Annotated in this window: 49 protein-coding genes (2 of these 49 only partly in view); 23 read left to right on the top strand and 26 right to left on the bottom strand. The window is 70.9% G+C overall.

Going from position 1 to position 56,086, the window contains the following annotated elements:
* Positions 1-718: the 3' portion of a PIG-L family deacetylase gene (locus tag ACFYM2_RS11795; RefSeq protein WP_358997492.1), read on the top strand. 116 nt of this gene lie to the left of the window's left edge; 718 of the gene's 834 nt are visible here — the last part of the coding sequence; its start codon lies beyond the left edge, outside the window; the stop codon is at positions 716-718.
* A 230-nt stretch (positions 719-948) separates the two neighbouring features.
* Here the strand turns inward: ACFYM2_RS11795 and ACFYM2_RS11790 are convergent, their stop codons facing one another.
* The 3 genes from ACFYM2_RS11790 to ACFYM2_RS11780 form a co-directional block, all read right to left on the bottom strand.
* Complete coding sequence (locus ACFYM2_RS11790; RefSeq protein ID WP_350234242.1) at positions 949-1,575, bottom strand: TetR/AcrR family transcriptional regulator; 627 nt, start codon at positions 1,573-1,575, stop codon at positions 949-951.
* Positions 1,576-1,932: 357 nt separating this feature from the next.
* Positions 1,933-3,603: a PQQ-binding-like beta-propeller repeat protein gene (locus ACFYM2_RS11785; RefSeq protein WP_388835485.1), complete on the bottom strand. Its 1,671-nt coding sequence runs from the start codon at positions 3,601-3,603 to the stop codon at positions 1,933-1,935.
* 171 nt (positions 3,604-3,774) lie between these two features.
* Positions 3,775-4,497, bottom strand: coding sequence for an SDR family NAD(P)-dependent oxidoreductase (locus tag ACFYM2_RS11780; RefSeq protein ID WP_358997483.1), 723 nt, complete (start codon positions 4,495-4,497; stop codon positions 3,775-3,777).
* 438 nt (positions 4,498-4,935) lie between these two features.
* On the opposite strand from ACFYM2_RS11780, the gene ACFYM2_RS11775 reads away from it, so the two are divergent.
* Complete coding sequence (locus ACFYM2_RS11775; RefSeq protein WP_388459632.1) at positions 4,936-6,282, top strand: cation:proton antiporter; 1,347 nt, start codon at positions 4,936-4,938, stop codon at positions 6,280-6,282.
* Positions 6,283-6,481: 199 nt separating this feature from the next.
* Positions 6,482-7,474: an NADPH:quinone oxidoreductase family protein gene (locus ACFYM2_RS11770; RefSeq protein ID WP_388835482.1), complete on the top strand. Its 993-nt coding sequence runs from the start codon at positions 6,482-6,484 to the stop codon at positions 7,472-7,474.
* A 36-nt stretch (positions 7,475-7,510) separates the two neighbouring features.
* Here ACFYM2_RS11770 and ACFYM2_RS11765 read toward each other — a convergent pair whose 3' ends face one another.
* The 6 genes from ACFYM2_RS11765 to ACFYM2_RS11740 all read right to left on the bottom strand — a co-directional run bounded on the left by ACFYM2_RS11765 (position 7,511) and on the right by ACFYM2_RS11740 (position 19,345).
* Positions 7,511-8,089: a flavin reductase family protein gene (locus ACFYM2_RS11765; RefSeq protein WP_358997475.1), complete on the bottom strand. Its 579-nt coding sequence runs from the start codon at positions 8,087-8,089 to the stop codon at positions 7,511-7,513.
* 3 nt (positions 8,090-8,092) lie between these two features.
* Positions 8,093-8,575: an acyl-CoA thioesterase gene (locus tag ACFYM2_RS11760; RefSeq protein WP_388459634.1), complete on the bottom strand. Its 483-nt coding sequence runs from the start codon at positions 8,573-8,575 to the stop codon at positions 8,093-8,095.
* Positions 8,572-14,391 (bottom strand): SDR family NAD(P)-dependent oxidoreductase, encoded by a 5,820-nt coding sequence (locus ACFYM2_RS11755; protein WP_388835478.1) that lies wholly within the window; start codon positions 14,389-14,391, stop codon positions 8,572-8,574. The genes ACFYM2_RS11760 and ACFYM2_RS11755 overlap by 4 nt, the downstream gene beginning before the upstream one ends.
* Positions 14,388-15,410, bottom strand: coding sequence for an enediyne biosynthesis protein (locus tag ACFYM2_RS11750; protein ID WP_358997468.1), 1,023 nt, complete (start codon positions 15,408-15,410; stop codon positions 14,388-14,390). Before ACFYM2_RS11750 ends, ACFYM2_RS11755 begins: the two co-directional genes overlap by 4 nt.
* Positions 15,407-17,389, bottom strand: coding sequence for an ASPIC/UnbV domain-containing protein (locus tag ACFYM2_RS11745; protein WP_388459636.1), 1,983 nt, complete (start codon positions 17,387-17,389; stop codon positions 15,407-15,409). Before ACFYM2_RS11745 ends, ACFYM2_RS11750 begins: the two co-directional genes overlap by 4 nt.
* Positions 17,390-17,539: 150 nt before the next feature.
* Positions 17,540-19,345, bottom strand: a complete 1,806-nt coding sequence (locus tag ACFYM2_RS11740; protein WP_358997465.1) for a tryptophan 7-halogenase — start codon at positions 19,343-19,345, stop codon at positions 17,540-17,542.
* A gap of 334 nt (positions 19,346-19,679) precedes the next feature.
* On the opposite strand from ACFYM2_RS11740, the gene ACFYM2_RS11735 reads away from it, so the two are divergent.
* Positions 19,680-20,642 (top strand): hypothetical protein, encoded by a 963-nt coding sequence (locus ACFYM2_RS11735; RefSeq protein ID WP_388835475.1) that lies wholly within the window; start codon positions 19,680-19,682, stop codon positions 20,640-20,642.
* Between the two features lie 246 nt (positions 20,643-20,888).
* On the opposite strand, the gene ACFYM2_RS11730 is transcribed toward ACFYM2_RS11735, so the two are convergent.
* Positions 20,889-22,514, bottom strand: a complete 1,626-nt coding sequence (locus ACFYM2_RS11730; RefSeq protein ID WP_358997100.1) for an MFS transporter — start codon at positions 22,512-22,514, stop codon at positions 20,889-20,891.
* Positions 22,515-22,617: 103 nt separating this feature from the next.
* Positions 22,618-23,958, bottom strand: coding sequence for a carotenoid oxygenase family protein (locus tag ACFYM2_RS11725; protein ID WP_358997103.1), 1,341 nt, complete (start codon positions 23,956-23,958; stop codon positions 22,618-22,620).
* A gap of 69 nt (positions 23,959-24,027) precedes the next feature.
* On the opposite strand from ACFYM2_RS11725, the gene ACFYM2_RS11720 reads away from it, so the two are divergent.
* The 4 genes from ACFYM2_RS11720 (at position 24,028) to ACFYM2_RS11705 (ending at position 28,577) form a co-directional block, all read left to right on the top strand.
* Complete coding sequence (locus ACFYM2_RS11720; protein ID WP_358997106.1) at positions 24,028-24,690, top strand: TetR/AcrR family transcriptional regulator; 663 nt, start codon at positions 24,028-24,030, stop codon at positions 24,688-24,690.
* A 664-nt stretch (positions 24,691-25,354) separates the two neighbouring features.
* Positions 25,355-26,125: a helix-turn-helix transcriptional regulator gene (locus tag ACFYM2_RS11715; protein ID WP_358997450.1), complete on the top strand. Its 771-nt coding sequence runs from the start codon at positions 25,355-25,357 to the stop codon at positions 26,123-26,125.
* A gap of 104 nt (positions 26,126-26,229) precedes the next feature.
* Positions 26,230-27,213 (top strand): DUF1702 family protein, encoded by a 984-nt coding sequence (locus ACFYM2_RS11710; protein WP_388835472.1) that lies wholly within the window; start codon positions 26,230-26,232, stop codon positions 27,211-27,213.
* Positions 27,214-27,251: 38 nt separating this feature from the next.
* A complete protein-coding gene (locus tag ACFYM2_RS11705) occupies positions 27,252-28,577 on the top strand; it encodes a cytochrome P450 (protein WP_388835468.1) in 1,326 nt (441 codons plus the stop codon).
* A 67-nt stretch (positions 28,578-28,644) separates the two neighbouring features.
* Here ACFYM2_RS11705 and ACFYM2_RS11700 read toward each other — a convergent pair whose 3' ends face one another.
* On the bottom strand, positions 28,645-30,189 hold the full coding sequence (locus ACFYM2_RS11700; RefSeq protein ID WP_388835465.1) for a GMC family oxidoreductase: 1,545 nt from the start codon (positions 30,187-30,189) through the stop codon (positions 28,645-28,647).
* A 245-nt stretch (positions 30,190-30,434) separates the two neighbouring features.
* On the opposite strand from ACFYM2_RS11700, the gene ACFYM2_RS11695 reads away from it, so the two are divergent.
* The 3 genes from ACFYM2_RS11695 to asnB are packed head-to-tail and all read left to right on the top strand — an operon-like array spanning position 30,435 to position 34,714.
* A complete protein-coding gene (locus tag ACFYM2_RS11695) occupies positions 30,435-31,271 on the top strand; it encodes an SAM-dependent methyltransferase (protein WP_358997117.1) in 837 nt (278 codons plus the stop codon).
* 11 nt (positions 31,272-31,282) lie between these two features.
* On the top strand, positions 31,283-32,833 hold the full coding sequence (locus ACFYM2_RS11690; RefSeq protein WP_388835462.1) for a GMC family oxidoreductase: 1,551 nt from the start codon (positions 31,283-31,285) through the stop codon (positions 32,831-32,833).
* 45 nt (positions 32,834-32,878) lie between these two features.
* Positions 32,879-34,714, top strand: a complete 1,836-nt coding sequence (gene asnB, locus ACFYM2_RS11685) for an asparagine synthase (glutamine-hydrolyzing) (RefSeq protein WP_388835458.1) — start codon at positions 32,879-32,881, stop codon at positions 34,712-34,714.
* Between the two features lie 84 nt (positions 34,715-34,798).
* Here asnB and ACFYM2_RS11680 read toward each other — a convergent pair whose 3' ends face one another.
* The 8 genes from ACFYM2_RS11680 to ACFYM2_RS11645 form a co-directional block, all read right to left on the bottom strand.
* Complete coding sequence (locus ACFYM2_RS11680; protein WP_388835454.1) at positions 34,799-35,716, bottom strand: TIGR03564 family F420-dependent LLM class oxidoreductase; 918 nt, start codon at positions 35,714-35,716, stop codon at positions 34,799-34,801.
* A 188-nt stretch (positions 35,717-35,904) separates the two neighbouring features.
* Complete coding sequence (locus ACFYM2_RS11675) at positions 35,905-36,321, bottom strand: SgcJ/EcaC family oxidoreductase (RefSeq protein WP_350234218.1); 417 nt, start codon at positions 36,319-36,321, stop codon at positions 35,905-35,907.
* Positions 36,322-36,463: 142 nt separating this feature from the next.
* Positions 36,464-37,915 (bottom strand): MFS transporter, encoded by a 1,452-nt coding sequence (locus ACFYM2_RS11670; protein ID WP_388835451.1) that lies wholly within the window; start codon positions 37,913-37,915, stop codon positions 36,464-36,466.
* A 186-nt stretch (positions 37,916-38,101) separates the two neighbouring features.
* Entirely contained in the window at positions 38,102-38,740 is a 639-nt protein-coding gene (locus tag ACFYM2_RS11665) for a winged helix-turn-helix transcriptional regulator (protein ID WP_358997132.1), read from the bottom strand.
* A 106-nt stretch (positions 38,741-38,846) separates the two neighbouring features.
* The gene (locus ACFYM2_RS11660) at positions 38,847-40,103 is read right to left on the bottom strand and encodes a styrene monooxygenase/indole monooxygenase family protein (protein ID WP_388835448.1); all 1,257 of its coding nucleotides are present in this window, start codon (positions 40,101-40,103) and stop codon (positions 38,847-38,849) included.
* A gap of 162 nt (positions 40,104-40,265) precedes the next feature.
* A complete protein-coding gene (locus tag ACFYM2_RS11655) occupies positions 40,266-41,144 on the bottom strand; it encodes an SDR family NAD(P)-dependent oxidoreductase (protein WP_388835446.1) in 879 nt (292 codons plus the stop codon).
* A 13-nt stretch (positions 41,145-41,157) separates the two neighbouring features.
* Entirely contained in the window at positions 41,158-41,784 is a 627-nt protein-coding gene (locus ACFYM2_RS11650) for a peroxidase-related enzyme (protein WP_358997141.1), read from the bottom strand.
* A gap of 31 nt (positions 41,785-41,815) precedes the next feature.
* Positions 41,816-43,117 carry an ABC1 kinase family protein gene (locus ACFYM2_RS11645; protein ID WP_388835443.1) on the bottom strand — a complete coding sequence of 434 codons (1,302 nt, stop codon included), beginning with the start codon at positions 43,115-43,117 and terminating at the stop codon, positions 41,816-41,818.
* Positions 43,118-43,389: 272 nt separating this feature from the next.
* Here ACFYM2_RS11645 and ACFYM2_RS11640 point away from each other — a divergent pair, with 272 nt between their 5' ends.
* The 8 genes from ACFYM2_RS11640 (at position 43,390) to ACFYM2_RS11605 (ending at position 50,505) form a co-directional block, all read left to right on the top strand.
* Positions 43,390-44,277 (top strand): hypothetical protein, encoded by an 888-nt coding sequence (locus tag ACFYM2_RS11640; protein ID WP_388835441.1) that lies wholly within the window; start codon positions 43,390-43,392, stop codon positions 44,275-44,277.
* 193 nt (positions 44,278-44,470) lie between these two features.
* Entirely contained in the window at positions 44,471-45,511 is a 1,041-nt protein-coding gene (locus ACFYM2_RS11635) for an NAD-dependent epimerase/dehydratase family protein (RefSeq protein ID WP_388459649.1), read from the top strand.
* Positions 45,508-46,257 carry a maleylpyruvate isomerase family mycothiol-dependent enzyme gene (locus ACFYM2_RS11630; protein WP_358997153.1) on the top strand — a complete coding sequence of 250 codons (750 nt, stop codon included), beginning with the start codon at positions 45,508-45,510 and terminating at the stop codon, positions 46,255-46,257. Before ACFYM2_RS11635 ends, ACFYM2_RS11630 begins: the two co-directional genes overlap by 4 nt.
* A 212-nt stretch (positions 46,258-46,469) precedes the next feature.
* Positions 46,470-47,402: a helix-turn-helix transcriptional regulator gene (locus ACFYM2_RS11625; RefSeq protein ID WP_388459651.1), complete on the top strand. Its 933-nt coding sequence runs from the start codon at positions 46,470-46,472 to the stop codon at positions 47,400-47,402.
* A gap of 142 nt (positions 47,403-47,544) precedes the next feature.
* The gene (locus ACFYM2_RS11620; RefSeq protein ID WP_388835437.1) at positions 47,545-48,291 is read left to right on the top strand and encodes a hypothetical protein; all 747 of its coding nucleotides are present in this window, start codon (positions 47,545-47,547) and stop codon (positions 48,289-48,291) included.
* Between the two features lie 11 nt (positions 48,292-48,302).
* The gene (locus tag ACFYM2_RS11615) at positions 48,303-48,899 is read left to right on the top strand and encodes a hypothetical protein (RefSeq protein ID WP_388835434.1); all 597 of its coding nucleotides are present in this window, start codon (positions 48,303-48,305) and stop codon (positions 48,897-48,899) included.
* Positions 48,893-49,684 carry a hypothetical protein gene (locus ACFYM2_RS11610; protein ID WP_388835431.1) on the top strand — a complete coding sequence of 264 codons (792 nt, stop codon included), beginning with the start codon at positions 48,893-48,895 and terminating at the stop codon, positions 49,682-49,684. Before ACFYM2_RS11615 ends, ACFYM2_RS11610 begins: the two co-directional genes overlap by 7 nt.
* A gap of 50 nt (positions 49,685-49,734) precedes the next feature.
* On the top strand, positions 49,735-50,505 hold the full coding sequence (locus tag ACFYM2_RS11605) for an endonuclease/exonuclease/phosphatase family protein (protein ID WP_388835428.1): 771 nt from the start codon (positions 49,735-49,737) through the stop codon (positions 50,503-50,505).
* Between the two features lie 28 nt (positions 50,506-50,533).
* Here ACFYM2_RS11605 and ACFYM2_RS11600 read toward each other — a convergent pair whose 3' ends face one another.
* The 4 genes from ACFYM2_RS11600 to ACFYM2_RS11585 form a co-directional block, all read right to left on the bottom strand.
* Positions 50,534-50,971, bottom strand: coding sequence for a DoxX family protein (locus ACFYM2_RS11600; protein WP_388835425.1), 438 nt, complete (start codon positions 50,969-50,971; stop codon positions 50,534-50,536).
* A gap of 367 nt (positions 50,972-51,338) precedes the next feature.
* Entirely contained in the window at positions 51,339-51,716 is a 378-nt protein-coding gene (locus tag ACFYM2_RS11595) for a hypothetical protein (protein ID WP_388835422.1), read from the bottom strand.
* Positions 51,717-51,796: 80 nt separating this feature from the next.
* The gene (locus ACFYM2_RS11590; protein ID WP_358997175.1) at positions 51,797-52,114 is read right to left on the bottom strand and encodes a DUF2231 domain-containing protein; all 318 of its coding nucleotides are present in this window, start codon (positions 52,112-52,114) and stop codon (positions 51,797-51,799) included.
* Positions 52,039-52,221 carry a hypothetical protein gene (locus ACFYM2_RS11585; protein WP_358997456.1) on the bottom strand — a complete coding sequence of 61 codons (183 nt, stop codon included), beginning with the start codon at positions 52,219-52,221 and terminating at the stop codon, positions 52,039-52,041. The genes ACFYM2_RS11590 and ACFYM2_RS11585 overlap by 76 nt, the downstream gene beginning before the upstream one ends.
* Positions 52,222-52,727: 506 nt before the next feature.
* Here ACFYM2_RS11585 and ACFYM2_RS11580 point away from each other — a divergent pair.
* The gene (locus ACFYM2_RS11580; protein ID WP_388835418.1) at positions 52,728-53,333 is read left to right on the top strand and encodes a hypothetical protein; all 606 of its coding nucleotides are present in this window, start codon (positions 52,728-52,730) and stop codon (positions 53,331-53,333) included.
* A gap of 37 nt (positions 53,334-53,370) precedes the next feature.
* Here ACFYM2_RS11580 and ACFYM2_RS11575 read toward each other — a convergent pair whose 3' ends face one another.
* A complete protein-coding gene (locus ACFYM2_RS11575; RefSeq protein WP_388835414.1) occupies positions 53,371-53,625 on the bottom strand; it encodes a hypothetical protein in 255 nt (84 codons plus the stop codon).
* Here ACFYM2_RS11575 and ACFYM2_RS11570 point away from each other — a divergent pair.
* The 3 genes from ACFYM2_RS11570 to ACFYM2_RS11560 all read left to right on the top strand — a co-directional run bounded on the left by ACFYM2_RS11570 (position 53,624) and on the right by ACFYM2_RS11560 (position 55,443).
* Positions 53,624-53,914: a hypothetical protein gene (locus ACFYM2_RS11570; protein ID WP_388835411.1), complete on the top strand. Its 291-nt coding sequence runs from the start codon at positions 53,624-53,626 to the stop codon at positions 53,912-53,914. The genes ACFYM2_RS11575 and ACFYM2_RS11570 overlap by 2 nt on opposite strands.
* A gap of 513 nt (positions 53,915-54,427) precedes the next feature.
* Positions 54,428-54,943, top strand: a complete 516-nt coding sequence (locus tag ACFYM2_RS11565) for an SRPBCC family protein (RefSeq protein ID WP_358997179.1) — start codon at positions 54,428-54,430, stop codon at positions 54,941-54,943.
* Positions 54,944-55,197: 254 nt separating this feature from the next.
* A complete protein-coding gene (locus ACFYM2_RS11560; protein ID WP_388835408.1) occupies positions 55,198-55,443 on the top strand; it encodes a hypothetical protein in 246 nt (81 codons plus the stop codon).
* A 204-nt stretch (positions 55,444-55,647) separates the two neighbouring features.
* Here the strand turns inward: ACFYM2_RS11560 and ACFYM2_RS11555 are convergent, their stop codons facing one another.
* On the bottom strand, positions 55,648-56,086 hold the end of the coding sequence (locus ACFYM2_RS11555; protein ID WP_388835405.1) for an NAD(P)-dependent oxidoreductase. It continues 443 nt past the right edge of the window; the window shows 439 of its 882 coding nt (coding positions 444-882); its start codon lies beyond the right edge, outside the window; it ends in the stop codon at positions 55,648-55,650.

Raw genomic sequence — 56,086 nt, 5'->3', positions numbered from 1 at the left:
GACGTGTACCGACGGCGGGTGCGGGGACGGCCCCGGAGGGGTCAAGCCAGGTGATCCCGGGCACGACCCGGCGGCCGTCGCCGCGATGCGGCGTGATGAACTCAAGGCCAGCTGCGCGGTCTTGAACATCAGTCACCTGGAAATGCTGGACTACGCCGACTCGGGCATGATGGGCTGGTCCACCAATGACGCCCCCGGCTCGTTCTGGCGGACGCCCGTGGCGGAGGGCGCCGCGCGGCTCGCGGAACTCATGCGGCGCTACGAACCGGACGTGGTCGTCACCTACGACGAGAACGGCTTCTACGGGCACCCGGACCACATCCAGGCGAACCGCGTCACGATGGCGGCACTGGCGATGATCGAGCAGACGCCGAAGGTGTACTGGACGACGGCGCCCCGCTCGCAGATGCGGCGATTCGGTGAGCTCATGCGCGAATTCAACCCGGACGCCCCGGAGCCGGACCCCGCGGAGGCCGCCGCGATGGCGGAGATCGGGCTCCCGGACGAGGAGATCACCACATGGGTGGACACCTCGGCCTACGGCACCCAGAAGTTCGACGCCCTGGCCGCACACGCGAGCCAGGGGGAGAACATCTTCTTCCTGCGGATGGGCGTGGAGAGGTTCACGGAAATGATGGGCGTCGAGACCTTCGTCCGGGTCCAGGACAGCACCGGGGCCGACGTGCCGGAGAACGACATGTTCGCCGGACTGCGCTGAGGAGACTGACAGGTCATGATCCGACGGGGGTGGCGCGGGCACGCCGCGCCGCCCCGACTCGGAGCGCCGATAGGTCAGTTGACGATACGTCACCTATCGGCGCGTCCGGTCGCGGTCCGGCGAGTCCCGTACGGCGCAGGGACCGCAGCATGGCGGGCAGGTCCCAGTGGCCGCAGGAGGATCCGGCAGGCTCACTACTGGTCGCGGGAGGCGCGTGTCAGGGACCCGCGTCATCCACTGGTGGGCAGCGGGCGGGACACGAGGTGGTCCCACGTGGCCGTCGCGCAGGCGATGACCTCTTCCAGCTCGGCGCGGGTGGCGCCGTCACGGGCCTGGACGGACAGGCCCTCGACCACCGTGGTGTAGTACCGCGCGATCGCGTCGAGGCCGGCCGGGGGCGCGGTGAGGTCGCCGTCGGCGACTCCTCGGACCAGTCGGTCCCTGATGGTGGCGTGCATGTCGCGCCGCAGGTCGGCAAGGAATTCCCGTACCCCCTGGTTCTCCACCGGTCCGGTGAGCGCGGTCAGGATGAGCATGCAGCCGGTCGGTGTGTCCGGGCGCGTGATCTCGTGCGCGGTGGCGCGCAGCATGGCCTCGATCGCGGCGCGCGCGGTCGGCTGCTCGCGCAGGGCGCGCCGGGGCGACTCCCCCGACGTGGCGCCGTAGAGCCCCATGACCTGGCGGAACAGGTTCTCCTTGCTGCCGAAGCAGGCGTAGATGCTGGCCGAGGCGATACCCATGGCCGCGGCAAGGTCGCTGAGCGACGTGCCCTCGTAGCCCCGTTCCCAGAACAGGGTCAGGGCCTGGCGCAGGGCGATGTCGGGATCGAATTTGCGCGGCCTGCCTCGAGTGGCCATCAGTATGCCCTGTCCTCCTGTTTACCGTTCGATCAAGGTTACCTTGACCTGCTCCGTAGGTGGTGAGCGGTTAGTTTGTCGTTCGATACGTAAACACGCGCGAGCGTCAGCGGCATTCCCGCGGGGCCGAGTTCCATGGGCGGGTGGCCTCCGGTGCGGCTGGTGTCGCGACCGCGAAGGGCGGCTCCAGGTGCCGGCGCGTGCGCACCGGCGGATCTGGAGCCGCCCTCGTCACAGATGTCGGGATCCGCTCGTGCGGCGGGCACCGGGGTCAGCCGAGTGCCACATGACCGGCCCGAGGGCGACGATCGCCTTGATGTCCTCCCGTGGTGGTGGGGTGTGGCCGGGCCCGCTCCGTCAGGACCGCGGGCCGCACGTCTGGAACGCGTAGAACTTGTTGTTGCCGGTCAGACCGGGGAGCTTGCTGTAACCGGAACCCCAGTAGACGGTGCCGTCGACGATCGCGGCCCCCGCGAGCACGGATCCGCCGGAGGCGAAGCCCCAGAGGACCGAGCCGGTCTCGGCGTTGAGCGCGAACATGTTGTTTCCGGTACCGGCGGCGGACGGGGCGAACACGACGCCGTTGGTCACGGCGAGCGGTCCCTGGTCGGAGGCGCCGCCCGGGTCAGCGGTCTGCCAGAGGATCTTGCCGGTCGCCGGGTCGAGCGCACCCCACGAGCCGTGGCTGGTCGGCCGGCCCGAGGGTTGCAGGACGTACGGCGCGCCCTGGTAGTCGGAGATGGCCACGTAGATCCGCTTGCCGTCCGTCGCTGATCCCCATTGGACGCCGCCGAGCGGTCCGCCGGGTCCCACCTGGGTGGCCCACAGCATGGCACCCCCGCGATCGGGGTCGAAGGCGGCGTAGACGCCGCTCTTCTGGCCGGCGCCCAGGACGGTCTTGGGTCCGGTGGCCGTCTGGATGGTGAAGAGGTTGACGCCGCTGCCGAAGTCGTAGTCGGAGCCCGTCGGTTGGGGGCAGTTGGGTCCGGGTGTGCCGGACAGGCACGCCAGGTTCCAGTCGTCACCGCTGGACAGACGTTGTGCCCACGCGACCGACCCGTTCGTCATGCGCAGCGCGACGACGGAGTCGAAGTGGTCGTCCGGGGACGTGCACGATTCCTGCGTGCCGCCGTTGCTGATGCACGACGTGTACGCCGGCGCGGTGGGCGTGCTGTAGTTGTTGCCGGTCGTGGTGTACACGACGCCCCTGGCCGGGTCCGGGACGATGGTGCTGCTCCAGATGGCGGCGCCGCTGTATCCCTCCGGCACGACGGGGGTCTTCCACTTCAGCGCTCCCGTGGCCGCGTTCAGCGCGACCACGCTGCCCCGGAAGCTGCAACAGGGGTAGCCGGGACTGGTGGCCGCGCCTTCCTCGTTCGAGGAGACGCCCACATAGAGCACGCCCTGGTGGACGATCGGCGCGGCGGTGTCGACCGCGTAGGGGTGGGTGTCGAGTTGGGCCTTCCAACGCAGGGCGCCCGTCTTGGTGTTGACGGCGAGCATCCAGGCGCCCTGCTGGGTGCCGATGTAGAGCGTGTCCGTGCTCACGTCGACGTAGGGCGTGGTGCGGGAGACCACCTTGGCGGGCGGGTCGGTGAAGACGCCCGGCAGATAGTCCTTCAGGATGTCCCGGGACCACAGTGCGTGGCCGTTCTTGGCGTTGACCGCGTACAGATGGCCGGACCAGTCGGGAAAGTACACGGCGCCATGGGTGACGGCGGCCCGCGCCGACACGTCGCCGCCGGTCGTGAACACCCACTTCTGCGCGAGCGCAGCCACGTTCGCGGTCGTGACCTGGTGCTTCTGGGTGTCCGGTGTGCTCGACGTGTTGTCGGGGTTCTGGCCGAACATCGGCCAGTCCTGGGCCGCTTTGGGCGGTGCCGGGGCCGCGTTCGCCGAGGCGTCCGGGAGCCCGGACACCGTCACGGCCGTCAGGGCCAGTGCCGCGAGGAGGACGGCGGTGCGACGGCGCCACCACCGTGGTGGCGCCTCGCTCCCCCTTCTTGCCCATCCGAATCTGTCTTTCATGTTCCACCCCCGTTGTGCTGAGTTGACCGGTTGTGCGGTGTGCTGAGTTCACCGATCGCGCTGAGCCGACCGTCGCGGTGTCCCGGGCCCCCATCCCCGCCCGGAATGTGCGGACCGCCCCGGAGGCGGGGCGGTCCTGGTGTTACGTCACGCGAGTGGGTGTCACCCGGCTCACGCCGGGGGCGCGCCCTGGGCCAGTTCGGCGAACTGCCGCTCGAGGATCTTGTCCGGACCGTTGCGCCACAGGTCGGTCATGGGCGCCATCGTGGCGTCGGGGAAGATGTCCTCCTCGCCCTTGTCGACCGCGTCGAAAATGGCCTGCGCGGCGGATTCGGGGGACGACTTGGGGATGGGGAGCTGGCGCGTCATGTCGGTGTCGATGGGGCCGGCCAGGACCGCGTGGACCCGGACGCCCTGCCCCGCGAGGAAGGCACGCGCCGTCCGGGTCAGGGAGAACAGGGCCGCCTTCGAGATGGAGTACGACGCGAAGGGCGGCAGGGGCGAGAGCGCGGCCGCCGAGTTGATGGTGATGATGGCGCCGCCGGAGCGGATCAGGGCGCCCTGGAATGCCTGGGTCACGGCGTGGGTGCCGTGGAAGTTGACCGCCATGTGCCGGTCCAGGACGTCGGGGTCGAACGGGATGTCGGGCAGCATGATGCCCGCGTTGTTGATGAGGACGTCGAGCGAGTCGACCTGCTCGGCGGCCGCCTGGATCTGCGCGGCGTCGGTGATGTCCAGCGTCAGGGGCGTCACCCGGGCGTCGTCGTGGGTCAGGGGCTTGCGGGTACCGGCGTAGACCCGCGCGGCACCCCGCGCAAGGGCCTCGGCGACCAGCGCCTTGCCGATGCCGCGATTGGCCCCTGTCACCAACACGGTCTTGCCTTCGAGGCTCATGGCTCTTGTCTCCTGTCGGGTGCTTCGGAGTGCGGTGGAAGGCAGCCTGGCCCGAGGGCCCCCTGGACCTCGATCCGCTCGTCGGCGTGGCCGCGCGAGCGGAGATTTCATGGCCGGGCCAACTTTTTTTGTCGAGCGACGAATAAATCGTCCCACGGGTCTCCGGCGCGGGTCAAGGCACTTTTTGTCCAATCGACAAAGAAAGCGCGTGCAGTGAAGAACGCGTCGGGCAAGGACTCGTTTCGCGCTGCCCGGGACCGTGCGGAAGGCGGCCCTCGGGCTCGCTCGATCCGGCTGGGCACGTCATGAGAAGCGGGCCGCGCGCCGCCCCGGCACGCTGGGGCGGGGTCGCACGGTACGCCGCCCCGGCGTGGGCGGCACTGTGCCAGACCCCGCCGGCCGGACGGGACTTTGAAGACACGACCCAGGGAGACCGCCGTGGCCCCACCGCCCTCGATCGGCGCACACGCTCTGCTCGTCCTCCTCCTTCAGGTCGGCCTGCTGTTGTGTGCCGCGCTCCTGCTCGGCCGGCTGGCCAACCGCCTCGGCATGCCGGCGGTCGTGGGGGAACTGTGCGCCGGGGTGCTGTTCGGGCCGACCGTGCTCGGCCATCTCGCGCCGCACCTCGCCGCTTGGCTGTTCCCCCGTACCGCCGCGCAGTTCAATCTGCTGGACGCGATCGGGCAGCTCGGCGTGGTGCTGCTCGTCGGCGTCACGGGCATGGAGGTCGATCTCGGGCTCGTACGCCGCAAGGGGACCGTCGCCCTGCGTGTCGGGCTCGCCGGGCTCGTCATCCCGCTGGCCGCCGGCATCGCGGCCGGGGCCGTGGCGCCGCGCTCGCTCCTCAGCGGCTCGACGGACCGGGTCACGTTCGCCCTCTTCGTCGGTGTGGCGATGTGCGTGAGCGCCCTGCCGGTCATCGCGAAGACGCTCTCCGACATGAATCTGCTGCACCGCGACATCGGACAGCTGACGATCGCCGCGGGCGTGGTCGACGACGTCATCGGATGGCTGCTCCTGTCGGTCGTCTCCGCGATGGCCACCGTCGGCGTGCGCGCCGGGACCGTCGCGTCCTCGCTGGGGCTGCTCGCCCTCGCCGTCCTGGTGACCGCGACCGTCGCCCGTCCGCTGGTGCGCCGTGTCCTCGCGCGGTGCCGGCGGTCCTCGGGGAGCGGGCCCACGATCGCGGCCACGGTCTCCGTCATCGTGCTGAGCGCGGCGGCGACCCAGGCCATGGGCTTCGAGGCGGCGTTCGGCGCCTTCCTCGGCGGTCTCGTCGTCGGTTCGGCGAACAGCGTGGAAAGCGTGGACCTGGCCCGGCTCGCACCTCTGCGGACGATGGTGGTGTCGGTGTTCGCGCCGCTGTTCTTCGCCACCGCCGGGCTCCGGGTGGACCTGACCGCGCTGGCCCGGACGGTCCCGTTGCTCACCGCCGTCGCGGCGGTCCTGATCGCGGTTGCGGGCAAGTTCGCCGGGGCGTATCTGGGCGCGCTGTCCAGCAGGTTGACCAAGTGGGAGGCGCTGGCGCTGGCCGGCGGGATGAACGCGCGCGGGGTGATCCAGATAGTCGTGGCGGCGGTCGGGCTCCGGGTGGGCGTGCTCGACACGACCACGTACACCGTCGTGATCCTGGTGGCGATCACCACGTCCCTGATGGCGCCGCCGATTCTGCGGTGCGCCATGCCGCACATCTCACCGACCGAGGAGGAGCGCGAGCGCCAGCGGGCGTGGGCAGTCTTCCGCGGCCCGCGTCCGAGCGCCGGCTCCGGGTCGAAAGCCGCCTGAACACCGGCCTGGAACGGCCGCCGGAGCCAGCCTCGGGGGCTGCGAGAGCCGCCTGCACGAGGCGCCACGACGGTCCGCGCGTGGTGTCCTGCGAGACCACATGAACGAGTGAAGCGGCGAGGCATTTGCGGCGGCTTCCGGGAGATGCGTAGTAATGTCCGCTTCCCCTCAGGTCCCCTGGACAAGGAAGCCGATTGCGATGAACGTTCCCCCCACCATGCGCGCCTTGCGACAGATGTCGCTCGGCGGCCCGCAGGACCTTCGTCTGATCACCGACGCGCCGGTGCCGGCGCCCGGGCCGGGCGAGATCCTGATCCGCGTCGGCGCGGCGGGCGTCAACTTCGCGGACATCTCCCAGTCCCACGGCACCTTCCACAACGGCCCGCAACCGCCCTACGTGGCGGGCTTCGAGGCAGCCGGTGAGGTCGTCGCCGTGGGCGACGGGGTCGAGGGCGCCCGGCCCGGCCACCATGTCGTCGGTGTCGGATACGGGGCCTTCGCGGAGTACATGGTGCTGTCCGCCGCCTCCGTGATGCCGGTGCCGGAGGGCTGGGCGGACGAGCAGGCCCTGGGGATGATGGTGAACTGGCCCACCGCCCTGGCCGCCCTCAAGCCGCTCGGCGGCATCCGGGCCGGGCAGAGTGTGCTGATCCACGCCGCCGCGGGAGCGACCGGCCAGGCCGCCGTGAAGATGGCCAAGCACTACGGCGCGACGGTGATCGCGGCCGCGTCGCCGGGCAAGCACGAGACGGTACGCGCGCTCGGCGCCGATCACGTCCTGGACTCGCGCGGCCCCGATCTCGCGGCGGAGGTACTGGCGTTGACCGGGGCCCAGGGCGTGGACCTGGTGGTGGAGTCGGTGGGCGGCGCCACCTTCCAGGCGAGCCTGGCCTCGGCCAAGCGCGTCGTCGGACGGGTCGTGGTGACCGGCCTGCCCGCCGGTGAGGCGCGGATCAGCAACTGGGACCTGGTCTACCGCCATCAGGTGCACGTGATCGGCTTCAACCTCGGGGTGCTGATCCAGTCCGCGCCGGAGATCTTCGGCGAGGTGACGGGGGAACTGTTCGCGCTCGTCGGGGCGGGCGTGCTCACCGCGGGCCGCCCCACGGTGCACGATCTCGCCGACGGGCCCAAGGCGCTGGCGGAGGTCGAGGCACGCGCCACGGTCGGCAAGGTGGCCCTGCTGCCGTGAGCGGCCCGGCCCCGCGCGCTCGCGGGGCCCCGTCCGTCATATTCTCTCGGCGCGCAGCCCGTGGAAGGCGCCGTCGTAGAAGAGCAGGGCGTCGTGCTCGTCCCTGAGCCCCATGTCCAGGACTTCGCCCAGGAAGATGGAGTGGTCGCCGCCGTCGTAGGTGGCCGTCAGGGAGCATTCGAGCCAGGCCAGGGCGTCCGTGATGAGCGGGGATCCGGTGCGGGCGCCGGGCGCCCAGGTGACGGGGGCGAACTGCTGGAGCCCGCGCGGGCGGCGGCGGTCGGCGAAGTAGCCGGCCAGTTCCCGCTGGCGCTCCGAGAGCACCGACACCGCGAAGGACTTCTGGTCGAGGACGGCTTCGTGCATGGCCGCCTCCCGCAGGACGCAGATGAGCACGAGCGGCGGGCTCAGCGACACCGATGTGAAGGAGTTCGCGGTCATGCCGTGCGGGGTCGCGCCGCCCGTCGTCACGACGGTGACTCCGGTGGTGAACCGGCCGAGCACCCGGCGCATGCCCTTGTGGTCGAAGTCGGTGGTGCGCCCGGCCCTTCCGCCCGGCGCGGGCGGGCCCGGTGCGACGAGTCCCGTGGGGGATGTCCGGTGGGTGTCGGCCATGGCTCAGTCACCGTTCACGATGTGGGCGAGTACGCGCGGCTGCGTGGCCGGCGCGGTCGTGGCGTAGGGCTCAAGTGCCTTGCGCAGTGACGCGGGCACCTTGGCCGGGCGGGTGTCGGCGTTGGGTCCCCGCATGCACGCGACCCGCTGCCGTCCCCGGGCGACCAGGTCCTCCGCATCGCCGCGCACCCGTACATAGTCGAAGGCGAACTCGACCTGAGTCTGTGTCAGGTCCACCAGACGCATACGGATGGACAGTTCGTCGAACGCGGTGATCTCCGCAAGGAACTCGCACTCGCACTTGAGCGTGAAGAGCTTGAGGTCGGCGCGGATCTCGTCGATGACGCCGGGGGCGTGCTCCAGCAGGAACATTTCCCGGCAACGGCCTTGCCAGCGAAGGTAGTTGACGTAGTAGACGTTGCCGACCAGGTTGGTCTCCTCGAAGCCGACCAGGTGCCGGTATTCGTAGTACGGTCGCTTGGTCATGCGCGGCCCTCCTTCGTCTCGGTGAGCATGGTGAAGACCACCGGTGCGGTGCGTCCGCGCAGCGTCGTGGGGAACGTGGCGATGCGCAGGCCGCCCGAGCGCAGGACGACCCAACGGCCCGTCGACGCCCGGGAGATGACCAGTTGGGCGCGCGCGTGGCCGGCCTTGCGCAGGCATTCCTGCGCGCCCCACACTCGGGTGGCGGCGGTGGACAGGTCCTCGCCGCGCTCACCGGCGATGAGCTCGGCCAGCGCGTGTCCCTCCGCGCCGAGCAGGTCCCGCCACTCCCCCGCCGGACGGTCCACGGCTTCCTCGACGTCGCAGCCCACGGCCTGCTCCCCGGCCACCGCGAAGGTCACGCCCGCGCCGTGCGAGGAGGAGACGTGTGGGCCCGTTCCGGTCTCCGGCTTGCCGTCCGGCCGGTAGCTGAGGGCCGGTTCGTGGCCGAGCGCGAGGGCCAGCGTCTGAGCGGTGCGCGCGCGCCGGCCGGCCACGTCCTGGGCGGCCGCTTCCTCGTCGGGCCACACGGCGACGCGCAGGGCGGCGGGCAGCACGGCGGGGCTTCGGCGTTCCAGGTAGGGGCCGAGCAGCGTCGGCGTCCAGGGCCCGGCGCCGTCCTGCTTGCGGACCGCTTGGAGGCGCAGCCCCTCCCAGCGTTCGACGAGCGCCCCCTGCGGATCGCGGACGTCGAGGTCGTACACGTAGGTGTCGTGGTCACGGGAGCGTTCGGCGGCGTGCAGGGTGACCCGGTCGAGGGTGCCCAGGCGGGTGGGGTCGGCGAGGTGGAGGCGTGCTATGGCGGCGGGCAGCAGGGTCGCGTCGGGGACACAGCACTGGATGGCGTGCATGAGCGCGTCGCGTGTGCCCGGGTCAGCCAGCACGAGCCCAGCCGGCAGGAACCCGCCGAACCACGGCTTGTCGGTCGTGGTGGACACGTCGGCCACGCAGTGCCGGGCGGCCAGGTCCCGGTAGCCGAGCAGCCGCTGGAAGCGCTCGCCCTGGAAGAGCACCGGGCCGTACAGGTCCTCCTTCGGGTCGAGCGGCGCGTACGGCGCCGTCGCCGTCATGGGCGTCGGATCGTCGGGGGCGGGCACGTCGTAGCGGAGGGTCGCGCGGAAGTGGTCGGCCTGGAAGGCGGTCTCCTCGCTGCGGATCACCGCCTGGACCGTGCCCTGTTCGGTGGCGAGGACGGCGACCCGGATCGTGGTCGTGCCGTCGACGGGGACGACGATGGGACGGTGGAACTCGACGTCCTCCAGGACCGGCGGCCCGACGTAACCCGTGAGCGCCGCGGCCGCCTGGGCCATGGCCTCCATGCCGAACACCGCCGGGAAGAGCAGATCGCCGTCGAGCAGATGGTCGCCGAGGTAGGGGTCGTCGTCCGCGCCGAGGTCGACGTCGACGACGAGTTCGACGCCGGGGTAGTACACCCGGGGCCGGTCCACGAAGCGCAGCAGGGGGAGTTCGCGCGGTTCGAGGGCGATGGTGGGCAGGTTCTCGGCGCGGCCCATGACCACGACCGACTCGGGCGCCTCCGGGTCGGCGAGCAGGCGCCGCAGGACGGCGACTCCCTCCTGCGGCGGGATGGGATGGATGCCCTCGCGCATCAGCGATTCCAGTACGCCGAGTCGTTCACCCATGCCGGTGCCCGACCAGACCGACCATTCCAGCGCCAGGCAGCGGCAGTTGGGGTACTCCGCCGCGATCCGGCGCGTGAGGTCGGTGAGCCAGTCGTTGGCCGTGGCGTAGTCCGCCTCGCCGCGCAGCCCGGCCCGGCCGATGATGCTGCCGAAGGCGACAAGGAGCCGCAGCGAGGCGGGGTCCGTGGCGGCCAGCACGCTCTCCAGGCCGGTGATCTTCGTGGCCAGCGTCCGCCGGAAGGACGACTCGTCGAGGTCGGCGAGCGCGTGCGGCACATTGCGCCCCGCGCCGTGCAGGAGCGCCGTCACCGGACCCAGCGTCTGGGACACCTCCTGGACCGCGGCCTTGACCTCGTCGGCCGAGGTGATGTCGGCGCGTACGTAGTGGTGGTGGACGCCCGCCTCGGTCATGCGCGCCAGGTTCGCCGCGAGTTCCTGGTCGGTTCTCGGGTCGGAGCGGCCCATGAGCGCGACGGCCGCGCCGGTGGTACGGGCCAGGTCGAGCGCGCACTCGGCGGTGATGCCCTTGCCGCCGCCGGTGACCAGCAGCACGTCCCGCGCGTCCAGGGGCACGGAGCGCCCGGGTGCGTGAGAAACCGGCAGCGGGCGCAGCAGCGGGATGTGGCGTACACCGGCCGCGTCGTACACGGTCTCGCTGAAGCCCGTGGTCGCGGCGACATCGGCGACGATGTCCCGCAGGAGCGCGGCCGGTGCCGGCCCGGTCAGGGGCAGGGTGACGAGGGTGGTGGCGACGGCCGGCGCCTCCAGGTGGAGCGTCTTGGCGAGGCCGGCCGCGCCCCGCCGGTCGCCGACGACCACGAAGCGTCCCGGCGCGCCGGGTGACAGCGCGGCGCGTGCGGCGGCGAGCATCAGCTGGATGTGGTCCTCGGCGCAGTCGTGCGGCAGGCACAGCAGGACCCCCGAGCCGAGCCTGGCCCGTCGCAGCGCGGCGCGCAGGGCGGCGGCGAGCGGGTGCCGGTCGGTGGCGAACAGCTGCCAGTCACCGGGCGCGGGCGGCCCGGCGGCCCGCCCGGCTTCGGCGGGTACGAGTGCGACGGAGAACGCGCGCACCCAGGGGCCCGCGCCGGTGATGTCGGGCGTGGTGTCCTGTTCCCCCTCGCGCGCGGTGTCGCTCAACTCATCGAGCATGTCGGCGAGTTGGGCCAGCGTCGAGGTGGCGAACGCGGAGGTGGCCAGGGGCGCGGCGAGCCCGAGTTCCCGTGCGGCCTGGGTGATGATCTGTCCGACGGTGATGGAGCTGAGGTGGAGTTCGTCGATGGGGTTGCTCTGCGCGCCGACCGCCTCCAGGGGCAGTTCGGCCCGCTCGGCGGCCAGGCGCCGCAGCACCTCCAGGGTGTGGACGGCGTCCCCGAGCGCCGGCGGCTGGGCGGCGGGCTCGGGGGCGGCCTGCTCGGCCCGGGGCGTCGCGAGGTGCGGAAGGTCGCTCTCCGGCGCCGATTCGCAAGGGCTGGCCAGGAAGCGCAGCGTCTTGTCGAAGGGGAAAGGACGCGTGAAGCGGTCGCGGAAGAGCAGGTCGTGGCGGACGGGAGCGCCCAGCGCGTACGCGATGCCGACCGCGTGCAGCAGCCCGGAGAGCGACATGCTGTCGGCGTCCAGGGACACGGCGGGCACCGCGGGGGCGGTCTCCGCCGCGAGGTTGCTCAGGATGCGCCCGGGGCCCACCTCGATGAAGAGGTCGGCCTCCTTGGCCATCGTCTGGACGGCCTCGGTGAAGCGCACCGGTTCGAGCACCTGGCGGGTCAGGAGGTGGGGCACATCGGTCTCGGCCGGCAGGGCGGAGCCGGTGACGGTGGAGACCATGGGGCGGGCCAGGGGTGCGAAGGGCTCGTCGCGCAGGAAGTCGCGCAGCCCGGTGGCCGCCGGGGCGACGGCCTGCGAGTGGAACGCGTGCGAGACCGCGATGGTGGTGGCGGACAGGCCCTGGCCCGTGGCGCGCTCGCACACCCGCCGGACGGCGTCGGCCGGCCCGCTCACGACGGTCTGCCGGGGGCTGTTGTACCCGGCGATCACGACGGGCTCGCCGGCCAGGAGCGGCAGGACCGCGTCCGGCGGGGCGGCGACGCTCGCCATGGTGCCGCCGCCGGCGCTCGCCCGCGCCATGATGCGCCCGCGCGCGGCGGCCGCGCGCAGCAGCGCCGCCTCGTCCATCGCGCCCGCCCAGTGCAGCGCGGTCAGTTCGCCCAGGCTGTGGCCCGCGGCGGTGACGGCCGTGATGCCGAGCAGGGACAGGGTGCGCAGGCCCGCGACGCAGGACGTGACGATCCTCGGCTGGGCGTTCTCGGTCGCGACCAGGTCGGTGCCGGAGGGCAGTGCGAGCGTGCGGTAGAGCTCGTCGACGCCGGCGAAACGGCGCCGCAGCGCGCCGCCGTCACCGCGTCGGCCCGCTCCTTGGCCGGGGAAGAGGAAGCCGATCCGGGGCGGGCGGGCCGAGGTGCCCGCGAAGACGCCGTGCTCGGTGTCGAGGACGGAGCGCGCGCCGTTGTCGAGCATGGTCAGGAGCGAGTCGAAGCGGCGCCCTGCCTCCTCGGGGTCGCCGGCCACGATCGCGGCGCGGAAGGGGCGGTCGGCCAGCTCGCGTTCGAGAGTGGCGGCGAGGTCGCCGAGCTCGGCGAAGGAGAGCCTGCCGCACATCTCGGCCAGCCGCGCGATTTGTCCGCGCAGCGAGGCGAAGTCGTCCGCGTCGACCAGCAGCAGTTCGGCGTCCTGCCGCGAGCGGGACAGTGCCCGCACCTGGGGGCCGGGGCCCGCGTCCGGTGCGCTGTCGGCGTGCTCCACGACGACGTGGGCGTTGATGCCGCCGAAGCCCATGGAGGAGACGCCGGAGCGGATGGGGTGCTCGGTGGGCCACGGCTCGGGTTCGAGCGGGACCCTCAACGCGGGCCGCTCGCCGGTCAGTTCGGGGTGGGGATCGAGGTGGCTGGTGGCGGGCGGGATGACTTCGTGGTGCACGGCGAGGATCGCCTTGATGAGTCCCGCGACGCCTGCGGCCGCCTTGGTGTGACCGATGTTGCCCTTGATGGTGCTGATCGCCGCAGGGGGCGCCGTGGGGTCGGCGGCGCGCCGTGCCTCACTGAAGGCCCGCAGTTCTGTCGCGTCGCCCACGGCCGTGCCGGTGCCGTGGCCTTCGAGGTAGGCGACGGTCTCGATGCCGTACCCGGCCAGCTCGTAGGCGCGCCGCAGCGCGAGGCGGTGTCCCGCTGCCTCGGGGCGGGTGATGCCGCCCTTGCCGTCGGAGGAGTAGCCCCAGCCGGCGAGCACGGCGTAACGGCGAAGACCGCGCGCGATCGCGTCCTCGTCGCGCATCAGCACGAGCATGCCGCAGCCCTCGCCGGGCCAGAACCCGTTGGAGGCACGGTCGTACACCCGCATCTCGCCGGTGGCCAGCGCCCCGGTCTTGGCGAAGCCGATGACCTCGAAGGGGTCGATGCTCAGGTCCACGCCTCCCGCGACGGCCACTTCGAGCTGACCGGCGGCCAGGGCGTTGGCCGCGGTCGCCACCGACAGCAGCGAGGACGAGCAGGCGCCGTCGACGGTGAAGCCGCCGCCGTGGAGGTCGAAGTGGTTGCAGACACGGCCCGCGATGGTGTTGGCGAGGCCGCCGGCCAGGGTGTCCTCGTCGATCGGCGGGAAGGCACTCTTGTAACGCACTTCGAGGCCGGTCAGGAAAGCACCGAGCGCGGTGTCGTCCCAGCCCTGCTCGCGCAGGGCGGCGCCGACGGTGCGCCGTACGTAGGGCCAGCGGAGCCGCATGAGGTTGGCGCGGCTGAACTCTCCGGTGAGCGTGTTGCCGATCACCACGCCGGTGGCCGACCTCGGCAGCCCTTCGCCGCCGGGGAAGCCGGCGTCAGCCAGCGCGCGCGCCGCGGTGTCCAGGGCGAGCCAGTGGGTCATGTCCGTGGAGCGGAAGGTGCTGCCCGCGACGCGGTGGCCCACGCGGTCGAAGTCGAAGCCTTCCAGGACGGCGGCCTTGCGGGAGTAGAAGCGGTCGGGGGCCGTCCGGTCGGGTGAGTAGTAGTCGTCGAGGTTCATGCGCTCGTTGGGCAGCCGGCGAAAGGCGCGCCGTCCGGCGAGCACGTTCTGCCACAGTTGCTCGGGCGAGTCCGCGTCGGGGTAGCGGCACGCGAGCCCGACGACCGCAATCCGGTGACCGCTCATGCCCGTATCGCCCCCGCGTCCGTGGTCTGCGGCGTCCGCGCCGGGATCTGTTGGCTCACCGCCGTGGTGTCGGGTACGCGCCGGGCTCGACGGCGCTGGAAGAGGGACACGGCCCACCAGCCGATGCCCCGGGCGCCGCAGACGACGACGAGGGCGATGAAGAGGGTGTACGTGACGTTGAGCTGCATCAGGGCCCCGTAGACGAACGCGACGGATCCGCCGAACATGAACTGGGCCCGGCCCTTCGTCGGTGTCGTACCGGGGTCGGTGATCATGTAGTTGGTGAAGAGCACGAACGCCACCCCGGTCATCGAACCGAGCGCCGAGAACAGCGCGACGTCCCAGATGCCGTGCCGGACGAAGGCCTGGATGGCGAAGCCGCCCATCCAGCCCACGATCAGCGGGACCTTGCGGGTGAGCATGGTGTTGAGGACGGTGCCCGCCGTGGCGATGATGATCGCGATCATGATGCGGAAGTACGTGTTCGCGTTCTCGGTGAACTCGTACGGCGGCGCGATGCTGACCCAGCCGAAGCAGACGAGGGTCATCGTGATGCCGAAGTTGGACGGGTTCATGAAGTGCCGCATCCGCCCGTTGACGGGCGCCTGGAACGCGTGCTTGCCCGCGACGCCGACGAACACCCCGAACAGGACGGGCAGGATCTGGTTGTTGGCGTAGAGCAGCATGTTGACGGCGAGCGCGGTGATGTGCGACGGCAGCAGGAACTCATACAGTCCGCGTGCTCCGCCGCCGAGGAACCGTGGCTTGCGCTGGTAGGCCCACGCGCTGATCAGCTCGAAGGTGATCTCGGTCGTGTACGCCATCAGGAGGGCGAAGACCGGCCAGAGATAGGGCTGTTCGAAGCCGAGCAGGGTGTAGCCGAACACATTGAAGGCGGTGATCGACATCGCGAAGTTGCGCAGCGCCAGATACCGGGGGTCGGGCTTGGCCTTGGGGGGCTTGACGGCGGCGCTCGGTGGCGCGGTCTCGGCCGGAGTGGGGTGCAGGGCGGCGGTCATCGGCTCGAAACCTCCTGGGCGGTGCCGGTGAGCATCAGGGTGTGGACGCCGGGTCGCAGCCGCAGCGTCTGCTGGTGGAGTCCCCCGTCGGCGTCCCGCCACTGGAGGTGGGCGGAGACGGGACCGCTGTAGGAACCGATCCCGAAGTGGACGTCGAAGCTGCGGAAGCCGACATGGCCGCCGCCGCCGTCGAGCTGGGAGATCTGGGTGCCCTGCGGGGTGGTGATCTGGACGGTGGCGCCGTAGGCGGGCGCGCCGATGGCTTCCAGACCCTGGCCGGCGCCGCCCTGGTCGGTGGCGGGGCGGTACAGCTTCAGCTCCAGCGAATGACCGAGGTCCGGCGCCTTGTTGGCGTAGAACGCGGGCGCTCCCCACTGCCGTGCCACCGCGAAGTCCAGGGTGCCCGTACCCGTGGTGTCGCCGGTGGCGACGGCCCGGGTCGGGGTGGGTTCGGCGAGGCCGAGATCGGAGCTCACATTGACGTAGGTGCCATCGGAGTTCTTGGCGTAGAAGGCCAGCGCCTCATGGCCCGAGACGTCGTCACCGGGCTGGAAGTTGGGCCACATCGCCGGGTTGCTCAGCAGGTCGTCGTTCTCGGTGGCCGCCTCCTGGAGCCAGTTCCACCGGTTGTTGGTGCCCTTGACGAAACCGTCGGTCTGGATCACGTCCTGCTGCCCCTGGTTGAGGAAGTCGCCTGCCTTGACGTCCCAGCACCAGCCGGTCCACGCCAGGCCGTACTGCTGTGCTTCCTGTTCGAAGGGGGCGATGCCCTTGCTGAGCTGCTTCTTCATGTCGGCCGGGTTAGCTGCGTGGTTGACGAAGAGCAGATTGCTCTCCTGGAGGCCCCAGGCGACGTTGATGTTGCTGACGAAGAAGTCGAAGCTGCCGTTGCTGTTCAGGTCGGCGAAGTCGACGCCCATCCCCTTGAAGGAGCCGTTGCCCAGCACGAACGACTTGGGCGTCGTGCCCGTGCGCACGCCCTTGGCCTCGGTGAACTTGATGTGGCCCGGGGTCGACTGGTTGTACAGGAGGTGGCCGTGGCCGAAGTCGTTGGCGATGTAGGCCTCCGGCAGACCGTCACCTGTCAGGTCCGCCCCGGACAGCGCGAGCGTCCAGCCGGTCGAGATCTGGAAGGGGATGGCGTCCTTCTCCTCGACGTAGCGGGCGGCCGGGTGGTCACCGGAGGTGGCGTCGTGCCAGCGCAGCACATGGTCGCCGCCGGCGTTGTTGCCGGAGGAGAGACTGTTGGTCATCACGACGTTCTTCAGGCCGTGCGGATCGAGGACGTCGGAGTCGGGGAAGTAGTTGCCGACGATGACGGAGGGGTGTCCGCTGCCGTCGAGGTCCGCGATGTACACGGCGTCGGTGTTCCAGCGCGGGCCGTGGTAAATCCCGTCGGCCGACTGCGAGGGCACGAGTTCCTGCGGCACGTACGCGCTGGGTGAGGGCGAGGTGGCGGTCGACTTCGGCAGGAACAGGATCGGGGTGCGCCCCCAGTACGTCACGAGGAAGCCCATGCGCCCGTCCCCGGTGAAGTCGCCCGCGGCACAGCCGGTCGGCGCCATCGTGTCGTCGTAGGGCAGCGGCGCCGCCTCCAGGGTGAACGGCGTGAACCGGTCGGCCGCAGGCGCGGTGGGTGTGTAGGTGACGATCACCTTGTTGGTGCGGGTGTCGACCAGGCACATGCCGTCGGCGCGCCCGTGTCCTGTGACGTCGTTGATGGCGACGCCGGCGCCCACCGCCGAGATCCATGAACGGACCTTCTGGTAGGCCGGGTTGACCTGACGGATCGTGTTCATGTGCAGGTTGTCGTAGCCGGGCGGCAGGGTGATGGGCAGTTCGTGGAACGTGTACTTGGCGGCGGTCCGCGCGCCGCCGGACACGCTGACCGCGCTGTCCGCGCCGAAGAACAGCGTGGTGGCGACGGCGATGGCAAGGACGCCCGGCACCAGCCGACGAAGACGCATCCTCAGCCTCATGGCGATCTCCTTTCGAAAGTACGGTCATGAAGGTGCGGGGCGTCTTGGGCGGCGCGTCCGGGCACGATGCCCGAACTACCGTGCGGCCGTGGGGGTTTGAGGCCCACGCCGTTTCGGGGCGTACGAGATCTCACGCCGGGCGCCGCCCGCTCAGCGGGTCTCGGTCGGCGCGGCCTCGGTCAGGGAGGCCTCGATGTCGTCGAGTCCCGGCGGTTCCTGCGGGCCGGGCGTGTGCGCCTGGACCGGGGCCACGAGCTCGGGGTGCGCGGCGAGCGCCGGGGCGACGTGCCGCCAGTCGCCGTTACGGGCGAACAGGACGTCGCGCAGCGCGGAGAAACCGCGCCGATAGGCGTCGCGCGTCTCGTCCAGCACGAAGGCCGCGCCGTCCCGTGCGTACGTCAGGAGCGGGAAGGTGCAGTTGTCCCGGTACAGCGCGTCCCCGTGCATCCGGTACCACATCACGTGGCGGGCGCCGGGGAGCAGTGTGAACGTCGCCGTCGCGGTCTTCTCGGGGTCGCCGAAGCCCATGTAGGCCGGCAGGAAGTCGATCGCGCGGAAGCGGGCGAAGATGCGCTCACTCGCCTCCTGATGGGTGATCTCGCCGGCGAGCGCGGCGTCCATGTGGGCGCGTGAGGCCTGCGCCATCTCGACGACACCCGGCAGATGGCTGCCGAGCACTCCCATGCGGCTCGGCTCGGTCGTCTTCTCCAGGTGGGAGCGGTCCTTCGTCTTGTGGTAGCGCATCAGCAGGGAGAGCGGGCCGAACGTGCCGAGGAGGCTGCCCATCACCCAGTTGCGGTTCCACGCGTTCCAGGTCTCGTAGCTGGCGAAGGAGTCGATGGAGCCGGAGACCACGGTGTCGTAGTGGTCGAAGCCGCGGTTGACCACGTCCTCCATGGGCTTGAACCGCTCGGTCGCGTAGTCGTTCTCCGCGACGGCCTTGAGCAGCGATTCGGCGATCATGTCGACTGCGGCGATGAGCACCGACATGCCGCTGGAGTAGAGCGGGTCGATGAAGGCGGCCGCGTGGGGGAGCTGGATGAGGCGGTGTCCGGTCAGGTGGGGCGAGGAGTACTGGATGCGGCCCGAGCGGACCCAGGGGCGCGCGGCGCGCGCCTCGGCGAAGTGCCGGGCGATCGTCGGATAGGCGGAGATGATCTTGCGGAACTCCCCTTCCGGCGTGCCGTGCGGCTCGGGGTGTTTGCGCCGGTCGAGCATCAGGCCCACGCTGGTCAGCGGGTTGGTCGCGGCGCGGTGGTTGCTGAAGGGGATGACCCACATCCAGCCGCCGTCGAAGACGTGGTGCATGGTGGACTGGCCGAGCGGTGTGATCAGGTTCTGCCGGTCCTTGGGGTCCAGGAGCAGATCGGTGCTCCTGACTCCCATCATGTGGGTGTAGATGGCGCGGGTGTCGGTGCGAAAGCGTGGCACCGCGTCGCGCATGCCGAGCTGGTCGGAGACCATCGAGCGCATGCCGGAGGCGTCGATGAGGAGCTTGGCGCGGTAGGTCTCGCCGGAGGTGGCGCGGAGTGCGACCTCGTCGTCCCCGAAGTCGATGTCCTCGATACGGGTCCCGGAGTGGAACGTCGCGCCGTAGGTGACCGCGAGCGCGGCGAGGTAGGCGTCGGTGTCCTGGCGGAAGAGGTGGGAGTCGGGGCCGACGGGCGGCGTCAGCGTCCCGAACTGGTTGATCTCCTCGGGCCTGTTCTCCTCGCCGGCCCGGTGGTACATGAAACCGAACGAGCGCTTTACTCCGCAGTTGCTGCTCACATGCCTGCGGAGTTTGTGGAACGTGCCGATCCAGCCGATCTCGGGGACGCCGTATTTCTCGGCGACGATGCGCAGGCGCAGGCCGGTCTCGGGAATCAGTGATTCGCCGATGGTGAATCTCGGATGGCTGGCGCCTTCCAGCAGAAGAGTGGAAACTCCGTGCCGGGCGAGGATGCACGCGAGCATCGATCCGCCGATTCCAGATCCGAGAATTGCCACTTCATATCGCTGAGTGCCCATGGGTTCCCCATAATCGCGGTCGTCCGCGCGGTCGTCCGTGGATGAAGGTGCGTGGGAGCGCCTGCTCGACGTCTCCAGGATGCCGCCCGGACCTGCGTCGGGCTTCTCTCCTCTTGCCGTCACCGCCGCCTGCCGGAAAGGAAAGCGCAATCCTGGTGGTGCCGGTCCACGTGCCCGCGAATGTGGGCAGGATGGAAGAAGCGGAAGGGCGGAAGGGGTCCGAGACTCAACGGCTGACGACCGCGCCGTGCGGCCGCCTCGGCCCTTCGGGAGGATATTCATGACCCATGCCGTCGCCGAGAAACCGGCGATTCACGAGACCGGTACATCCATGTTCGTCAACGGCCTGTTTCCCCGGCGCCGTTCCCTGGTGATCGCGGTCGGCGTTGTGCTCGGATTTCTGCTGGCGTATGCCTGGTCGCCGCAACTGGCCGACGACCAGATCGGTTTCAACGCGGCGGACGCCATGCTCGGGCACAACGCGCTCACGACCCCCATCGCCGGCGTCACCTCGGGTGTGCTCTTCGCCTTCGTGTCGGGTCTGGCGGGTTCCTTCACGGCGTGCAACGTGATGGTGCTGGGCGCGGTGGGCCCTCTGGTCGGTGAATCGGCGCTGTCACGGCGGGAGTCGCTGGCCCGCATGGCGCGGCCCATCGGCTGGCTGGCCGTCGGCATGCTGCCGCTGTCGGCGCTGTACGGCGCGCTGGTCGGCGTCTTCGGCACCCACATGCCGCAGTTCTCCACCACCCACTCCCCCGGTCTCTCGCCCAGGATCATCCAGGCGATGACCGACTTCGGTGTCATCGGTGTCGTCATGATCGTGCTGGGTCTGGCGGCCGCGGGTGTCGTGCCGGATCCGCTGGCCGCGATTTCCCGGCGCTTTCGCAACGCGCCGTTGATCCTCATGGGCATGCTCATCGGCGCCTTCCTGATCGGGCGGCCCTACCCGTTGTTCGGGCAGATGTTCCGCAGTGCGGCGCAGCACCACAACCCGCTGTACGGGGCGGCCGCGTTCGCGCTCCAGTCGCTGGGGAACATCGTCGTGATGTCGCTGATCGTCCTGCTGATCTCGGTGGTGCTGCGGGGGCGGGCCGGTCGCTGGCTGGCGGCGGAGCCGGCCCGGGTCAGTGCGCTGACCGCGTCGGGTTTCCTGATCGCCGGTGTGTTCGCGGTCCTGTACTGGGATGTACGGGTGCTGCATCTGATGGGCTACATCTGGTTCCCGACGGCGCCCTGGCACTGAGCACGGACACGCGTGGCATCACACGTGAAAAACGGCCCGGCGCCTTGGGGCGCCGGGCCATCACGTGCGGTGCGGGAGGTTCTAGGGGGTGTCTGGTGGATCAGGGTCGGTCAGGGCGCGGCGTCTGGTGCGGTGCATCGCAAGGCGCCGGAGCGTCTCGATAGCGGAGCTATCGGGGCGATTCGGCAACGCCGCGAGGTGCCGTGCCAGACGCCGCGCCCCCGGCCATGGTCCACCAGACACCCCCTAGGCCTCGGCCGTGGCCATCAACTCCCCGCTGATCTCCTCCAGTTTGCGGCGCTTGGTCTCGGGACCGATCCACAGGAAGAGGACGGCGGCCAGGACCAGCGGCACCGCCCCGATGACGGCGGTCACGGCGATCGAGGGAATGCTCGTGGCGGCGACCACGATCGCGATGATGAGCACCCCGCCGAGTTTGGTCATGCCGGCCGCGAGCCCCGAGCCCCGTGACCGCAGCATCGTGGGGTAGATCTCGGCGGCGTACGCCGAGACCACGGCCGCCACCGAGCTGACGGCGGAGAGCGGCACGACCAGCAGCAGCGACAGTACGAGGTGGTGGTGGACGAGTGAGTCGCCCGCCACGGCGAAGCCGCCGAGCGCGAGCGCGGAGGCCAGCGAGAGCGTGATGATCGTCCTGCGGCTGCCCCACCATCCGTACGCCACGGCCACCAGGACGGTGAAGGGGAGGCCGAGCAGCGCGGCGTTGCGAACGACGTAGTCGGATTTCACCGCCGAGAACCCGAGGTGTTGCAGGTTGGTCGGCACCCAGAGCTGGAAGCCGTAGGTGACCAGGCCCGTCCCGAGGGCGAGGACCGTGATCGCGAGCGTGGGGCCGGTGAACGGGCGCCGCAGGAGCCGCTGGGCGCTCTCGCGGACCGGGGCCTCGGCGTCGGGCGCGCCGGCCGGGACCTCCCGTACGACGGCGCCGTACCTGGCCATGATCGCGCCGGCCTCCTCCTGACGGCCACGGGCGATCAGATAGCGGGGTGACTCCGGGATCCAGTGGTTGAGCGCGATGAACAGCAGTCCGGTGGGCAGACCGATGAGCCAGAGGATGCGCCAGCTGTAGGTCGGCGTGAGCCATCCGGCGAGCCAGCTCGTGGCCACGTAGGCCCCCGCGATGTCGCCGCCGATGAGGACCATCAGCCAGCCCCGGTGCCGTGCGGGGATGGTCTCGGCCATCAGCGCGAACGCGATGGGCAGCATGCCGCCCACCCCGATCCCCATCAGGAAGCACATGAGCAGGTTCCAGGAGAAGCCGGGCATCGCGCCGCAGATGGAGGTGGTGACGAAGAGGATGCCGGCGAGCAGGATGGAGGAGCGGCGCCCGATGCGGTCGCCGAGCCAGCCCCAGATCCACGAGCCGACCACGGTTCCGCCGATCCCGAGGAGCGGCAGCAAGGAGACCGGGATGTGCCCGTGCGGGTTGGCGGGGGATTTGAGCCCGTACTCCTGGGCGACGCCGGGCGCGACGAAGGACAGCGTCGCCGGTTTCATGACGTCGATCGTAATGGCGACGGCGAGGACGACGAGCAGCGCGATGTGCTGGCCCTTGATGGGGGCGTCGTCGATGGCGGTGACGCGGATGCGCCGCGCGGACCGCCGGATCTCACCTCCGCGCGCGGGCAGCACGCCGTAGAGCGACGCCGCGAAACCGACCACGATGAGCACCATGCCCGTGATCATGGCGGCGTCCGGGTGCATCCCGGACATCATGTAATGCATGTCGCGTGCGCCGACGTACATCGGCAGATGCAGCGCGACACCCACGGCGGACAGCAGCACGCCGCACCAGAACGCTGCCGGATGCTCGAACTCCCCCCGGGCACGGTCGATGACCTTCAACGCCACGAGCATTCCTTTCGTCCGGTCGGACACTCCAGACGAGACTAGGGACCCCGGCGGCGCACGCCTTCTTCCAAATTGACCCGATCGGGTGGGGCGGCGGGCCGGGTCAGCCCGCGATCCATGTCGCGTGCAGTCCGTGCGGCACGCGAACGGGCAGCCGCACGCGCGCCACCGGCGCTCCGGTGAAGTCGGCGGTGTCCACAACGACCAGGTCGCTGCGGTCACTTGCCGCGTCGTGGACGAGGCTCAGGAGCCAGCCGTCCGCCTCGGGTGCGTCGGGTCCGCGCGGCACGAAGACCGCTTCACCGCCGTGCCGCCCGGGACCGAAGTCGTGGGTCTCGGTGCGGCCGATGGCGAGATCGTGCCGGAGCAGACCGGGGCCCGCCAGGTAACCTCCGCTGCCGCAGGGCGACATGGCGACCGCGAAGCCATAGCGGTTGTACGACCCCTTGTAGCGGTCGTCGATCCTGGGGAACTCCTGTGCCTGCTCGGCCAGTTGTCGCTCGACGACGGTGCCGGCGCGCGTGTCGATCGTCCACCTCCACAGGGTGGGGGCCGTCTCGCCGGGCCGCAGCGGCTCGCGGTCGAAGACCCGGGGGTGGCGCACCAGGTGGATGATGATCCGGTCGCCGCTCTCGTAGGCGTTGAGCGGATGGAAGACGTAACAGGGGTCGACGTCCATCCACAGCACGTCGGGTTCGGTGGCCTCGCGCGGCAGCACGCCGATCCTGGACTCGTGGTCCGTTCGCCAGCGGTAGGGGACGCGCGATCCGCCGGCCGCGGCGGCCGGGTCGTAGGCAACCGGCAAGTCGTAGAAGACCGCGTGGCGTTCGGTCAGTGAGAAGGCGTGCATCATGGGCGCGCTCTTCACCGCGATGGGCAGGGTTTTGCGTACCCGGCCGTCCGCGCCGACGACCACATACAGGACGTACGGCGGCTCGTGGTAGTAGGCGACCGCGAACATCTCGCCGGTGAGCGGGTCTGTTTGCGGGTGCGCGGAGAACCCGGCCGGGAGGGTCCCGTCGAAGTCGACGCGGGCCGATGTGGTCAGGTCGGCGTCGATCCGGACCGGCAGCACTCCCCCGTCGCCGAGCGCGAGGACGCGGCCCCCGTGCTGGACGAGGTTGTCGCCGGCGTCGTCGGACAGGCCGTGCCGGGGGCCGGGCGTGGGCAGCTCCCCCAGGTGGGCGCAGACCCGGTCGGTGCGCAGCCACCGGTTGCGGTACCACTGCGCGCGCCCGTCCTTGATGCGGATGGCGTGCACCATCGGCGCACCTTCGAAGGCGTGCCGGCGCGCGTCGGGCGGGCCCAGGGGGTTGGGGCCGATGCGGGCGAAGGTGCCGTTCAGTTCGGGCGGCAGGCTGCCCGCCACTTCGGGCCGGACCACGGTGGTCTCCCGGGAGACCGGCCGGTAGTTGTCTGCCTGGACATACCGTGCGCCGTCCATCCCGCCTCCGTCACATACCAGCGTTACGTAACGTTGTTATGTTCGGGTTCCTGTGCGACCATGTCAAGGGTGAGCCCTCGAAAAGCCGACCCCGAAGTGAGCGCGAATCTGATCGTGACGGCGGCGCGCATCCTCAAGGAGGAGGGCCCCGGAGCCCTGTCCACGCGCCGCCTCGCCGCCGCCGTGGGCACGTCCACCACCGCGGTGTACACCCACTTCGGCGGCATGGACGATCTGGTCAAAGCGGTGGTCCATGAGGGCTTCCGGCGGCTGAACGACCGGATGACCGAGGTCTCAGGGACCGACGACCCCGTCGCCGATGTCGCGGCGCTCGGCTACGCCTACCGCGCCAACGCGCTGGAGCATCAGTACCTGTATTCGGTGATGTTCGGCGGGGCGAGCCTCGGCGGTTTCGCGCTCTCGGACGACGAACGGCAGCACGGGCGCTATACGTTGGAGACGCTGGTGGCGGCCGTCACCCGGTGCATGGAGGCGGGCCGGTTCCGCTCCGACGACCCGGCGCGCGTGGCGCATCAGATGTGGATCGGGGTGCACGGGCTCGTCACACTGGAGCTCGGCGGGTACCTCATCGAGCCCTACGACGCCGACACCTGCTTCCAGACGTTGGTGTGCGGAATGTTGGTGGGCGCCGGTGACGACGGCGCGAGGGCGGCGACGGCCCTGGATGTCGCGCGGGCCCGTGACAAGGAACGTACCCCCTCGGCCCCGTGAGCGCCGGACTCCTAAAACGTCACCATCCGTAACGAGGTTCCCGCCCGCCGAGCCAGACCGCATCCGATCACCGATTTCCTTTCCATACCCACCAATTCCGGTGATCGGATGGGCGGATGGCGCCGCGCCGAAGGGCGGCCATTCACCGCCACGACCGGAGATCCGCGCGCTTCGGCGATCTTCGCGCTCCGGCCGGGAGGCCCCGGCGACAGCAGCGGAATCACAGATTCGGAATGTGCGCGATGCTTGCCTTTTACCGCCGTCGAATTGGTTGACACCTCCACGCACTTCCCCGAGCGGATTGGCCGGCGCGGGCAGGCGGGAGCGCGGGAGGCGACGCCCCGCCGTGCGCGCGTCGACGCATTGTCCACCAAAAGAGCGAGGTCAGGGGGCCGTTGTGACAACCCGGTCCGGGCCGGACGGCGTTCAGGAGGAACACCGGACACGTAGGCACGACCGCCCCCACGCCTCACATGGAAACTGACAGCTGCAAATCCGATACAGGCAACTTCAAAGAAGTGCGGAAGATGGGAGCATGCGCATCATCGAACCGCATCTCAGCGGCTGGTGAAGCGAATCGTCAGCCGATCATGGGCTGGCCGCATCTGACGACGGGGGTCCTGTGGAGGTATCAAAGCTTGCGGTGGAACGTGCCATAACGACGATGTGGGATCACTACAGTGAACCCTTGTCCTTGGACGAGATCGCCGACACCGCAGTACTGAGCAAGTTCTACTTCTCGCGGGTCTTCCGCACCATCACCGGTACCTCGCCCGGGCGCTTCCTGACGGCGATTCGTCTGTACAGCGCCAAGAATCTCCTGCTGGAAACGTCACTGAGCGTCACCGACATCGCGTACCAGGTGGGTTACAACAGCCTGGGCACCTTCACGACCCGGTTCACCCGCAGCGTCGGCGTCTCACCCACCCGCTTCCGCTCGCTGTCCCACAGCGGGCTGCCGCCGCTGCCCCGCTTCGACCTGGGCAGTGACCGAGGCTCCGGCACGGTGTACGGCACCGTGGTACTGCCACCGAGTGAGACACCGCTGCGCGTCTATGTCGGCGCGTTCGGCAGCCCCATCGTCGAGGGGATGCCGGTCTCCTGCGACATCCTGGAATGCCCCACCAACGACTGCCGGGTACGGAAGTACCGGCTCAGCGCGGTGCCCGTCGGCGAGTGGTACGTACGCGCGGCGGCCGTCGCGGTGCGCTGGGCCGATGTCGATCCCCGCCCCTGGGCGCGCCATCCCCTCTTACTGGGCGCCGGCAAGCCCGTCGTGATGCGTTCCGGTCAGGATGTCGAACTCCGTATCCCCATGCGCACCGTGGACCGGACCGACCTGCCGATCCTGCTGGCCCTGCCGGAGCTGGACAACCGGCTTCTGCCCGAGCCGAAGCGCACCGCGCTGCGCGCCCCGGAGCTCGCGTCCCTTTGACGAGGCGTCACCTCAGCAAGCCGACCCCGGCGTGCGCCGCCCGGCGCGGACACGCCTCACCTCGGATCTCCGGGCCACAGGCGATCCGCCGATTGGAGACCAGCATGACCCGTAGGTGGCGAGCGCTCAGGCGCCGCGTCCTGACGCCGAGCGCGTCCCAGGCGCACCTTTCCGTGCGCGGCTTCCATGTGAAAAGCCCTGCCGCGCGCGAGCTGTTGGAGACAGTAGGCGAGACCTTCCTGACCGGGTACGCGTACGCGGCCGAGGCCCGCGTGCCACAAGAGGCCGAAGAACGCCTGGAGTCGGTGCCGAGCGAGTTCCGCGGTTTCGCCTACGAGGGCGCGGGCATGGGCTTCGCGATCCGCGACGGTCTCCCGTTCGGCGGCACCCAGGTGAGCCGCTTCCTCGAAGGCAGGGCCCGCGATCACATCTACATGGTCTATGTGGGAATGGGCTGGGCCATGGCGCGGCTGCCCCGGTTCCGCTGGGCGAAGGCTTCGGCGGCCGCCACGGATCCGCTGCTGCGCTGGCTCGTCCTGGACGGATACGGCTTCCACCAGGCCTACTTCCACACCGAGCGGTACGTACGTCAGCAGTACCGCGAACCGGACTTCCCCTGGCCCGCCGGCGGACCTGCCTCCTATGCGAGCCGGGTGATCGACCAGGGCATCGGCCGGGCCATCTGGTTCGTCGCCGGAGCCGACCCGGGCCGGGCCGCCGACCTGATCGAGGCGTTCGACGCGACGCGGCGCGCCGACCTCTACAGCGGCGCCGGACTTGCCACCACCTACGCGGGTGCCGCCGACCAGGAAGAGCTGGGGATCTTCCTGCGGCGCGCGGGGACCCACCGCCCCCAGGTCGCCCAGGGCGCGGTCTTCGCCGCGACCGCCCGCTTCCAGGCCGGTCTCGTCACGGAGCACACCAAGATGGCGACCCAGCTGCTCTGCGGCATCACCCCGGCCCGGGCGGCCGAGCTCGCCGACAAGAGCCGCACCGAACCCCTGGACGGCACCGCCGTGCCGCCCTACGAACTCTGGCGCCAACGCATCGCCTCGGGCCTCGACGAGCTACGGCGGGCCACTCCGTGACCTCCACCCATGCTCCGCCACGCCGCAGGCGCGGCCGCATGCCGGGTCCATCGCGCCTGTTCACCCTGCCCGTCCTCGCGCGGATGGTGCGCAGCCGGCTCGACGTCATGGTGTGGGCCGCAGGCACCTACGGCGACGCGGTCCGTCTGCCGCTCGGACCCAAGACGCTCCACTTCTTCAACCACCCCGACCACGCCAAGCACATCCTGGCCGACAACGCCGGCAACTACACCAAGGGCCTCGGCATGATCCATGCCCGGCGCGCCCTCGGGGACGGTCTGCTCACCAGCGACGGCGAGACGTGGCGCAACCAGCGCAGGGCGATCCAGCCGGTCTTCCAGCCGAAACGGATCGCGGGGCAACTCGGCGCCGTCCACGAGGAGGCCGAGAAGCTGGCCGCCCGGCTCGGGGCGCTCGCGGGCAGGGGCCCGGTGGACATGCGTGAGGAGATGACCGCGTTCACGCTGGGCGTGCTCGGGCGGACCCTGGTCGACGCCGACCTCAGCGAGTTCGCTTCGCTCGGTGCGTCCTTCGAGGCCGTCCAGAACCAGGCGATGTTCGACGCGATCACCCTGGGCACCGTGCCGCTGTGGCTTCCGCTGCCGCTCCAGACGCGTTTCAGGCGGGCCCGGCGGGATCTTCAGCGCATCGTCGACCGGCTGGCCGCCGATCGCGCGGCCGGTCCCGCCGGTGACGACATCGTCTCGCGGCTGATCGAGTCGGTCCGCCACGAAGCGGACCAGCACGCCGGACGGGTCCGCATGCGCGATGAGCTCGTGACCTTGCTGCTCGCCGGGCACGAGACCACCGCGAGCACCCTGAGCTGGGCCTTCCATCTGCTGGACGAGCATCCTGGGGTGTGGCGGCAGCTGCACGAGGAGGCCGTGAAGGTGTTCGGGCACGGGCCGCTGACCGTCGAGAGCCTGCACGAACTCACGTACACGACGCAGGTGCTCAACGAGGTCGTCCGGCTCTACCCGCCGGTCTGGCTGCTGCCCCGCATCGCCCGCGAGCGGGACGAGATCGGCGGGTATCGGGTCGGCGCCGGCGCCGATGTGCTGCTGTGCCCCTATCTGCTGCACCGCCACCCGGAGTTCTGGGCGGCGCCCGAACGCTTCGATCCGCAGCGGTTCGCGCCGGCCGCGTCGGCGGGCCGCAACCGGTACGCCTACATCCCCTTCGGGGCGGGCCCCAGGTTCTGCGTCGGCAACAGCCTGGGCATGATGGAGGCCACCGTCGTCCTCGCCACGCTCGCGCGTGAGCTGCGTCTGTCGAAGGTGCCCGGGTATGAGGTGGCGGGCGAGGCGATGCTCACCCTGCGGATCCGCGGCGGCCTGCCGATGACGGTGCGCCGGGTGTCCTGACCGTCCACGCCGCGGTGACGCGCACAGGAACCGGCCGGGGTCTACCCCGGCCGGTCCGTGCGTCCCGTCAGGCGCGCAGCCAGTCGGCCGTGCGCTCCCCGATCATGATCGACGTGAGGTTCGTGTTGGCCCGGACGGTGTTGGGCATCACCGAGGCGTCGCAGACGTAGAGGGAGTCCAGGCCGTGGACCGCGCACCGCTCGTCGACGACGGCCGAGGGATCGCCGGCCGGACCCATGCGGACCGTCCCCACCGGGTGATAGGCGCTGTCGAGGCTGGTCTTGACGTACTGGCGGATCATGTCGTCGTTCTCGATCACCGCGTCGCGCAGGACGACGAAGCCCTGCCCCAGTCCACGGATGCCGGGGTGGTTGGCCAGGCGCCAGCTGGTGCGTACGCCCTCCACGAGCAGGTCCAGTTCGCGGCCGCCGTCCGAGAGGAAGTTCAGCTCGATGTGTGGCGGCGCCAGCGGATCCGTCGAGGTCAGGGCGAGCCTGCCACGGGAGCGCGGGCGCTGTGAGACCACCATGACCCCGAGGATCATCTCCGTGCCGGAGAGCATCTGAAGCTCGGGGAAGTGCGTCAGATCGAAGTGGTTCACCATGTAGTACTGGAGGTCGTTGGTGTCCTGGGAGCCGGGCGCCGTGGTGCGCAGGATCTCCTGGAGGAAGGGGCCCGAGGGATCGCAGGCGCCGGGGCGCGGCGCGAGGAAGGCGCCGGTGCGCTGGTGGTCGACGAGGTTGGCGCCCACACCGGGCAGGTCGGCCCGGCTGTCGATGCCGAGCCCGGCCAGCTCGGTCGCGGGACCGATGCCGGACCGCATGAGGATGGTCGGTGACGCCACGGCGCCGGCCGCCAGGATCACCCGCCGCGCGCTGATCGTCTCGTACCCGCCGCCGGGCGCGGAGGCCGTCACGCCCACCGCGCGTTCGCCCTCGAAGACGACGCGGTCGACGACGGTGTGCGCTCTGATGTCCAGGTTGGGGCGCTCGCGTGCCGGTGTCAGATAGGCCATCGCGGTGGTGACCCGGTGCAGTCCGTCGCGCCGGTTGGAGGGGATCGGGCCCACCCCGGTCGCCTCGGGGTGATTGTGGTCCTTGACCTCGGGGAAACCGGCTTCGAGGCAGGCCTCGACGAAGGCGAGCTGTCCGGGGACCAGTTCGTCGGGGCGCCACCGGCGGATCGGATAGGGGCCGTTCTGGCCGTGGTACTCGCCGCCGAAGTCGAGGTCGTCCTCCAGGCGCCGGAAGTAGGGCAGTACCTCCTGCCAGGACCACGACGGGTTGCCGGCAGAGGCCCACTCGTCGTAGTCCTCGGGGAGTCCGCGCAGCGCGACCGTGGCGCCGACGGCCGAGGAGCCGCCCGTCACCTTGCCGCGCGGGAAGCGGATCCTGCGCCCGTCGTGGATGTCCGCCTTGAACTGCCAGTCGTGGTCGTGGAAGGACATGGCGTTGCCGGTGCGGATGTCGTCCGGCATCTGATGCTGCGTCAGATAGTCGGGGCCTGCTTCGAGGAGGAGAACACGGCGCGCCGGGTCCTCGCTCAGTCGCGCGGCGAGCACGGCGCCGGCCGAACCAGCGCCGACGACGATGTCATCGTATTGCGGCGTCATACATCACCCTCGCTGACATGGGCTGCGGGAAGCGCGACGCGAGACGGGCGCACGTCGCGGGGAAGAACGCGGAGTTCCGCGTCCCCGCACCAAGCCTCGCTTTCGAGGGACCGGTGGACTACTCCGGCGTTGCCCGGCGCATCGCGCGGGCCGGGCACGGAGTGAGAAGCCTCAGCACGTCCGCGCCCTCACGCTGGTGTGGTGAAGGCCGCGAGCTGTGGTGCCGCGGTCCGAAGGAGGCTGCAATGTCAGAGAATTCATCGGCGCCGCGCCTTGAGGAGGCGCCGGTCGGGGTGAACGCCCTGATCCCCAACACGGCCCGGATCATGGACTATCTGCTCGGCGGGAGCGCCAACTTCGCGTCCGACCGCGCCGTCGGCGACACCGCCTTCGTCAACTGGCCGGGCGAACCGGGCGGGGTCGAGGGAGTCCGTGTCGACCTGCACGCGGCCCGCGACGCCCTCGGGCGCATCGTCACACATCTGGCGGGCGAGTACGGGATGCGGCAGTTCCTCGACCTGGCCAGCGGGCTGCCGACCATGGGCAACACCCATGAGGCCGCGCGCGCGGCCGCGCCCGGCTGCCGTGTCGTCTACGTCGACAACGAGCCCAGTGTCGTCGCGCACGGACAGGCCCTGCTCGCGTCCGACCCCGACACCGTCTTCCTCGACGGGGACTTCCGCGACCCCGGTGACATCCTGCGCAGGGCCGCCAAGGTGCTGGACTTCTCCCAGCCGGTCGGGCTCATCCTGTTCGGCGTGCTCCACTTCGTCGAGGACGCCGAAGGGCCCGCGAAGATCCTGGCCGATCTGCTCGCCGCCGTCCCCTCCGGCAGCTGTCTGGCGCTCTCCCACTTCGCCAAGGACGACACCGACATGGCCCTCAACGCCATGCTGACGGAGATGGACAAGCAGACCGGCGACTCGGTGGTGCGGCGCACCCGCTCCGAGGTCGAGCGGTTCTTCGACGGCATGGACGTGCTCGCGCCCGGCGTGGTGCGCACCGAGCTGTGGCGCCCGCCCCAGGGTGCGTCGGGACCCCAGCCGCTGCCCATGTGGTGCGGCGTGGCCCGCAAGCGGTGAAGGGGACGGGCATGGCTCAGGGGCGGGTCTACGACGACATCATCGTGGGGGCCGGCAGCGCGGGGGCCGTGCTGGCCGCCCGGCTCAGCGAGGACCCCGGCCGCAGGGTCCTTTTGATCGAGGCGGGGCGCCACTACGCTTCGGCGGCGACGACTCCGGAGGATCTGCTCGACGCCAACGCGATGTCGCTCGTGAAGCACAGCTGGGGTTTCACCACCCAGCTCACGCGGGAGCGGCGGGTCATGTTCCCGCTCGGCAAGGTCACCGGCGGCTCCTCGTCGGTGGGCAACACGGTCGTCATCCGGGGGACGCCGCAGGACTACGACGAGTGGGCCGGCAGCGGCAACCCGCTGTGGGACTGGAAGCACGTGCTTCCCGTCTTTCGCGCGCTGGAGGACGATCTGGACTTCGGCGACCGCGACATCCACGGCCGCGGCGGCCCGGTTCCCGTCAGGCGGTGGCGCCCACAGGAACTGACGGAGGTTCAGCAGGCGTTCCTCGATGTGTGCCTGGCCGCGGGACACCCCTGGGCCGAGGACCACAACGACCCCGGATCCACGGGCGTGGGACCGATCCCGTCCAACCGCCGCGATCCCCGCGTCCGCGTCTCGACGGCGATGTCCTATCTGTGGCCCGCGAGCGCGCGCGACAACCTCTCCATCCTGTCCCGCGCCCTGGTCGACCGCGTCGTCTTCGAGGGCGACCGCGCGGCGGGCGTGGTGGCGTCGGTGGACGGCGGCCCCTGGGAGACCGTCCGGGCGCGGCGGGTGATCCTTTCGGCCGGAGCCGTCGCCTCGCCTGCGATCCTGCTCCGCTCGGGCATCGGGCCCGCTGAGGATCTGCGCGGTCTCGGCCTGCCGGTGCGGGCGGATGTGGCGGCGGTCGGCGCGGGCCTGACCGACCAGCCGCGCATCGGGGTGTTCATGACGCCCAAGCCGGGTTACGAGAACGAGGGCAAGTCGACCGGTCAGATCGTGACCCGCACCAGCGACAGCCGGTTCAACGACCAGTACTACGCGATGGTCAACCGCTTCGACCTCACCCTCCACTTCCCCGAACTGCGCCGGGTCGCCGGGGCGCGGGCCGTGTTCGGGGTGATGGTCGTGCTGCGCCGCCAGCACTCGCGCGGCCGGGTCACGCTGGCCTCGTCCGACCCGTTCGCCGCTCCCCGCGTCGATCTCGGCTACCTCTCCGACGAACGCGACTACCGTCTGCTCGCCGACGGTGTCAGGGGCTGCTGGGAACTGGCGAGCTCACCGAAGATCTTCGACAAGGGCGACCAGCTGGTCGCGCTCGACGAGCGCGTCATGGACGACGACGAGGCACTGCGCGACTACATCGAAAGGGCCGTGGACAGCGCCTACAACCCGGTGGGGACGGTGCGCATGGGTCCCGCCGGCGATCCGGGGGCCGCCGTGGACCAGCGCTGCGCGGTGTACGGGGTCGAGAACCTGCACGTCGTGGACGCGTCCATCATGCCGAGCATGGTGTGCGCCAACACGCATCTGACCGTCGTGATGATCGCCGAGCGGGCGGCCGCGCTGCTGCGCGACCGCGGCTGACCCGGCGCCGACCGAACCCATCGAATTGCCACAGGAGGCGGGCAGATGTGCGGAATCACCGGCTGGGTCTCGTTCGGCCGCGACCTGACGCGCGAACGCGGGGCCCTGGACGCGATGACCCGGACGATGGCGTGCCGGGGCCCCGACGCCGGCGGCACCTGGACCGGCCGGCACGCGGCGCTCGGCCACCGCAGGCTGGCCGTGATCGACCTGGCCGGCGGGGCGCAGCCGATGACGGTGGGCACCGACCGGGGCGAGGTGACACTCGTCTACAGCGGTGAGGTCTACAACTTCGTCGAGCTGCGCGACGAGTTGATCCGGGCGGGCGAGCGTTTCACCACGGCCAGTGACACCGAGGTGGTCCTGCGCGGCTATCTGCGCTGGGGAACCGGGCTCGCCGACCGCCTCAACGGCATGTACGCGTTCGCCATCTGGGACGGGCGTGAGCACAAGCTGGTGATGATCCGCGACCGGGTGGGCATCAAGCCGCTCTACTACTGCCGCACGCCGGACGGGGTGCTCTTCGGTTCGGAGCAGAAGGCCATCCTGGCCAACCCCCTCGCCCCGCGTGTGGTCGACACTGAGGGGCTGCGCGAGGCACTGTCGTACGCCTTCACGCCGGGGCACGCGATCTGGGCGGGCCTGCGGCAGGTCGAGCCCGGCACCATCGTCACCGTCGACGCGGACGGACTGCACGAGCGTACCTACTGGCGTCTGGAGACCCGGCCGCACACCGCCGACGTGGACACCTCGGTGCACCAGGTGCGCGAGCTCCTTGACGACATCGTGCGCCGGCAGCTCGTCGCGGATGTGCCGCGCTGCCTGCTGCTGTCCGGCGGGCTCGACTCCGGCACGCTCACCGCGCTGGCCGCCGCCCACCTCACCGGCGAGCGCGTGCCGACGTTCGCGGTCGACTTCACCGGCCAGGCGGACAACTTCACGCCCGACGAGCTGCGCGACGCCCCCGACACCCCGTTCATCCACGAGGTCGCCGAGCACGTCGGCGCGGACCACACCGACATCGTGCTCGACCCCAAGGCGCTCGCCGATCCCGCCGTGCGCAGGGCCGCTCTCGTGGCGCGCGACACCCCGCTGGGCGTCGGAGACATGGACTTCTCGCTGTATCTGCTCTTCAAGGCGATCCGCGAGAAGTCGACCGTCGCCCTGTCGGGAGAGGCGGCCGACGAGCTGTTCGGCGGGTACCGGCACATGCATGTCCCGGCCATCCAGCGCGCCCGGGCGTTCCCGTGGATCGCCGTCAGCGTGGGCCCCTTCGACAAGGACGCCACCGGCATCGACCCGGGTCTGGTGGCGCGGCTGCGCCTGGAGGAGTACCGCCTTGAGCGGTATGACAGCGCGGTCGGTGAGGTCGAGCGGCTGGAGACGGAGGACGACTTCGAGTACCGCATGCGCGTCATGATCCATCTGCATCTCACCCGCTTCATGCGGTACATGCTCGACCGCAAGGACCGTATGAGCATGGCGGTCGGCCTCGAAGTCCGCGTACCGTTCTGCGACCACCGGCTCGTCGAATACGTCTACAACGCGCCCTGGTCGCTGAAGACCTACGACGGCAGGGAGAAGAGCCTGCTGCGCGGGGCGGCCAAGGACATGCTTCCGGCGTCGGTCGCCTGGCGGCCCAAGAGTCCCTATCCGTCGACGCAGGATCCGTACTACGCCCGCGAACTCCAGGGCCAGGGGAGGGAGTTGCTGGCGGCGCGGCATCACGATGTCTTCGAGCTCGTGGACCGGGACTGGCTCAAGGGCGCCACGGAACGCGAGGTGTCCACGATGGACCGGCTGACCCGGCTCGGCCTGGAGCGGACGCTCGACCTGGCCGTATGGCTGGACGTCTACCACCCCGACCTCAAGCTCTCCTGACGCCGGGCGACCCCGCCCCGGTCCGCCGCGACACACGCCTGCGGCGGTCCGGGGCGCGGCGTCGGCGTCGGCGCGGCGGGGCGCTCAGCCGAAGGACGCGATGAGTTCCAGGGTCCGCGCGTTCTCCTGCTCGGTGCCGAAGAGCGTCGTCATGAACTCGGTGGCGCCCGCGTCGGCGTACCGCCGCAGTTCGCGCTCCACACGCGCCTCGTCGCCGGTGATGGCGACATCCACGGCGGTGGCGACACCTTCGCGCTCCAGCATGGCCCGGTAGCTCGGCTCCCCGCCGGTGCCCACGGCCGAGTAGATGTTCCCGAGCAGCGCGCGCCTGGCCGCCGGGTCGTGCGTCACGCATACGGACACACCCACCACGACGCGCGGCGCGGGCCGGCCGGCCCGGCTCGCGGCGCGGGTGAGGGTGGGAACCACGTGGTCGGCGACCGTGCGGGGCCCGGTGAACTGGGTGATGGTGCCGTCCGTCTCCTCGCCCGCGAGCCGCAGCATCGCCGGACCGAGCGCGGCGAGCATCAGCGACGGCGCTGTCGTGCCCGGCACTTCGACGGCGCCGGCCGCCGTCAGCGTCTCACCGCGCAGGGCGACGGGCTCACCGCGCAGGAGGGGCGCCAGCGCCCGCAGGTACTCCCGCAGATGACGCAGCGGCCGGTCGTAGGAGTAGCCGTAGGCGCCCTCGACGGTGGCCCGGTGGCTCAGTCCGATGCCCAGCGTCAGGCGTCCGCCCATCGCGGCCTGCGCCGTGAGAGCCTGACCTGCCAGGGCGAGGGGGTGCCTGGGGAACGTCGGCACGACGGCGGTGCCGAGCTGGATGCCGGGTACCTCACGGCCGGCGACGGCCAGCGCGGTGAGTGCGTCGTGCCCCAGGACCTGAGGCAGCCACGCGGCGCCGGCACCCGCCCGCGCCGCGGCTCCGATCTGCGCGATGACACCGTCGAGCGGTACGCCGTGCGTGATGACCAGCACGCCACCGCGCATGTCAGTGCTCATGATCACCTCATGTGCTCCGGCGCCGGGCGGCGCGCGGCCGGCGTGCGGACGACGGCCCTGGTGACGCCATGGCCCGGCGCGGGTAGCAATCGCTCGGTCGTGCACCGCTTCGGACGTGGCCGAGCCCGGCCTCCGCCTCCCGGGCGGCCGGGAGAAAGAGACCGGGGCGCGGCCCGCTCAGTTCGTGGTCACCGCCCACCGGGGCCGACGGAGGGGCTGTTGCTGTAGGCCGCCAGCCGCCACGTGCCGTCCTTCTTGGCGAGCACCCAGGTGGCGTACACGGTCCGCTCCGGCGGGGCCTCGGTCTCACCGGGGATCAGGACGCCGGTCTGGCTGATCACCACGGCCGCGTCGTCGGTGAGGAAGCGGACGTCCAGCACGTTGTCGGAGGTGCGCGTGCCCTTGAGCGGCCCGTTGAAGGAGAACGCCATGGCTTCGCGGATCTCCTGACGCGACTTCAGGTAGGAGCCGGGCAGTACGGCGCTGGCGTCCTCGAAGTACTCGGCGACGAACGCGTCCGGGTCGGCGTCGTTCCAGGCCTGGTAGACGCCCTTGACGACGTCGAGGACGGCGGCCTCGTCCTGCTTGCGGGTGTCGGTGGTCATGATGGCTACCTCGTTCTCGTAGTTCTCGTGGTTCTCGTGGTTCTCGTGGTTCTCGTGGTTCTCGTTCGTGTGCTTCGGACGGTCCGCGCCCGCCGGCTCGCGCGAGCGGGCGCGGACGGTGACATGGGGTGCCTGGTGGGTGTCAGTCCCGGGCCGCCGCGACGGTCGTCCCGGTGGTTCGCGCGGGGGGCACGGGCGGGACGGGGGCAGAGGCGCGGTGCGCGGGGTAGGCGAGCGACACGAAGATGCCGGCCGCGGAGAACGCCGCGCACAGCCACAGCGCATGGCTGAAGTGGGTGATGAGGGTCTGGTGCGAGGTGTAGTTGCCGGCGTGCGCGAAGGCGGTCGCGGTGAAGGCGACTCCGAAGACACCGCCGAGTTCGCGCAGCGTCGCGCTGGTACCCGATGCGATGCCGGTCTCCTCGGGACCCACCGAGGTCATCACGCCGTTCGCGACGGTCGGGAACACGATCCCGATGCCGACACCGGCGACGAGCAGCCCCGCCAGGACGCCGCCGAAGGTGACTCCGGGCGTGGCGACCAGCGCGACCCACCCGAACCCGATGGCCTGCAACGCCATGCCGAGCGCCATGAAGGGACGGTTGCCGTACTTGTCGGCGAGGGGGCCCACGACCGGGGCGATGAACATGGAAACGGCCGTCCAGGCAAGCAGGTGCAGCCCTGCCCTGAGCGGACTGTCGCCGAGCCCCGACTGGAGGAACTGCGACATCAGGAACAGCGCCCCGAACAGACCGGCGTACATGAAGAAGGTGACCCAACTCGCCGTGTTGAAGGCCCTGTTGCGGAACAGGTCCAGGCGCACCATCGGCCGGCTCCGGCGTCCTTCGACCATCAGGAACACCGCCACCACGACCGCTCCCGCCACGAGCGAGACGATGACCTGCCAGCTGCTCCAGCCGACGCTGCTGACCCGTACGAGACCCCAGGCGAGGAGGAAGAATCCGACGCAGGCCAGGGCGAGACCGGGGAGGTCCAGCGGCTGGCGCGGGCCGTAGCTCTCGGTCAGTCGCAGCAGGGAGAGCAGCCCGGCGACCAGGCCGATGGGGACGTTGAACCAGAAGATCCAGTGCCAGCTGAGTCCATTGACGACCGCGCCGCCGATGACGGGTCCGATGGCGACGGCGAAGCCCGAGACGGCGCCCCACATGCCGATGGCAGCGCCGCGTTTCTCGACCGGGAAGGCGTCGCTGATCAGCGTGAGCGAGATCGGCATGATGACGGCCGCGCCGAGGCCTTCGCCGGCCCGGGCGGCGATCAGCACGCCGACGGTCGGGGCGAGCGCCGCAAGGGCGGAGGCCGCCGCGAAGATGACGAGCCCGGCCGCGAAGGCCCGGCGGCGCCCGAACCGGTCGGCCAGCGCGGCGGCCGGCAGCAGGAGGCACGCGAAGGTGAGCACGTAGGCGTTGATGGTCCACTCGAGGTCGCCGACGTCCGCGTTGAGGCTGGTGCGCAGCACCGGCAGGGCGGTGGTCACGACCAGGGCGTCCAGGGCGGCCATGAAGACGCCCACTGAGCTGAGGGCCAGTGTCCAGCCCTTATGGGGTGCGAGTGCCCCGGATTCGACGGATTGCATGGTGCGCCTCTCCCTCGGGAGGTTCTGCGGCCTGCGGCCACAGCATCACACTAGTTCTTTGAATCATCTGGTTCAATTTTTGTACCACAGATCCGGATGGAGGGCGCGCGCAACCGGATGACTGGGGCGCGCGGGGACGGCAGGGGGCCCGTGGCTACGGGCCGGGAGCGCTCGCCGGCGGCGGCACTACTTGATGAGGGACCTGATCAGCCGCTCGTCGCCACCGAGATTCATCCGTCCCGCGGCGATGGCGTCGTCGAGGGTTTCGTCGCCGGCGATGAGTGTCTTGAGGGTGCCGGCGTCGGTCATGAGGGTCGCCTCGGGCTCGTAGGCGACCGCACGGGCGATGTCCAGGCCGGTGTCACCGAAGCGCAGCGTGAACCGGTCGTCGTCGATGCGCATGTCGCAGGTGCCGGCCACGGGGGCGCCGGCCGCGAAGACGTACTGGGCCTGGGAGCGCAGCGAGAGCAGCAGCGAGTCCACGGTCGAGGGCGCGTGGCGGTCCCAGAACGGCGACGCGACCGCCCAGTCGCCGAGCGCGAACAGGACGGGCTCCAGGGAGCGGCCCCACTCGGTGAGCTCGTACACCGGGCCGCTGACCGGCGCGCCGGCCCGGTACTTGCGCAGCACCCCGATCTCCTCCAGGTCGCGCAGCCGCATCGTGAGGATGTTGGAACTGGCGCCGCAGAGTCCGTCCTTGAGGTCGCGGAAGCGCTTGGGCCCGAGCAGGAGCTCGCGCACCACGAGCAGGGCCCACCGCTCCCCCACCAGGTCCAGCGCGTGGGAGACGGGGCACCCTTCGCCGTAGCTGCGCTTCTTGTTCATCCCTTTACCATAATCCGTCGCGGATGGGAGCCCAGGCCCCGGCGGTGGGAAACCCCGTCGGCCACGGCTTCCCCCGTCCGCCTGGTGCCCGGGTGATACCCGCATTTCAGCGCCCCGACCCAGGCGCGGCCCCCACGACCTCGGCCAGGTAGGCGGCCGCCTTGTCGGGGTCCATGAACCACTCCATGAGGTCGTTGGGGTCGTCGAAGCCCTCGATGTAGCGGCGGGCGATCGCGGGGAACTGGTTTGCCGCGCCCAGGAGTTCGAGCATGTGCGGGCGCGGCGGCCCCAGCGTCACGTTGGTCCACTCCGTGGTCGCGCGCCCGTGCCGCGACCAGAACGATTCGAAGGCGCCGCGCAGGAACGCGCCGTCGAACGGCCGGTCCTCGTGCTCCAGGATGGCCTCGAGGTAGCCGGCCGCACACTTGGCGGCCATGTTCGCTCCCTGCCCCGTGATGGGGTCGTTGGCCACGACGACGTCACCGGCCCCGAGGACCAGACCCCCGGAGGGCAGCGTCGCGACCGGATGCCGCACGACGGGGGTGTATCCCCCGCGCAGCGTGCCGCCCGCGTCCGTGAGCTCCAGCTTCGTGAAGTTCTCGCGCGCCCACGGCACGTGCAGTTCGACCAGGTCGACGAAGCGCTCCAGGTGTTCCTGAGGTGAGTGGATGTCCCCGAAGACGTCAAGGGGCCCGCCGGGGACGGCCTCGAAGAACAGGATGTGGCAGGGGCCGGAGACGGTCAGGGCCGGCATCACGATCATCTCGCCCCGGCCCGGCAGCATGTGGAACTCCACCGTGTGGTCGCCGGGGCCCGCCGGATCGGGCTGGTAGCCGTTGACGTACACGACCGAGAGCATGCGCTGCGGCGTCGTGTACGGCGAGCGGGACGCGTCGCGTTCGAACAGGCCGGCCAGTCCCTCCTTGCCGGCCGCGACGACCACGAGATCGTGGTCGCCCGCCATGGCGTCGAGGTCCGCGACGGTGGCGCCCTTGACGATCAGGTTCCCGCCCCGCTCCTCGAACAGCCGCAGCCAGCGCGCCATCTTGAGCCGCTGGTCGACGTCGGCGCCCGGTTTCTTCAGCGGACTGACCCAGTCGACGACCGGAACGGGACCCTCGGCGCCCACCTGGAAGCTGGTGAGGGGGGTGTGCGGAGCGAGACCTTCCCAGAAGTAGATACCGAGCTCGCGCTCGAATGCGAGCGTGCTGTCGAATTGGAATTGGGACGACATGACCGTGCCGTGCTCGATCTCGTCGGCCGTGCGCGCCGACATCACGGTGACGTCATAATCGTGCTGTTGCAGCCCGAGCGCGAGGTGCAGCCCGGCCTGCCCGGCGCCGACGATCAGGACTTTTCGCACACCGAGCCACCCCTTGTTTTTCCCGGACGGGAGAATGATGACCGGCCATTTCACCGGTGTCTCCAGTGTCCTTGCGCCGGAGGCCGGCGCCTTCTCTCGTTTTGCCCAGCAGGTCCCGGACGCATGGAGCGCCCCTGCCCCTCACCGGCGCGGGCCGGCCTATTACGGGGTCGGAAAGAAGGTGCGGACGAACTTTTCCCAGGCGCGCTCTCCGAAGATCACCCGCTGGGGCCGAAGGAGCCGCACCGGGATGCCGAGGCGGTAGCGGATCCGGGGGCGGGGCACGGTGATCGCCTTCTCGACGAGGGCGGCGACGTCGCCCGAGCGCAGCGACAGACGGCCACGCCCCTTGGGGTGCTCCACCTCCCGGTAGGCGCCGTGCCAGGCGACGAACCGCTCCCAGAAGTCGCCGTAGGGGTCGTTGTCGGTGGAGCCGGGAGCGAGTCCGAGGTCGCCCACGGTGGTCGGGACGAACGCGCCGAGGATGGGCGAGGGTTCGATGACCACGACCTTGATGCCGAAGCGGCGCACTTCGAGCCGCAGCGAGTCGCCGATCGCCTCCAGGGCGTGTTTGGTGGCCTCGTAGTAGCCGCGCCCCGGGGTGGCGAAGAGCCCGAAGATCGAGGACATGATGACGATGCGGCCGGCCCCCTGCGCGCGCATGCCGGGCAGCACCAGTTGCGTCATGCGCGAGAGTCCGAAGACGTTGGTCTCGAACTGGCGGCGGACCTCGTCCATGGGTGTCTGCTCGATCGTGCCGTTGAGGCTGTAGGCGGCGTTGTTGATCAGCACGCCGACGGCGCCGTGCTCGGCCGTGATCCGCTCGACCGCCGCGGCCATCGACTCCTCGTCGCTCACGTCGACCCGCAGGGTGGTGATGCCCTCCTGCTCCAGGTCCTTGAGGCCTTCCAGGCTGCGCCCGCTGGCGTAGACCGGCCACCCCTGGCGGTGCAGCCGGAGCGCGAGCGCCCGGCCGGTACCTGAGGAGAGGCCGCTCAGCGAGGAGACACCGGTGATCAGAACCGCGCGGGAGCACGTCATGTCCGGCCCCTGCTCAATCCGCGGCCGGCGCCGGGGCCGGTCCGGAGCCGTCCGGCACCTCCTGCTGGGAGATGCGGCTCCTGGTCACCGTCGTGCCGAGCCCGAGACCGTCCACCAGGCGCGTGATGAAGTTGAACAGCGCCGCGCAGAAGAACGCCTCGAGCAGGTCGTCGGCGCTCCAGCCGGCGTCGAGCGCCTTCTGCCAGTCCTCATCCGTGATCTTGTACGCGTTGCGGCTGAGCTTGGTCAGCAGATGCAGCAGGACCCGGGTGCGCTCGTCCACCGGCAGGTCGTCGGGCGAGCCCGCCACGTCGATCGCGTGGGCCAGTTCCTCGCTGCCGCCGAAGACCTGGAGGAAGAAGTTGTGCGTCCCGACGCAGTAGGGGCACTGGTTCACCTTCGACGTCCAGGCGGAGATCAGCTCCCTGGTCTGCCGGGGCAGGTTTCCGTGGTTGAAGACGCCGTCGTAGCCGGCCAGCATCGTCTCCAGCAGCTCCGGCCGGGACGAGACAAGGCGGAACATGTCGGGCACGAAGTCCAGCGACGTGACCTTCTTGGCGCGCTCATAGAGCTCCGCCACTTTCCCGGTCGCCTCGGCCTCGTCGACCAGCGGAACACGGACTCCGGAATTGTCATCCATGAGTACACCTTTCTCGTGCGGAATGTCCTCTTCATGAACCGGCCGAAACACGTGGCATGTTCCGCCGGCGGAGCACGGGCATCGCTTCGGCCTGGAAGTCGAGTTCCGGGTCGAGGCCCTGCACAATTCCCTCGACCACCAGGAGCGACAACAGCGGGAACGCGAACTCGGGTACCGGATACACGCCGAAACGGCGTTGAATGTCGAAAAGCCGTCCTGCGAATTTCGCCAGGCTGAACTCCTTGGACCGCGCTCCCGCCGACTCGGTCACCAGGCCGGTCAGCTCCGCGCGGAATCCCCCGAGATCGCATCCTTCGGCGACGCTCGCCGCGCTCTCGATGATGATCTCCGCGCAGAGCGGGCCGTTTCCCATGGCCATGTTGATGAAGAAGTCCGCGAACGAGGCGCGCACCGGCTCCGACAGCTTGATCACGAAACCCGCGTCGAGGATCACGAGGGAACCGTCGTCCTGGATGTAGAGGTTTCCCGGGTGCAGATCGCAGTGCACGAGTCCGTCCACGAACAGCATTTCGTAGACCGCCATCATGACCCTGCGCGCGGCGGCCCCGCGCGCCTCGGCGGACAGGGGCCCCGGCGCCGTGCGGGCCGACCCGTCCACGTACTCCATGACCAGGACGTCCTCGGCGCACAGCTCGGGCAGCGGCGCGGGGATCCGTATCCAGGAGAATTCCCGCAGGTTCGCCCGCAGGGTGCCCAGGGCCGTGCGCTCCGCCTCGAAGTCCAGCTGGCGCAGGATCGCGCCGCCTACCTGTGCGTGCATGACCTTGAACGGCATGGACCGCAGGTGTGGCAGGTGCCGCATGGCGCCCATCGCGAGCGCGGTCAGCCGGAAGTCGCGCCGCATCACCCGGCCGATGCCAGGCCTTCGCACCTTCACCGCCACCCGCCGGCCGTCCAGGGTGATGGCGCGGTGCACGGTGGCGATGCTTCCGGTGGCCACCGGCGTCCAGTCGAACGCCGCGAACGGCCACGTCCGGCCCCGGTACGCCCCGCGCACCGCGCCTTCCAGGACCGCGCGCCGGGGCGGGGGCGTGGCATCGGCCAGCCGGCCGAGTTCCGCGCAGACGCGCTCGGGCAGGAGGTCTTGGCGTGTGCTCAGGAGCTGGCCGATCTTGATGTACGAGGGCCCCAGTGATGTGAGCAGCGCGGTCAGCCGCTCGCCGGCCGGGGCCCATGGCCGTCGCCGCAGGCGGGCGCTGAGCGCGCCGGGGCCGAACACCAGGGCATGTCCCAGCACGGTGCCACTCACCCGGACCGCGCGAAGAGCCGTGCCGGGCAGTTCCGTCAGGGCGGCGTCCGCCACTCTCGCCATGCCCGTCCTCCCCTCAGCCGAGCCACTGGACCCCAACACATCCGCGCGAACGAAAGCGCCCGGCCCACGTCCCCGGCGTATCCGATGTCCCCGGCGTACCCGACGTCTCCGGCGCTCCCGGCGTAGGAAATCGTCGGCGCGTGGCGAGGTGAGCGGCTACTTCGAGCGTGCCCTGCCCCGCTCCGCACGACGGAAGAAGCGCGGCCACGCCCACGCCGCCACACTGGCTCTCCTCACCACGGGCAAGCCGCACAGGGCCGGAGGGCATGAGGGTGGCGCGAGCGCGATATCAGACACACCGGACCATCGCGGAAACGAGGGTCACGCCCGCCAAGTGGGACGCCGCGCGCGTCGCTCTCGCCGAAGTCACCGAGCGCTTCGGGGTGTTGGCCGCGCACGCGGATCCGCACGCCATGGCGACGGCCGACTGGAGTGTGGCGGACACGGCGGCCCACGTCACCGCCGTTGCCTGGCTCAACGCCTGCTCGGTGGGGCACGACGACAGCTCGTTCCCGGTGCCGTCGGTCCGGGAGCAGGTCGCCGCGACCACGGTCGACACCTTGGGAGCGGGCCTCAACACGGCGTTCCTCGATGCCTATACGGAGCGCGACCTCGGCGAGGTCGTGGCGCGGCTGCGTTCCTCGATCGAGAAGTTCCTCGGCCTGACCGCCTATCAGGACCCCACCACGCTCATGGACTGGCTCGGGGGATCGCGGATCCCGCTGGCTGGCCTGGTGGCCCACCTGACCAACGAACTGCTCCTGCACGGACGTGACATCGCGCGCGCGGTCGACGCGCCCTGGCACGTTCCGAACGCATACGCCGCGCAGTTCTTCGAGCTCTTCCTGGTCGAGATCGCCCGCAACGGCACCGGGCACATCCTCGACCGCGGCGCACCCGAGCGCGAAGGGCGTATCGCGGTGGAGTTCCGCTCCGCCCACACCTCCCCCGTCACGATGGTCCTGGACACCGGGCGTCTGTGGGTCGAGGAGCCGAGCCGCGACAACGATGTGCGTGTCCACTTCGAACCCGCCGCCCTGAACCTCGTCCTCTTCCACCGCGTCCCGCACGCGCGGGCGGCGCTGACGGGCTCCCTGCGCGTGTGGGGCCGGCGCCCCTGGCTCCTCGTTCCCTTCCTGAGCAAGGTCCGCCTTCCCTGAAGACGGCAAGCCGGGCGTGGTGGGGGCGCGCCCGCGTCGCGGCGCGGGCATGCGCCTGTCGGCCGGCAAGGCGGGAGAAGGCAACGCGACGGATGGTTGCCATCATGCGACGGGGGGCGTCCCAGCCCTCCGGGACGGGGCAGGCGCGGTTCGCGCTCGGTTCGCGCTCGGTTCGACGAAGGGGTGATCGGCGATGCTGATCTGCGTAACTGGCGGCACCGGCTTCGTCGGTGCCCATTCCGTCGCCGCCGTCATCCGGTCCGGCGCACGGGTGCGGATGCTGGTCCGCGACGCGTCGAGGGTGGGCCGGGCGCTGCGTCCGCTGGGCGTGGATCCGGCCCGCGTGGAGCTGGTGGTCGGCGACGTCACGGACCGGGCCACCGTCGCCAAGGCGGTGGACGGGGTGGACGCGGTGCTGCACGCGGCCTCGGTGTACTCCTTCGACAGCAGACGGCGCGCCGAGATGCGGGCCACCAATGTGCGCGGCACGCAGCTGGTGCTTTCGTCCGCCGTACGGGCCGGGGCGGACCCCGTCGTCCATGTCTCCACCGTCGGCGCCATGTTCCCCGCCGCGGGCGGTGTGGTCCGGGCTGACTCCCCGCCGGGCATGCCACGCGAGGCCTACTTGGCCAGCAAGTCCGTCGCCGAGGCAGTGGCCCGGCTCCACCAGGAGGAGGGGGCGCCCGTGGTGATCACCTACCCGCCGGCACTGCTCGGCCCCCACGACCCCCATCTCGGCGACCAGAGCGCCAGACTGCGCAACGCCCTGCGGGGCCTGCTGCCCGTCTGGCCGATCGGTGGTTTTCCGGTGGGCGACGTCCGGGACACCGCCGGTCTTCATGCGGCCCTGCTCGCCAAGCCGGCCGGGACACGCGAGCGGCACTTCGGCCCCGGCCGATTTCTGACCACCCGTCAGTACGTTCAGGCGCTGCGCGATGCCACCGGGCGCGCGCTCCCCACGATGTTCCTGCCGGCGCGTCCCATGCTCCCGTTGACGATGTTCGCGGACCTGGCGCAGCGCGTCTGGCCCTGGTCCATTCCCGCCGAGTACGGCGCCCTCTACACCTGTCTGCACGCGGCGCCCGTCGACGCGGACGCCTCCACCTACGGCCTGCTTCCCCGTCCCCTCGGTGAAACCCTGGCCGACAGCGTGCGCTGGCTGTACGAGGCGGGGCACGTGTCGGCGCGGCAGGCGGGCCGTGCGGGCCGGTCGCTCGCGGGGTCCTCGGCATGACGCCCGAGGGGCGCCCCGAGCCCTTCTGGAATCCCACCTACCGCGCCTGCCGCGACAACATCGTCCGGTTGGCACGAGCGCACCCGGAGACGTGGGAGTGGCCGGTGCCCGCGTGTCCGGGCTGGAACGTGCGGGACGTCGTCGCCCATCTGCTGGAGGTGTGCGCGCGGGCCGTCGCCGAAGTGCCCCGGAGCGCCGTCCTGCCTCCGGCACTCGCGCCGGATGCCCCTCTGCCCCAACTGCTGGGTTCCTGGGAGGAGTTGGACGGGGCCCTGGCGGAGGCACTGGAACGGACCCCTTGGCTGCGCCGAGGCATGATGCTGCTCGACGTCTTCTCCCATGAACTCGACCTGCGCGCCGCCCTGGGCCTCCCCGTGCCCCGGGAGCATCCCGCCTTCGACGACACGCTGGAACTGGCCGCGATGGGCTTCACGATGTCCGTGAACGCACATCATCTGCCGGCGCTGCGCATCGAGACGGCGGGACGGGGGTGGCCGGCCGGCGAAGGCGGGCCCGCCACGTCGCTGCGCGGACCGGGCCTGGAGGTGTTCCGTGCCCTGACCGGCAGGCGCACCCTCGCACAGATCCGCGCGCTGTCCTGGAGCGCGGCGCCCGAGCCCTGGCTGCCTGCCTTCACCTGGGGTCCCTTCGTCCCGCCGGCGCGGCCGGTGGAGCGCGGCACGCAGGCGGGTGAGCGGCGGTTGTGGTTCCTGCCGCCGTCCTTGAGCTCAGGAGTCGTCGCCTAGCAGTCGTCGCCCAGGCGGACGTCAGGCCGGTCGCCGTTCCGCTGCCCCGTGCCGCCCGGTGACGGCCCGGGCGGCGTGCAAGGTGGCCTGAACCGGCGTCGCCCACAGGAGTGTTGCCCGGCATGGGCCGGGCCGGGCGGGACAGTCATAGGGCGGGGATCACGTAGTACCTCCGCCGTCCGGGATGTCGTCCCCAGGAGTGGTGCCCGCCCATGCCCGTACTCGCACAGCGCACCGTCACGGCACCGGCCGCCGTCCCGAAGGCCGGGCAGCGGGCGGGCGTCCCGCAGACGCGGGAGCTGCGTCGCGCTCTGCTCACCGCGGCGGCCGCCGCCACCACCGTTCCCGAGCTGGCCTCGGCGCTGTCCCGACGCCTTGAGCTCCTTCTGCCGCACGACGGCTCCACCCTGACCGGTCTCGATCCGCTCACCGGCGTCGACTGTCTCCACCACGATGGCGGGCCGGTGGGGGGCGCGGTCCACGAGATGCCCATCGCCCTGACCCACCGCGGCGTGGTGTGGGGCGGCCTCGTCCTGGTGCGGGCGGGCCGGCCCTTCACGCCTGCGGAGATTCGGCGCGCCGAGCGGCTTGGCGCAACCCTCGCGGTCGCCCTGCGCCACTTCGTCGCGGGCAAGCCCCTGCGTCCCGGGCGGCGCGGGCTGTTCCCCGGCGTGGTCGTGATCGGCCCGGACGACACGATCAGGGGCATGACGCAGACGGCACGCACCTGGCTGGACGAGTTCGTCTCCGAACCGGCGCGCACCCAGGGCGACGAACTGCCCCCTCTGCTGTGGAGCATCACCTCCTTCACGCGGCGCACCCACAGCACCGCCCTCAGCAGGATTCCGACGTGCGGAGGATGGGTCGCGGTGCACGCTCAGCCGCTCGGCGGACCGCACGGGGAGATCGCGCTCACCTTCCAGTCCGCGCCCGCCTCACAGCTCCTGCCCGCCCTCTTCGTCTGGTACGGATTCACACCACGCGAGCGGGCCATCGTCGAATCGCTCCTTGGGGGCCTCGCGACCAAACGCATCGCCCGGCTGCTCGGCATGTCCCCGCACACCGTCACCGGCCACCTCAGGTCCGTCTACCGCAAGACCGGCACGTCCGGCCGCGAAGAACTCGTCGCGGGGCTGCGGCAGTAGAGCACCGGCCACCGGCCGCGCGCCCGGTCATAGAGGCACCAACCCCCCAATATTCAGGGGGTGTTGGCCGCCTCGGAGGGACCACGACACTGGGCGCGTGTCCCGGTGGCGGGATACGGATCACACAGGACAGGAGACGTACATGATGCGAACCTCGGCCTTGACGCCCGTGGTGCGGCGGGTGGATGTGGTGACCGTGCCGCCCGACGCCGGGGGCGTGGCGGACGGCGGCCTGCTGCCCCCGGCGGGGACCGTGGTCCTCTACGTGGGTGACGTGTCGGCCCCCGCGTGGCGGCGGCTGCGCACGGCGGCGCTCAGCGGCGCCTGGCGTGAGGTGCGGGACACACCCGTGCCTCGACGCCCGGCCCCCGGGGCCCAGCTGGTGGCCGCGTCGCTCGCCCTCGACCTGGTCTGCGCGGGACACACACTGGTGCGCGACCTGGCCCTGCCGCACGGCTTCCCGTTCCGGACGCTGACCTTCCCGTACACCGGAGGCCCGCTGCGTGACACGGACTTCGGCATCATCGAGCACGCCGGGCCCCAGCACCCGGCCGTACGCGCCACCTGTCTTTTGATGCGACGCGCCCCTCAACTGACGCGTCTGGAGCGGCAGTTGCTCGACACCCTGCATCCCGACGACGGGTACGCGCACATGGGCCCGCCCGAGCCCTGCCAGACGATCACGACGATGGACATGCTGACGGACAACATCGGGCGTGCGGCGCAGCATGCCGTCGACCAGAAGCACGGCCGGGGCGGCTACGTCCGGGACGGGGCCGCGGTGGCGCTCTCGGAGTCCGACATCCAGCAGATCGCGGGCGATTCGGGTGCTCCCGCAGCCACCGTGGCCGATCTGCTGGCGCTGCGCCGGCGCCACGTCGCCCGCTGACGGGGCGACTTGTGGCTTCCCTCGGTGTGGCCGTCGTGCTGGGCGCATGGCTTGTCCTGACGGCGGTCGCGGCGCTGCCCCGGTGCGGTGAGGCGGTCCGGGCGCGCCTGCCGTCCTGGTGTGCTCCACTGCTGCCGTCCTGGACGTTCTTCGCACCCAATCCGGCGACGAAGGACAAGGTGCTGATGTACCGCGACCTCCTGGCCAACGGCACGTACGGACCTCTGCGGCTCGTGCTGGCGGAGGGCGGCGCGCGGGGCCGGGCGGGCAAGGCGTTGTTCGACGCCTCCTCCCACCTCGTGCGCCTGGCCGCGCGCGGGTGGGAGGAGGAGGCGGACGCGCGGACCCGGAGCGCCCGCTTGATGATCAGCACGTCCTATCTCGTCCTGCTCAACCGGGCCGCCTCGGCGGCGCACGACGCGACTGCCGTCGGCTTCGCGTTCGTCGTCGCGCACGCGAGTCTGCGGGACGAGGCGCCCCAAGTGGTCTTCGTCTCCGCCGTGCACCGCCTGGAGAGCACGGTGGTCAACGCCGACATGTGGGACACCGGGCTGCGGGAGGGTGGCGTGCAGAAGGGCAGCGTGCGGGAGGGCAGCACCCCATGGTGAACGAGAGTGAGACGGCCCGCGCGATCCTGGCCGTGTGCGGCGCCGGCCTCGCGGTGTCGGCGCGCCGCGATCTGCGCCAGGGTCACGAGTTCGGTGAGGGCGGCGCGCTCGCCTGGGCCGTGGTCGGCGCGGACCAGCACCGCTGCCCGCCGGTGGTGCGCGGGCTGTTCGTCTGGGAGCGGTATCGCGGGGTGCTGGCCGTCCAGTTCACGGCCGGGTGCGCCGCGCCTGCGGTGGCGGTGCTGTCCGCGACCGGCTCGGCGGTGTTGTCCTGCGTCCTGCTGACCACCCTGCTCCTCGGCCTGCACCGCAACGACTACGGCACCGACGGAGCCGACCAGATGGCCGCGCTGTGCCTGCTCACCGCCGCCGCCACGCTGGTCGTCGGCGGCACGGTGGGCCGGCTCTTCCTCGGCTTCCTCGCCGCCCAGCTGCTCCTCAGTTATCTGATCGCCGGGGTGGCCAAGCTGGTCTCGCGCACCTGGCGCGACGGATCCTGCCTCGCCCAGATCCTCTCGACCGACGCCTACGGATCGCCGGGGATCGCCGCGATTCTGCGGGCCCGGCCGCTCGTCGCGGCTCTCCTCGGCTGGGGGGTCATGGTCTTGGAAGTGACGTTCTGGGTAACCCTCTTCCTGCCGGCGCAGCCGCGCTGGGGTCTGCTCGCGGCGGGCGCGGCGCTGCACATCGGCATCGCGTTCACCATGGGCCTGAGCACGTTCGTCTTCGCGTTCGTCGGGGCGTACCCGGCACTGCTGTTCACCGCCGCGTACTTTTCCCCGTGAAGCGCGGGGGCCGCGGCGCTCCCGGCTCCCGCCTGCGGCACCATGGGGGCATGCGAAGCGTGGAAGAGGACACTGTGCGGGATCTGCCCGAGTCAGCGACGGAGCCCGACGGCTCGGCGGTCGTACGCGTGCTCAGCTACAACATCCGCTCCATGCGCGACGACGTCACCGCGCTGGCCCGGGTGATCCGGGCCTGCCGGCCCGACGTCGTCTGCGTCCAGGAAGCACCCCGCTTCTTCCGCTGGCGCAAAGCCGCAGCCCGCCTCGCCAGGGCCTCGGACCTCGTGTACGTGACGGGTGGCGCCACCGCGTCCGGGCCCATGGTCCTCTCCTCGCTCCGCGCCCATGTGGAGCGCACCGAGGACATCCTGCTGCCCCGCACTCCGGGTCTGCACCAACGCGGCTTCGCCACCGCCGTCCTGCGGTTCGGCGGGGCACGGCTCGGGGTGCTCAGCTGCCACCTGAGCGTCGACGACCAGGAGCGTTACGCGCAGGGCAGGTTGCTCCTCGACCGACTGGCGGCCCTCGTAGTACCGCACGCCATCGCCGCCGGCGACTTCAACGACCGGCCCCACGGCCGTACGTTCGGCCTGCTGGCGTCGTCGCTGCGGGACGGCTGGGCCACCGCGCCGTGGGGACGGGAGCACACCACCCGGCTCGGCGACCCGCTGCAACGCATCGACGCGGTCTTCGCGACGCCCGGCGTCGAAATCCTCGGGTGCGGGGTGCCGATGGGGCTTCCCGGCGTGGCGGAACAGGACCTCCGCGCGGCCACGGACCACCTGCCCGTGCTGGCCGCTCTGCGCGTACCCGCCGCGTAGCGCGGAACGGTCGGCCTTCTCCGGCGCGTCAAGTCGCTTGACCCTCACCGGAGTTGGGGGATGTCCTGACGAACCGTGACCGGTCCGGGGCGAGCGCGCCGGGGCCGGTGAACACCAGGAGCAGGAAGACCCAGCAGAACATGGCGGCCGCTTCGCCGCCGTTCTCCAGGGGCCACCACGCGCGGGGCTGGTGGACGGTGAAGTACGCGTAGGCCATCGAACCGGAGGCCAGCAGCGCGGCCGCGCGGGTGGCCAGGCCCAGGACGACCAGGCTTCCGGGCACCAGCTCGATGACGGAGGCGTACCAGTCGGGCCACACTCCGAACGCGACCGTGCCGCCGCCGGGTGCACCGCCGAGGATCCCGAACAGGGAGGCGGCCCCGTGCGAGGCGAACAACAGGCCGGTCACGATACGAAAGGCCGCGACGGCATGCGCGTGATGCCGGGCGAGGAGGCGCGTGATCATGAGGCTCCTTGGGCGGGTCCCGGCCGACGGCTGCGGGATCGTCGCCGCCCGGGCGCCCCAGGGGCCGGGGCGGGCGTGCGCTGTGCGGGGCGGCCGTCGGCCGGGCAGGGCGGTGGGGGTGGGGAATCACCAGGTGAAGTGGTCGAGAAGCCGGGCGATTCGGTACGGACCGGGGTCCGGCCGGCCGGGGGCCCGACCGGCGGGGGCCCGACCGGCGGGGAAACGGCCGATTCCTCGTCCGGCGGGGAGCACGCGCGATGCGGCCGCCGAGGGTATCGGTGCGGCCGGGTGCGGCAGGAGGTCGGAGTGCCGCTCCATGGTCAGCTGCCCCCGACGCCGAGGGCGGTGAGCAGCACGAGGACCACCGTCACCACGGCGAACAGGCCGTGGGCGAGGACCACGGCGAGGGGGAAGTGCCGCTCGGCGGGGGCGTCCTGGCCGGGGCCCGTGGGGGCGGTGGCGCGGGCGCGGTGGACGGGGATCCAGCGGGCGAGCATGACGAACCGAGCAGGGCGACGGGTACCAGCAGGATGAAGGCGGTCCAGGCCAGCGCGTCCTTGTCGGTGACGAGGTAGACGATCCAGACGACCAGACCGATCGCGGCGAGCGCGAAGTGGCCGAAGACCACGGGGACCGGCAGCCGGCTCGTGCCGCCACGGGCGCCTCCGCGCGTGAGCCAGGTGCCGAGCATGTAGAAGCCGCCGAGGGCGGTGATCACCCAGGTGACCAGTGCGGCCGTGTCCATGGGAACTCCAGAGGAGAGCGGGTGGCTGCGCCGCCGGCCCGTGCCGGGGCAGGCGGGTCAACAGGTCAACAGGCGGTGGGTCAACGGGCGGGTTTGTCGGGGAACTTGGGGCCAGGGGTGAATCCCTCGGCCTGGGTCACCTCGTCCGCGACCCGGACGCCGTAGCGGTACGCGAGCTTGCCGCCCAGCCATCCCGAGACGCCGAGGGCGGCGAACGCGACGGCGTTGAGGGCCAGCGGACCCGCGTCGACGCTTCCCTTGGGACCGGATCCGGCGTGCCGCCACAGGAAGTTGCCGACGTAGGCGGCGGTCACCAGCAGGTTCAGCGACATGTGGACCACAGCGGTCCGAAAGGCCCGTGTGCGGGGCGGAAGGGCGAACAGGTCGAGGAAGCCCACCAGCGCGGCGGCGAGACGTACGCCGGGTCGGCCGTGAGCGCGGGCCAGCCGCTCGGGGTGGTCACATAGCCATCGGCGCTCATACTCATACGGGCTCGGATCTGCATGTCTTCTCCTCGGTACGTCGGCGGGTCTGTGGGTCGGCGGGCCGGTGGGTCGGCGGGTCGGTGGGTCGGCGGCCGACGGGCCGGCTCCTGGCACCCGGCTCCTGGTCCGGTGAGGAAGCCATCGGCATTCGGGCGACACCTCTTGATCACAGAGCCTCGGTCGTTCGCTCACGTCTCTGCCCTGACGTCGAACGCCCGGGTTTCCGATCGACACACCAGCGGAAAATTCTGTGCCCGGTGCTCCCCGGCGGCGCTCGGCGAGGGGGCTGGTCCTGGCCTGCGCACCGGGGAACCCCCCGCGCCGTGACGCGGCGAACTCCGGGCGCGGGTACCTCGATATCGTCCGCGCGTCGCCGTACGGTCAACACCGTCCCCGTACGGTGAACATCGTCCCCGTACGGTCAACACGCCCGCCGCGCCGTTCCGTTACTCCTGCCCCTCGACCACCCCAGCACGACCGGGCCGGCGGCGCACATCGATGCCATCGTCGGAACAGGAGCACGTCCATGCGTCTCTACGCCCAGACCCCAGCACGCCGGAGCCGTCAGCTGATCGGGGATCTCATCGCTCTGTCTCTGATCGCGATGACGGTGGCCTTCGCCCTGGTCGTGCGTGAAGCGATCTTGACGCTCGCCGAGCCCGGGCGGAAGGCCGAGAGCGCGGGCGACAGCCTCGCGTCGGGGCTCGACAGCGCCGGTGACGCGGCCTCGAAGGTGCCTTTCGTGGGGGGCTCCTTGAAGAAGCCCCTCCAGTCCGCGGCCGACGCCGGCACCAACCTGTCCGATGCGGGACGGTCGTTGCAGGACACTGTGGGGCACGTGGCCACGTTGACGACGATCGCCCTGATCGCCCTTCCCGTCGCCGTGATCCTGGTGATGTGGCTGGTGCCGAGGCTGCGGTGGATCCGGCGCGCCGCCACCACCCGTCTCCTCCTGGACGCCCCCGGCGGCGCCGACCTGCTCGCGCTGCGCGCGCTCACCGGTCCCCAGCGGTCGCTGGCCGCGCTCGCCACGCCGCCGGGTGGCCTGGCCGACGCCTGGCGCCGCGGGGACCCCGACGTCATCGCCGACCTCTCCGCCCTGTCGCTCAGGCGGGCCGGGCTCAAGCCCTGACGCATACGCCGAGCGAGCCGCCCACGCCCCCGCGCCATCACTGCTCGGGCGCCGGGACGCAATCCTGAGCGGGCGACGCCCCCTCCCCACGCCGCAGCAGCGCCGCCGCGCCCAACGCGTTGACACCCAGGAGCGCGGCGGCGAGCAGCAGACTCTCCCGCATGCCGCAGGAAAAGTCGCTCGCGACGAGCGCGCCGAAGACGGCGATTCTCAGTGCCCCGCCCGTCTGACGGCTAGTGTTGAGCAACGCCGCCGCCGTGCCCGCGCGTTCGGCGGGAACGTTGTCCAGCATGAGGGAGGTCAGCGCGGGCATGACCAGGGCGCCGCCGACACCGAAACAGGCCAAGCGGCAGCATGGGCGAGCGCCGGTGTGCCTCGACGGCCACGAAGCGGCCCCGGCCCGGCACGGCGACCGCGACCGCCGCCAGGACCGTGCCGGTCAGGCCGTGATGCCCACCCTCGATGACGGCGTAGGTCACTCCGGCGAGCGCCAACCCGGCCGTGAGCTGCCCCGGTACATCGAACACGGCGGGGCGGCGCGGGGAGCGCCGGGGCAGGCGTCAGCATCCGTACGGGGCTGAGACCTCACTCCGCGAGGAACTTGCCCCGGATCGCCTGCCGCTCATCGTGCGTACTGCTCCTCTCTGTGCCAGCTTCGCTCTGGGCCACCTCTGCTCCAGCCGTCGCCTCTACCCCAGCCGTCGCCGCGGGCCCCCAGCCTGTCCGTCATCGGGCGGGTGCCGGCAGACCGGGCCGGCCTGCGGCTCTTCCCCGGCATTACCGACTGGCCGCCGGAGCGGCGCAACATCACCCGTTACATGTTCCTGCATCTGCGGGCGATGGCGGGCGCCGACCCCGACCTGCCGGCAACCAGGCGATGCCCGGCACCCCCGACCACGACGCCATGCTCCTGCTCGACATGGCGAGTCCCGAGGAGGCCGAAGCCCGCCGTGCGTGACGTGCCAAGTCGCACCAGGTCGCGCCGCGTCGCGCCATGCCGTGCCGTGCCGTGCCGTGCCGTGCAAGGATCACTACCGAGCAGTAGCTTCACGGCTTGATCAGGCGCGAGCAGAAACAATCAAGGAGCGGGCGGTATGGGGCGGGTCCTCACAGTAAGCGGCAACATCGTCATCGACGTCTCACCGGACGTGGCCTACCGGGCCGTGAGTCGCCCGTCCGACATGGGCCGCTGGAGCCCGGAGAACCTGGGCACGGCGAGCGGAACAGGAGAAGGGCCCGCCGGTCTCGGCACGACCTTTGTGGGACGCAACCGACGGGGGATGTTCCGCTGGGTGACCCGCTGCACGGTCACCGCCGCCGAGCCGGACCGCAGGTTCGCCTTCCGTGTCCACGCCATCGGCCTCGGCCGCCCCCGCCTGCGGGGCCCGATCGCCACGTGGGAGTACCGCTTCGAACGCGCCGAGGGCGGCACCCGGGTCACCGAAACCTGGACCGACGACCGGACGGCGTGGCCCGACGCCGTCGCCGCCGTCTTCGACCGCGCCGTCACGTCGGGCAGTACGTTCGCCGCCTTCCAGACCCGCAACATCAACAAGACGCTGCGGAACCTCAAGCGGGAACTGGAATCCCGTGCGGAACGAACGGGTTGAGGGGACAGAGCGCGCGTCCCGCATTCCGCGCCGCCCAAGTCCCGCAGAACGGGGCCAAGTTGACCGCGTTCGCCGTACACCACCCAGACGTGCTCGACGACCGGCTGTGGCACGCTCGTCGCTTCACTTGGACGTGAAAACCAAACCAGCTCAACGGCTACTGCAAGATGGTTCAAATGAGCGGTTCGACTGAGCAGGTGGAGACCGCAGACCGTCTCTGGCAGGAATTCCGCCAAGAGCCGTTCCCTGACAGCTTGCGACATTCCACGTTCGGGGGCACACATGTGTGGCTCCTCGAACTGGACATCGCCGGCTGCGTTCTTCGTTGGCTCGACAACAGCGGCACTCTCGACTCGAAGAACAGCGTCCTCCTCAAGAGCAGCATCGCGGACCTGGACCGAGTCCTCCCTGAGATCAATGACCTTGCAGGAGCCCAGTACTGCCAGCGGTTGCACCAGCTCGCCGTGCTCGTGTCAAGGGATCTGCCCAGCACCAAATGAGACGGCCCCTTGGAGGGCGCAGGACGGACATCGCAGAACCGCGGAACTCAATGACGCCCTCGGTTGATGCTGCGCGTACACCCGCCTGCCACTCCCCCAGCCCCGGAACCCACCCCGGCGATGGTGGCGCCGCACGGCGATGGTGACACGCGCACACAGCGGGCTCTGGCTGCCTCGCGGCGGTGCCTCGCGGGCCGTGCCCCCTCAGCGCACCAGCAGGTCGACCACCCCCGTCAGGCCCTCCTCGCCACCGCCATCCGCCAGCCGGCGGCGCATGAGCGTGAAGTAGGGGGTGAGCAGTTCCGGGGTGACGCCTTGTTGCTCGGCGGTGGTCAGGAACGTCGGTACGCCCGCCACCTGCATGGCCAGGTTGGAGACGACACCCTCGGTGTAGTCCCCGCTCCGCAGTTGGTCGGCGGTCTGGTGGACACCCGAGGCCATCGCGACGAGCCAGTCGGCCAGCAGGGGGGCGAGCGTCGTGGGGTCGATGTCCTCCTTGCGGATCAGGGCGAAGGCGTGCGCCGCGCCGGCGAACATTCCGTACATGGCGCTGAGCAGGGCAACGTCGTGCAGGGCCGCGAAACCCGCGTCCTCGCCGACGTACGTGGCGCCGACCGGGACCGTCAAGGTCCCGCGGTGCTGG

Source organism: Streptomyces sp. NPDC006711, assembly GCF_042869775.1.
Classification (GTDB): domain Bacteria; phylum Actinomycetota; class Actinomycetes; order Streptomycetales; family Streptomycetaceae; genus Streptomyces.
The sequence above is the reverse complement of the archived record's forward strand: the minus strand, read 5'-3'. Positions and strand labels throughout refer to the sequence as shown.

What these genes read in the sequence shown, in the direction of transcription:
- ACFYM2_RS11630 (WP_358997153.1), top strand. Translation starts at nt 45,508, where the DNA reads ATGACGCCCGAGGGGCGCCCCGAGCCCTTCTGGAATCCCACCTACCGC.
- ACFYM2_RS11755 (WP_388835478.1), bottom strand. Translation starts at nt 14,391, where the DNA reads ATGAGCGGTCACCGGATTGCGGTCGTCGGGCTCGCGTGCCGCTACCCC.
- ACFYM2_RS11785 (WP_388835485.1), bottom strand. Translation starts at nt 3,603, where the DNA reads ATGAAAGACAGATTCGGATGGGCAAGAAGGGGGAGCGAGGCGCCACCA.
- ACFYM2_RS11595 (WP_388835422.1), bottom strand. Translation starts at nt 51,716, where the DNA reads ATGGACACGGCCGCACTGGTCACCTGGGTGATCACCGCCCTCGGCGGC.
- ACFYM2_RS11765 (WP_358997475.1), bottom strand. Translation starts at nt 8,089, where the DNA reads ATGGCCGACACCCACCGGACATCCCCCACGGGACTCGTCGCACCGGGC.
- ACFYM2_RS11700 (WP_388835465.1), bottom strand. Translation starts at nt 30,189, where the DNA reads ATGACGCCGCAATACGATGACATCGTCGTCGGCGCTGGTTCGGCCGGC.
- ACFYM2_RS11665 (WP_358997132.1), bottom strand. Translation starts at nt 38,740, where the DNA reads ATGAACAAGAAGCGCAGCTACGGCGAAGGGTGCCCCGTCTCCCACGCG.
- ACFYM2_RS11725 (WP_358997103.1), bottom strand. Translation starts at nt 23,958, where the DNA reads ATGGACGGCGCACGGTATGTCCAGGCAGACAACTACCGGCCGGTCTCC.
- ACFYM2_RS11705 (WP_388835468.1), top strand. Translation starts at nt 27,252, where the DNA reads ATGCCGGGTCCATCGCGCCTGTTCACCCTGCCCGTCCTCGCGCGGATG.
- ACFYM2_RS11680 (WP_388835454.1), bottom strand. Translation starts at nt 35,716, where the DNA reads ATGAGCACTGACATGCGCGGTGGCGTGCTGGTCATCACGCACGGCGTA.
- ACFYM2_RS11670 (WP_388835451.1), bottom strand. Translation starts at nt 37,915, where the DNA reads ATGCAATCCGTCGAATCCGGGGCACTCGCACCCCATAAGGGCTGGACA.
- ACFYM2_RS11675 (WP_350234218.1), bottom strand. Translation starts at nt 36,321, where the DNA reads ATGACCACCGACACCCGCAAGCAGGACGAGGCCGCCGTCCTCGACGTC.
- ACFYM2_RS11710 (WP_388835472.1), top strand. Translation starts at nt 26,230, where the DNA reads ATGACCCGTAGGTGGCGAGCGCTCAGGCGCCGCGTCCTGACGCCGAGC.
- ACFYM2_RS11605 (WP_388835428.1), top strand. Translation starts at nt 49,735, where the DNA reads ATGCGAAGCGTGGAAGAGGACACTGTGCGGGATCTGCCCGAGTCAGCG.
- ACFYM2_RS11570 (WP_388835411.1), top strand. Translation starts at nt 53,624, where the DNA reads ATGAGGGAGGTCAGCGCGGGCATGACCAGGGCGCCGCCGACACCGAAA.
- ACFYM2_RS11695 (WP_358997117.1), top strand. Translation starts at nt 30,435, where the DNA reads ATGTCAGAGAATTCATCGGCGCCGCGCCTTGAGGAGGCGCCGGTCGGG.
- ACFYM2_RS11600 (WP_388835425.1), bottom strand. Translation starts at nt 50,971, where the DNA reads ATGATCACGCGCCTCCTCGCCCGGCATCACGCGCATGCCGTCGCGGCC.
- ACFYM2_RS11580 (WP_388835418.1), top strand. Translation starts at nt 52,728, where the DNA reads ATGCGTCTCTACGCCCAGACCCCAGCACGCCGGAGCCGTCAGCTGATC.
- ACFYM2_RS11655 (WP_388835446.1), bottom strand. Translation starts at nt 41,144, where the DNA reads ATGACGTGCTCCCGCGCGGTTCTGATCACCGGTGTCTCCTCGCTGAGC.
- ACFYM2_RS11625 (WP_388459651.1), top strand. Translation starts at nt 46,470, where the DNA reads ATGCCCGTACTCGCACAGCGCACCGTCACGGCACCGGCCGCCGTCCCG.
- asnB (WP_388835458.1), top strand. Translation starts at nt 32,879, where the DNA reads ATGTGCGGAATCACCGGCTGGGTCTCGTTCGGCCGCGACCTGACGCGC.
- ACFYM2_RS11585 (WP_358997456.1), bottom strand. Translation starts at nt 52,221, where the DNA reads ATGCAGATCCGAGCCCGTATGAGTATGAGCGCCGATGGCTATGTGACC.
- ACFYM2_RS11645 (WP_388835443.1), bottom strand. Translation starts at nt 43,117, where the DNA reads ATGGCGAGAGTGGCGGACGCCGCCCTGACGGAACTGCCCGGCACGGCT.
- ACFYM2_RS11715 (WP_358997450.1), top strand. Translation starts at nt 25,355, where the DNA reads ATGTGGGATCACTACAGTGAACCCTTGTCCTTGGACGAGATCGCCGAC.
- ACFYM2_RS11610 (WP_388835431.1), top strand. Translation starts at nt 48,893, where the DNA reads ATGGTGAACGAGAGTGAGACGGCCCGCGCGATCCTGGCCGTGTGCGGC.
- ACFYM2_RS11760 (WP_388459634.1), bottom strand. Translation starts at nt 8,575, where the DNA reads ATGACCAAGCGACCGTACTACGAATACCGGCACCTGGTCGGCTTCGAG.
- ACFYM2_RS11790 (WP_350234242.1), bottom strand. Translation starts at nt 1,575, where the DNA reads ATGGCCACTCGAGGCAGGCCGCGCAAATTCGATCCCGACATCGCCCTG.
- ACFYM2_RS11650 (WP_358997141.1), bottom strand. Translation starts at nt 41,784, where the DNA reads ATGGATGACAATTCCGGAGTCCGTGTTCCGCTGGTCGACGAGGCCGAG.
- ACFYM2_RS11735 (WP_388835475.1), top strand. Translation starts at nt 19,680, where the DNA reads ATGACCCATGCCGTCGCCGAGAAACCGGCGATTCACGAGACCGGTACA.
- ACFYM2_RS11575 (WP_388835414.1), bottom strand. Translation starts at nt 53,625, where the DNA reads ATGCTGGACAACGTTCCCGCCGAACGCGCGGGCACGGCGGCGGCGTTG.
- ACFYM2_RS11770 (WP_388835482.1), top strand. Translation starts at nt 6,482, where the DNA reads ATGAACGTTCCCCCCACCATGCGCGCCTTGCGACAGATGTCGCTCGGC.
- ACFYM2_RS11620 (WP_388835437.1), top strand. Translation starts at nt 47,545, where the DNA reads ATGATGCGAACCTCGGCCTTGACGCCCGTGGTGCGGCGGGTGGATGTG.
- ACFYM2_RS11690 (WP_388835462.1), top strand. Translation starts at nt 31,283, where the DNA reads ATGGCTCAGGGGCGGGTCTACGACGACATCATCGTGGGGGCCGGCAGC.
- ACFYM2_RS11635 (WP_388459649.1), top strand. Translation starts at nt 44,471, where the DNA reads ATGCTGATCTGCGTAACTGGCGGCACCGGCTTCGTCGGTGCCCATTCC.
- ACFYM2_RS11740 (WP_358997465.1), bottom strand. Translation starts at nt 19,345, where the DNA reads ATGCTCGCGTGCATCCTCGCCCGGCACGGAGTTTCCACTCTTCTGCTG.
- ACFYM2_RS11750 (WP_358997468.1), bottom strand. Translation starts at nt 15,410, where the DNA reads ATGACCGCCGCCCTGCACCCCACTCCGGCCGAGACCGCGCCACCGAGC.
- ACFYM2_RS11565 (WP_358997179.1), top strand. Translation starts at nt 54,428, where the DNA reads ATGGGGCGGGTCCTCACAGTAAGCGGCAACATCGTCATCGACGTCTCA.
- ACFYM2_RS11780 (WP_358997483.1), bottom strand. Translation starts at nt 4,497, where the DNA reads ATGAGCCTCGAAGGCAAGACCGTGTTGGTGACAGGGGCCAATCGCGGC.
- ACFYM2_RS11745 (WP_388459636.1), bottom strand. Translation starts at nt 17,389, where the DNA reads ATGAGGCTGAGGATGCGTCTTCGTCGGCTGGTGCCGGGCGTCCTTGCC.